Below are 56702 nucleotides of genomic sequence, written 5' to 3' on the forward strand. Positions count from 1 at the left end.
GCCCGCGGCCGCGAACGTCTCGCGCGCACCGGCCAGGCGCCTGGTGGCGAGCGCGAAATCGCCTCGCCGCCCGGCGATCTGCGCGGTGAGCAGCATCGCCCGAGCGCTGTCGACCGGCATATCGGCCAGGTCGAACTGCCCGATGGCGGCGGTCGCCGCGGCCTCGGCGGAGTCGAGATCTTCTGTCGCGAAGCAGTATTCGGCGCGCGACAGGGACGCGGCCGCCAGCTGACTCGGCAGTCCGAGGTGAGCGGCGGCTACCTCGGCGCGGCTGACGAGCTCCCGCACCGCATCATGATCGCCCTGGGCGAGAAGGAGATTCGCGTATCTCGCCAACTGTGTCGGCATCATCGGGCCCGGCCGCGCGCCCACGGGAGCCTCGACACCGGGATCCAGCACGCCGAGGCGTGCCCCGACCTCGTGCACGGTCGACTCCACCACCTGCCGCCACCAGCGCATCACCGGTCGCGGCAGGCCCGAGACCGCCTCCCACTGCCGGAGCACGGCCTCGCGCGGCGCGGTCAGTTGCAGTGCGCGAAGGGCGAGCGAACCCGCGAACGGAACCAGATCGGAATAGCCGAACTGGCGGGCCAGGTCGTCGGCGTCCTCGGCCGCCGCCAGCGCCTCGCCTACGCGGCCCAGCTTCATCAGGCAATAGGCGCGCACCGTGTGCAGTTCGGCCAGCGCGTAGCTGCGCCCGAAGCGGCGACTGACGAGCACGGCGCGGTCCAGGTGCGCCAGACCTCTCGCCTGCGTGTCGAGGAAGTACGCCGACCAGCCAAGCGCGGGCAGCACGTGCACCACCTCGCGCAGCCCGCCGTCGTCGAGTCGCTCGAATTCCCGGTCGGCCCGGTCGAACTCCGCGCGAGCCGCCTCGATGCGCAGTTCGGACACCGCGCCGAGGCAGCGCAGCGCGGTCGCGGCCGCGCGCACCGCGGGATCGGCGACGGCCTCGGAGGCGAACAGCGCGTCCAGTCGCGCCCGGCCCTCGGCGTCTTGATGATCCTGCATCTCGAGGATGGCCAGCTCGAGCTGGACGGGTCCGTCGCCTGGCAGCAGCGGCAGCTCGGCGGCCGCGGCCAGCAGCGCCCGCGCCAGGTCGACCCGGCCGAGCATGCGCTCGCAGCGCGCCGAAAGCAGCAGCGCCTCCAGCCGATACGCGCCGGGGCTCGCGATCAGCGGTTCGAGCGCCTCGCGCGCTCGCGCCCCGGCTCCTGACAGCAGCAGCGCGCGGCCGAGCAACAGCCGGTCTTCCGGCGGTTCGGGCCGCCTGCCGGGAGCCGCCCGCATGGCCGCGGCGATCCACCGCGCGCTGGTGCCAGGCGCACTCGGCAACACCTCCGTCGCAGCGCCTTTCAGCTCCGCGGCGGCGATCGGGTCGGTGCCGAGAAGGCCGAGTTCGAGATGGCGAGCCAGCGCGGGCAGTGCGGCGCCGCGGCGCCGGAGCAGCGCGGCGGCCCTGCGGTGCGCGGCGGCCCGCCAGCCCGCGCCCGCCAGCTGGTACGCGGCGGTGCGAATCAGCGGGTGGCCGAAGGTCACCGACGATCCGGCGACGTGCACCAGCCCGCGCCTGCTCAACTCATCCAGTGCGGCGACGACCTCTTCGAGCGGCAATTCGGCTGTGGTGCAAAGTATTTCGAGATCGGCGTTGGCGCCGCACAGCGCCGCGGCCTTGGCGAGGAGCCGTTCCCGGTGCGGCAGCTGCGCGAGTTCGGCGCGCAGCGTGCGGTCCAGTCCCGGGTAGTCGCCCTGGGCCGGGTCCTCGCCGTCGATCGCCCGCTCCACCTCCCGATCCGGCAGGTCGGCGAGAAGCAGCAGGTAGAGCGGGTTGCCACGGGAGGCGGTGAGCAGCCGAGCGCGGCGCGCGGCCGTCGCCTCCGGTAGCAGGGCGGCGACGTCGTCTTCCGAGAACGGCGGCACCCGCACCGACCGGTTCGCGGTATGGGTCGCGGTGAGCACGCGGGTAAGGGCGGCCGGGCATTGTCCGGAGCGGTAGGAGAGCAGCAGCCGGAACGACGGCGCGGGGCGATTGCGGACGAGATATGCCAGCGCGCGGACGGATTCGGCGTCCGCCCAGTGGGCGTCGTCGACGACGAGCAGCGTGCTCGTCGTGGCGAGATGCCTGCGCAGGGCGCTGCCGATCGAGGTGAGGTCGCCGTCGGTGGGCACCTTCGACACGTCGGCCCCCGCGTCGGCGAGGCGTTCCAGCACATCGTGAATCACGTGCAGAGGTTGCGGCTGCTCGTCCTCGGTGGCCGTGACCGTCAGCACCCGCAGTCCACGGCGGACGGCGGCCGGGGCGAGCGCCGCGAGCAACCGGGATTTGCCGATGCCGGCCTGCCCGTCGACCAGCAGCACCCACGGGCCGTCGGGCGATTCCAGGGCTTCTTCGAGGGCGGCGAGCTGGGCGCGGCGTCCCACGAATGCGCGCTCGACCATCATCCTCCGCCGACTTCCGGCAAACTCGCCGCGAAACAATCCGGGCCGAGCTTAACCGGCGCCAGGACGCCGCGAGGGATTCCCGTGTTTTCCCGGATGCTGTCCGCGCGATTGTGCGATTGGGTGTTCGAGGCCGATCGCGACCCTGCGGGGCATGCCGAAGGGCACGGCGACGGCCGGAGTTCGGCGCGACGAGGGGTACTCCGGTCGGTCGCCTTCGCATCGACGAGAAAGTGACACGAATGAAATTCGTTGGTTCTGGCATCCTCACGCGGTTGCCGCTGGCGCTCGCCACCGTGGCCGCGTTGGGCGCGCTCGGCTGTTCGGCGGTGGAGAAGGGCGCCCAGGTGGTCCAGGATGCCAGTAAGTCCGACACCGCCCGCGCGAACGTCGGCGACTGCATCAACGTCATCGAGGGGTCGATGATCGACCCCGAGACCGAGCCGGTGGACTGCTCGTCGGACCTCGCCGTCTACAAGGTCGTGCAGGTCTTCGACAACAAGACCGAGTGCCACGAGGACCACACCTCTTACGAGGAGACCCTCAACGGCGGCACCACCGCGTTCCTCTGCCTGGCCCCGAACTTCAAGCAGGGCCTCTGCTACAACGAAAGCATGCTCACCGGCTACAAGTACGTGGCCTGCACCGCCTCGGAGGCCAGCTTCAAGGTCGTGCGGCGCATCGACGGGCAGGCCGATGAGAACCTGTGCGGCGAGGACGCCGACAAGTACCTCACCTTGGCCGAGCCCAAGACCACTTTCTGCCTGGGCAGCGCGACGCGCTGACCCGACGGCACCGCGGTCGCCGATGGGCGCGTCCGGCGTTGTAACCCTGTTTCACCTGCATATGGCCGGGTAACCGGCCAGCGAACGGAGGCGAGCGACGCGCGCCTCAGCGGACGGTCGCCCTCCGTGACGTCGAGGCCGAGAAAGGGAGCCGACGATGAGCAACAAGGGACGACCGGACGTCTCGCACATCTCCGATGCCATACGGCGGGACGGGACTCGGGTCAAGCGGCGGCTCGGTGAGCTGACCGACAAATTCGATGTCCCGACCGGCGCCGAGGACAAGATGCATCACGCCGCGGACGCGGCGCGGCACCGTGCCGCCGACGCCAAGCATTACGCGCGCGACACCGCGGAACACGCACGCGCGCAGGTCGAGCACTTGGTCGGCCGCGCTACCTCGGGCGCGCCCCCGGTGGCGGGGGTCGGCAAGCAGGTGCTCGGCGCGGCGCGCGGGCGGCCGCTGTCGATCACGGCGGCCGCGATCGTCGGTGTGGTGCTGATCTGGTGGATCGCGCGGAGGCGGGCATGACGATGCTGTACAAGCCGCTCGGCATGATCGTCGGCGTGCTCGGCGGCGTCGCGGCCAACGCGGTGTTCACCCGGGTGTGGCGGCGGGTGAGCGGAGAGGATCGAGCGCCCAGCGCGACGGCGCGCGAGTACGGTTGGCGCGAAGTGCTGATCGCGGCCGCGCTACAGGGCGCCATCTTCGGCTTGGTGAAGGCGGCCGTCGATCGTGCCGGTGCGGCGGGATATCAACGCTTGACCGGGACCTGGCCCGGCAGATAGCGAGTGATCGCCGGTTCGCCGCATGCTGCGCGAAGTTTCTGGCGCGCAGGGCTTTTTCGTAGCTACAGGCATCGACCGCGGCACGGGCGCGGTCGATCGGTGTGGGGCGGATCGATCAGCACGCCGGGGTTGAGGATGCCCGCCGGATCGAGCGTCGACTTCGCCGCGCGCAATGCGGCGGCGAAGGGTTCCGGTCGCTGGCGGTCGTACCACGGCCGGTGATCGCGGCCGACCGCGTGATGATGGGTGATGGTCGCGCCGTTGGTCGCCAGCGCCTCCGAGACCGCGGCCTTGATCTCGTCCCACTGCTCTACGGTGCGGCCCCACTGCCCGGCGGCGTAGACGCCGAAATACGGTGCGGGACCGTCGGGATAGACGTGGGTGAACCGGCAGCTGACCACCCCGGTCACGCCGAGCGCGTCGAAGGCGGAGGTCGCCGCGTCCAGCACCGCGGCGCGCAGCGCCTCGAAACGGTCCCAGGTGCAGGCGGTTTCGAAGGTCTCCACGATCATGGACTGCGCCGCGAGCGCGTCGCGCTGGTAGGGCATGCGCAAGAAGGAAGACCGCCAGGTGTCCGCGGCGCCCGCGCTCGCCTTGTCCTCGGCCGCGTCGGTGATGCGCACGCCGTCGGGAAATCGGCCGCCGTGCTCGCGACAGATCTGCACCGCGCGCTGCATCGGCTCGGTCACCGGATGGTCCGCCGACTCGAACCCGAGCACCAGCACGCCGCCCGCGGAGGCGGTTCCGGCGTTGAGGAACGCCTCCACCGGATCCAGCAATCGGCAGTTGGTCGGAAACAGCCCGGACTGGGCTATGGTCCTGGTCGCGGCGACCGCCTTCGCGTAGTCGTCGAAGACGGCCGAAGCGCCCGCCCGCCACCGTGGCCGATCCTGCAGACGCATCCACGCCTCGGTGATCACGCCGAGAATGCCCTCGGAGCCGAGGAACATCCGGTCCGGCGCCGGACCAGCGCCCGATCCCGGCAGCCTGCGCGATTCGCTCACGCCGATCGGGGTGACGACCCGCATCGACTCGACCATGTCGTCGATATGGGTGTAGACAGTCGCGTAGTGCCCACCGGCGCGAGTGGCCAGCCAACCGCCGAGGCTGGAGAACTCGAAGGACTGCGGGAAGTGGCGCAGCGTCAGATCGTGCCAGCGCAGCGCGTCTTCCAGCGCCGGACCGAGAATGCCCGCCTGGATGCGCGCCGCGCGGCTGGTGCGGTCGATCTCCAGAACGCGGTTCAGGTCACCGAGATCCACGGCGATCGTCGCGGGATAGTCTTCGGCGCAACGCGGTTCGACTCCGCCGACGACGGAAGTGCCGCCGCCGTACGGAATCGCCGCGACTCCGGAAGCGGTGCACCAGTCGAGCACGTCGATCACGTCCCTCTCGGTGCGCGGGCGCACGACCTGATCGACCACGTTGTCGACGCGCCCGAGCAGATTCCGCACCACGTCGCGGAAAGCCTGCCCGCGCGAGTGCGCCACACGATCGACGGGGTCCTCGGAAGCCAACGGGGCCAAGGCATCCGGCACCCGCACACGCGGCGCGGGCAGTTCCAGTGACGACAGCTCGGGAGGCTCGTGCACGGTGAGATCCGCGCCGGGCAGCGTCGCCGCCACTCGGCGCGCCAACGCCGCGCGCTCCTCGCCGGTCACGGCGTCCGCCACGTTCCCCCAGCCCCACCACGACCGCGTCGCCATCCGCATCCTCTCCACGGCTCGAATTGACTAGATAGTAAATTAACTATGAGTCAATTCACAACCGCGTCGTCACGCGTCGATCGCGCGCCCCCGCTCCGCGCGGATGCGCTGCTCCAGGCGGTTCGTCAGCGACCGCACCCGCTCGTCGGTGCTGAGCTGCTGATCGAGAACCACGTTCAGCGCGCCGCGCAGCATGGCGTACGGCTCCCAGCCCGCGGGGGCGATGGTGCGGGGCGCGCGCCTTGCGATGCCGTCGGCGATGGACGCGGCGGCCTCGGTGGGGCTGATCCGCTTGTTCAGCGGCCAGGGCAGCAGGTCGCCGAGTTCGGCGCCCATGTCGTCGTCATCGAGCGTCTCGTGGGTCATCGCGGTGTCGACGATGCCGAAATAGGCCACGCCCGCCGTCGCGCCGGAGGCGGCGAGCTCGACGCGCAGCGCCCGGCCGAACTGCTCGACGCCCGCCTTGCTCACCATGTACGGCGACCCGCCCATGCCCGGCGCGAATGCGGCGCAGGACGAGACGACGACCACGTGCCCGCGCGCGGCGACGATGTCGTCGAGGCTCGGGTGGACCGTGTTGAACACGCCGGTCAGATTCACCGCGAGGACGCGATCGAAATCCGCCGGATCCATCAGCCGGATGCTCGACGGTTTCGGCACGATGCCCGCGTTGGCCACGACCACGTCGATGCCGCCGAAGCGCTCGCGCACCCGGTCGATCGCCAGGCGCATGTCCGCGCGATCCGCCACGTCGGCCCCGATCCCGATGGCGCGACTGCCGAGCCCGGTCGCCGCGGCGGCGGCCGCCCTGCCGTCGATGTCGACCAGCGCGAGACGCGCACCCCGCGCGTACAACAGCCGGGCCAGCGCGTATCCGATGCCCGTCGCGGACCCGGTGATCACCACGATTTTGCCCTCGACGTCGTACCCTCCCCGGCCGCCCGCCAGCGCGGACGGTACCGCTTGCAACAGTTTTCGCACGGTGTGCAGGGTGTGCGCGCTCATCGGACACTCGCTTCGTAGGACGCGACGTCGAATTCGGCGACGCGGCGGCGGTATTGGAAGCTCCAGTCCGGATACAGACCGGCGTTGCGGCCGTCGGCCGTGGTGTAGTAGCTGTCGCAGCCGCCCTTCAGCCAGACGGTCTCCCTGCTGCGTTCCTCCATCTCGTCCAGGAAGGACCGCTGCACGCCGGGACGCACCTCGACGCGACGGATACCCCTGTCGCGCATCGTCTTCAGCGCGTCCACGATGTAGCCGATCTGGGCCTCGATCATGTAGATGGCCGATTGATTCCCGGCCGCGCCGAACGGGCCCAACGTGCAGAACATGTTCGGGAAACCGGCGGCGGCCGCGCCGAGATAGCTGCCGGGCCGGTCCCGGTACGCCTCCGCGATCGACCGGCCGTCCTTGCCGACGATTCGCTCGTACAGCTGCGGCAGCGCACCGAACCCGGTGCCCCAGACGATGGTGTCGACCGGGTATTCCGCGCCCGTGTCGGTGACGATCGACCGCGGCCGGATCTCCGCGATGCGCTCGGTGACGACATCTACGTTGTCCTGGGCGAGCGCGGGGTAGTACGCGTCGGAGAAGATGGCGCGCTTGCAGCCGATCATGTAGTCGGGCGTGAGCTTCTCGCGCAGCTCGGGGTCGCGAACCTGCCGGTGCAACTGCCACCGCGACAGCGCCTGGAACGGATGCCGGAACCGCCTGTCCACGAATCCGACCAAGCCGAAGCTCTCGATCCCCGCGAAATACGCGCCACGCATCGCCTTGCCCAGCAGTGGCATTCGCCGCAGCAGCGCGCGTTCCACACCGAGCGTCCTCCGGTCCATCCTGGAGACGATCCACGGCGCGGAGCGCTGGAACACGGTGAGCCGCCGGGCGATCGGCTGGATCTCCGGGATGAATTGCACTGCCGACGCGCCGGTGCCGATCACGGCCACACGCTCGCCGGTGAGGTCGTGCTCGTGATCCCAGTGCAGCGAATGGAATTGCGCGCCTTCGAAATCGCTCAGGCCGCGGAAGCCGGGGATCTTGGCCTCGCTGAACGGGCCGACCGCGGAGATCAGCACGTCGGCCGAGAACTCGCCGCGCTCGGTCTCGATGCGCCACCGCAGCGCGTCTTCATCCCAGCGCGCGCGGAGCAGCGGGGTGTCGAAGCGCATGTGCCGCACAACATCGTGGCGCTCGGCCACCGAGCGCAGGTAGGCGAGGATCTCCGGCTGGGTCCCATAAGTGCGCGACCAATCCGGGTTCGGCGCGAACGAATACGAGTACAGGTGCGATGGCACGTCGCAGGCGCAGCCAGGGTACGTGTTGGCCTGCCAGGTCCCGCCGAGCCGGCTCGCGCGCTCCAGCAGGACGAAATCGTCGAAACCTGCTTCGCGCAGCTTGACGGCGAGGCCGATGCCCGCGATGCCCGCGCCGATCACGACGATCGCGCGGTGCTCGGGCTCGGTTCCGCTCGGTGCGGACATGAGGAGATTCCTTTCCGGAACGGGCGCCGTTGCCCGTGGGGTCAGAGATCGAGGACGAGGTCGTCCCCGAGCGCGCGCGACACGCAAGTGAGCATGGCGGAATCCCGCTCGGATTCCGGCAGCGACCGGTCGCGGTGGTCGATCTCGCCTGCGAAGACCCGCGTCTTGCAGGTGCCGCAGAAGCCCTGCCTGCACGAGAACGGGGTGCCGGGCCGCACGCGCAGAATGGCGGCCAGCGCGGACTCGTCGCCGCCGACGTCGACCGTCTTTCCGCTGCGCAGCAACGTGATACGGAACGGCGCGCCGTCCTGGACGGGAAGCGGCGAGAAGCGCTCGGTGTGCACCGAGGCGGTCGGGTCGGTGGTGGAGAGCACGCGGCGCGCTGACTCCATCAGCGGCGGCGGACCGCAGACGTATACCGCGGCGCCGCGCGGCGCCTCTGCCATGAGGGCATCGAGATCGGGTACGCCGTACTCGTCGTCCGGCCGCACCTCGAGGCGGCCGCCGCGACAGCGCTCGAGCCGTGGCAGGAACGGCATGCTCGCCCGCGATCGCCCGAGGTAGATCAACCGCCACGGCGCGCCGCGGCGCGCGCACTCGGTCACCATCGGCAGGATCGGCGTGATGCCGATGCCGCCCGCGACGAACAGGTACTCCGGCGCGTCGACGAAGGTGAAGGCGTTGCGCGGCCCCCTGATTCGCAACAGGTCGCCCTCGCGCAGCTCGTCGTGCATCTCACGGGAACCGCCGTCGCCGTCGGCGAGATAGCGCACCGCGATTCGGTACGTCTTGCGGTCGAAAGGATCGCCGGTGAGCGAATACTGCCGCTGGCGGCCGGACGGCAGGAACACGTCGACGTGCGCTCCGGGAATCCAGGACGGCAGATCAGCGCCGCCGGGCGACCGCAGCGTCAGGCTGATCACGTCCTCGGCCTCGACGACGCGCGCGTCGATCCGCAGCTGTAACTCGAAACCAGTGCGGCGCACGGGATTCGGACGCGACAGCAGCCCGGCAGTTGCCTCGGAGGCGAAAGCGCGCTTGTAGGCGCCGAGCAGGCCCGCCACCGCGCGCGCCGGGAGCGGCGGACGATAGCTCCCGGTCACGATGGCGTTCACGCCTCACCCGCGCGGGCCGCGGGCGACTGCGCGAGGTAGCGAATCGCGTTGTCCATGGGGCCGAGCTGGGACGGATGGAAACCCGGCCGCAGATAGCGTGGGATCTCGGTGACGAAGGTGGTGAACTGCGGAATCACACCGCGGGCCGAGGCGCTCAGCATCTGGAGCGGCCAGTGCCGTCCCTTGTCCGGCTCTGGATCCTTGTGGAACAGGTAGCCGCCGGAGATCACGAACAGCGCGAGCAGGCCGAAGCTCGCCAGCAGGCTGGTCCGCGCCTTGCGGAAGTACCCGCCGTCGACGTGCATGTAGGCGTCGTAGACCACGCTGCGGTGCTCCACTTCCTCCGCGCCGTGCCAGCGGATCAGATCCAGCATCGCCGGATGCATGTTCTTGGCCTCGAGCTGGTCGTTCGTCAGCAGCCACTCGCCGATGACCGCCGTGTAGTGCTCCATCCCGGCGAACAGGGCGAGCCGCTCGCAGAGCCACTCGCGCTTGGCGCGCCCGCTCAGGCCGTGATCGCCGAGCACCCGGTCGACCAGCCAAGACACGGTGTCCACCATCGGGCCGACGTCCAGCCCGATCGACTCGAGATGCTTGCGCGCCTTCTCGTGCGAGCTGGCGTGCATGTTCTCCTGGCCGATGAATCCCTGGACTTCCTCGCGCAGCCGTTCGTCGTCGATGAGCGGCAGCGCTTCGGCCAGCGCCTGCGCCATGGCCCGCTCGCCTTCCGGCAGCACCAGGTGCATGACGTTGATGATGTGGGTCGCCATCACCTCGCCGGGGATGTAGTGCATGGGCACCGAATCGAAATCGAACCGCACGTCGCGCGCGTGTATCGCGTGCGCCTGGTCGTCGTACGTGGTTGTGCTCATGCCTGCGCCTCGCTGTCGCTCGGCTTCGGCATGCGCAAGGCGCGCTGGCACATGATTCGCTCACTTCGTTCGCTCATGCCTGCGCCTCGCTGTCGCTCGGCTTCGGCATGCGCAAGGCGCGCTGGCACATGATTCGCTCACTTCGTTCGCTCATGTCTCCGCCTCGCTGTCGCTCGGCCGACTTCGTTCGCTCATACCGCCGTCCTCGCCTCTCATCGTTGAAACAGGCTCCTCTGACGGTATTTGTTGACATCACGTGATGTCAACAGTGTGCTGCCATAGAAAACTCGATGTCTCACATCTCGATTCCTATTGGCGATGCCCGGCGAATCGCGCCTACCGTCGTCGATGTCGCCACTGACGGATCGGACGCGGAACGTCAGTCCGTGGACATGGCGACCTGATCCGGACCAGACGACGTGCACCGATGACCGAACCCGTCGCGGGTTCCGAACGAGGGAGACGAGAAATGGCGAAAATTCTGTTCGTGATGACCGGTGTCGACTACTGGACACTGGCCGACGGCACCAAGCACCCCACCGGATACTGGGCTGAGGAGTTCGTCGTGCCCTTCGAGGCGCTGAAAGGCGCGGGCCACCAGGTCGTGGTGGCCACCCCTGGCGGCGTCGTACCCAGCGTTGACAAGGGCAGCCTGGCGCCCGAGGTCAACGGCGGTCAGGAGACCGCGGACCACCGGGCCGAGGTGGTGTCCACCAGTCCCGAGCTCGCCGAGCCCATCGCGCTGGCCGACGTCGACCTCGCCGAGTACGACGCCGTGTTCTACCCCGGCGGGCACGGGCCGATGGAAGACCTCGCGGTCGACGCCACCTCCGGCGCACTGCTCACCACCGCACTGGATTCCGGTAAGCCGCTGGCCGTGGTGTGCCACGCGCCCGCCGCGCTGCTCGCCGCGACCAAGGCCGACGGGACCAACGCCTTCGCGGGCTACACGCTGACCGGCTTCACCAATGCCGAAGAGACGCAAGCCGGTTTCGCCGACAAAGCCAAGTGGCTGTTGCAGGACCGGTTGGTGCAGATCGGCGCCGACTTCCGCGAGGCGGACCCGTGGTCGCCGAACGTGGTCGCCGATCGCAACCTGATCACCGGCCAGAACCCCGCCTCCTCGGCCGGCGTCGCCGAGGAGCTGATCCGGAAACTGTCCTGATCATGGCCACCGACCGGCTCGACGAGGTCCTCGACGCCACCTACGAGTGCCTGGCGCGATACGGCGTGCGGCGCACCACGGTCGACGACATCGGCGCCACGATGGGCGTGTCCCGGTCGGCGGTCTATCAGTACGTCCGCGGCAAGGACGACGCCGTGCGCAGGCTCGCCGAGCGGCTGCACGATCAGGCGCTCGCCTGCGCCCGTGCCGCCGCGTCGGCGGATGCCCCTGCGGCCGAACGCATTCGGGGCGTCCTTGCGGCGAAACTCGAGCTGGTGCTTCGGCTGCGCGGCGACTCGCCACACGCGGCGGAGTTGCTCGACGCCAAGGCGCGGCTGTTCGGTGATGTCTGCGCCACGTTCACCGGCGATCTGCGCGGGCTGCTGATCGAGTTGTTCGACACCGCCGGCACGGCGGGTTCCGTGCCGCCCGCGGCCGCCGCCGACATCTGCGTCGCGCTGGTGATCGGCCTGGAATCCGTGGCGAATCCCCGCGACCTGTTCGATCCCGCGATCGACGCGGTACTCGCGGGGCTGCTCGGCACCGGGCCGTCCGCCGGCTTCACGCGCGACGGATTCGGCGCGCCGATCGAAGCGTTTCCGGGCATGATGCGCGGCGCGGGCGCGTAGCCCGGCGCCGCGCGCACGAATCGTCTTCTCTCAGAAAGGTTTCCCATGCCAACCACGGACACCTCCCGCCCCGCCGAATCGTCTGGCGTCTTCGCCCTCGGTGGTGACCTGCCCGTCCACCGCCTCGGCTACGGCGCGATGCAGATCACCGGTCCCGGCGTCTGGGGCGACCCCGCGGATCCGGACGAGGCCGTCCGGGTGCTGCGCCGCGCCGTCGAACTCGGCGTGAACTTCATCGACACCGCCGACTCGTACGGTCCGTTCGTCAGCGAACAGCTGATCCGCAAGGCGCTGCACCCCTACGCCGACGATCTCGTCATCGCCACCAAGGGCGGGCTGACCCGCTCCGGCCCCGGCGACTGGCGCCCGGTCGGCAGGCCGGAATACCTGCGCCAGCAAACCGAACTCAGCCTGCGTCACCTCGGCGTCGACCGCATCGACCTCTACCAGCTGCACCGCATCGACACACAGGTGCCGCTGGCCGACCAGCTCGGTGAACTCGTCCTGCTGCAACAAGAGGGCAAGATCCGGCACATCGGCGTCTCGCAGGTGAGCGTGGAGCAGCTGCGGCAGGCGCGCGAGATCGCGACGATCGTGTCGGTGCAGAACCTCTACAACCTGGCCAACCGCGCCGACGAGGCGGTGCTCGAGTACGCCGAGGCCGAGAACATAGCGTTCATTCCGTGGTTCCCGATCGCCACCGGTGAACTCGCCCGGCCAGGCGGCCCGCTGGACGCCATCGCCAAGGAGCACGGCGCGACGCCTGCCCAGCTGGCACTGGCCTGGCTGCTGCGCCGCTCCCCGGTGATCCTGCCGATCCCGGGCACCTCCTCGGTGGCCCACGTCGAGGAGAACATCGACGCCGCGCGAATCACGCTCACCGACGACGAGTTCGCGGCGCTGTCCGCTGCGGCCTGATCCGAGTCCGCCTCCGCCCGGCCGGGTCCCCGAAAGGCACCGTCGGGCAACCCTGCTCGCCGCAGCGGGCTGATTCGTGTTGTACGGCCCCGCCGTTCGTGGGTAGTGTCGTGGTCGAGACCAGGGGCGTTGCGCCCGAGCGAAAGCCACCACCGAGACTCGGACGGTAGAAGGGGAAGCGGGCAATGATCACGCTCCGGAAAGAGGACGGCGCCGCGGATCTCGCCGGCATCACCAAGCTGAGCGTCGGGGTGAGCTGGGATCCCACGGCGGGCACCAGCGGCGGAGCGCTCGGCTGGGCGCGCCGCAAGCGCGGCGTCGACCTGGACCTGATCGCGATTCTCATGCAGGGCAGCGAGCCGGTCCGCTTCGCGGGCCTCGATTCGCTCGATCCGCTGGGCAACGGCGCGGTCCTGCACACCGGCGACGAGCAGACGGGCGCGGCCGCGGGCGACGACGAGACGGTGCACGTCACCTTCGCCGATGTGCCGGGCGGCGTCGACGCCATCGTCTTCGTGGCGGCGGCCTTCAAGAAGGGCAGCTCGTTCGAGAAGGCGAACAACATCTCGTTCAAGATCTACGACGCCAGTGGCGGCAGCAGCCAGCAGGTCGCCGACATCTGGCCGTCCCTGCTCGGCACCGACAACGCCAATGCCGTTGCCCGCGCCTTCCGCAACGGCGGCGCGTGGCAACTGGAAGTGCTCAACCGCAAGGGCAAGATCAAGCAGGGCGACAAGCAGGCGCTGCTCCGCTTCGCCATGCAGTAGCCGAGTGAGCCGACGCGGGAACGGTTTTCGCGCTCCCGCGGTCGGCCGGGATCAGCCGATACCGGGGGCGCTGAGCGCCTCGCGAATCGTGTCACGCAGCCAGCGTTGTGCGGGGTCGGCGTCGAGCCGTGTATGCCAGTGCAGTCGCACATCGATTTCCGGCAGGTCCGCCGGGATCGGGAACCAGCGAATGCCGAGGGTTCGGCCGTATTGCTCGGCGAGGCGCTGTGGGATGAGTCCTACGTAGTCGCTCGCGGACACCAACAGCGCGGCGACGGCCGAGGTGGGCACGACGACGGCGACGTGGCGGTGCAGGCCCGCGGCGGCGAGCGCGTCGTCGAGCGGTCCCCGCGCGCGCCCCCGGCGGGAGGCCGAGACGTGCGGATATCGGCACAGCTGTGCCAAGGTCGGGCTGCGTCGACGGCCGAGCGCACTGCCCGCGCGGACGACGCCGACCAGTCGTTCCCGATACAGGACGGCGTCGTGGATGTCGGGAGCGTCTTCGTCGCCGACACCGACGTCGAGATCGATCGAGCCGTCACGCAGCGCCTCGATGCTCTCCGTGCCTTCCGTCACGAACCGCAACGTCACACCGGGAGCCGCGGATACGGCGTCGACCGCGGTCGTCACCAGCGTCGCCGCGACGCCGTCGTTGATGCGAATGGTGAACGTGCGCTGCAATTCCGCGACGGTGATCTCCCGGTCGGCGTTGATCAACGCCTCGGCTTGGTCGAGCAGTGACCGCACGCGCGGAGCCGTGCGCAGCGCGAACGGTGTCGGCGCGAGCCCGCGGCCAGCGCGCACCAGGATCGGGTCGCCCATCGTGCGCCGCAACCGGCCCAACGCTCGGCTGGTGGCCGGAACGGACAGATTCAGCCGTTCCGATGCCGCCGTGACGCTGCCTTCGCACAGCAGTGCGTCGAACACACGCAGGAGATTCAGGTCGAGCTGCCCAGGCACGATTGCATAGTACGCAATCGTCGGTTGTAAAAGTTGCGTGGCGTGCAGATGTCGCAGGTCAATACCGTCATCGGCATGCGATCAACCGTCCTGAACCCAACATCACCCGCCGCGTCCGTGCGTCCGGCCGCCCCGCGCGGCTTGCTCACCGTCATGTGCGCATGCGTCGTCCTCGTCGTCGGGATGGTCGCCGCGATCAACCTCGCCGTCCCCATACTCGCCGCGAGCGCGCTGCGCCCGTCCGCGTCGGCGCTGGTGTGGATCGTCGACACCTACGTGATCTGCTTCGCCTGCCTGGTGATCTCCGGCGGTGCGGCAGGGGACCGCTTCGGGCGCAAGGGGATACTGCTCGCCGGGCTGACCTCGTTCGCGGTCGGCGCGCTGATCTCGGCGGCAGCGCCGAATGTCGCCGTCCTGCTCGCGGGCCGCGCGGTCACGGGGATCGGCGCCGCCGCCGTGCTGCCGAACACGCTCGCGATCCTCCTGCACGCGGTACCCGCCGAACGCAGGAGCGCGACGATAGCGACCTGGGCCTCGATGACCGGGATCGGCGGAGTCGTCGGCAACGTCGGCGGCGGAGCCCTGCTGACGAGCGGGTCGTGGCGCTGGCTCTTCGGTGCGGGAATCCCGGTCGCACTGATCCTCGCGGCGCTCGTCGGCCTGGTCGCGCCGGTTTCGCCGCGCAGCGGCCGGAGCCTCGACCCCTTCGGCACCGTGCTGCTCGTCGGCGCGTCGGTCGCACTGCTGCTCGGCATCGTTCAAGGCCAGGAGGCGGGCTGGGGCAGCGCGTTGGTGATCGGTGAATTCTGCTGCGCCGCAGCGCTGTTCGCGATCTGGACGATCGTCGAACTGCGAGTGGAGCACCCACTGCTCGACCCGCGGATACTGCGGCTGCCACGCCTGCGCAGCGCCTGCCTCGGCATGACGGCGGTCTTCTTCGGCATGTTCGCGCTGTTCTACGTCAACGCGTCGTTTCTTCAATACGGCAAGGGATTCGGCGTCCTGCACACCGGGCTCGGCATCATCCCGCTCACCGTCCCGGTCGTCCTCGGCACCCGGCACGTCGGACGCCTCGCGCATCGCGTCGGTCCGGACGCCACCGTCGCCCTTGCCTTCGTGTTCGTCGGCGGCGGACTGCTCGGCATATCCACCAGCACCGAACAGACGCCGTACGCCGCCTACGCCGCGTGGCTCGTCGTCACCGGAATCGGTGTGACGCTGGCACTTCCGACGCTTTCCGGCGCGATCACCATGTCACTGCCGTCCGATCGGGCCGGAGTGGGAGCCGGACTACAGGCCACCACCCGCGAGTTCGGCAGCGCGCTCGGCGTCGCGGTCATCGGCACCGCGCTCAACGCCCGGTTCGTCGCCGCGCTGCCACCCGACATTCGCGTGGGCCACGATCCGCGCACCGTGGCCGAGGCGCTCGCCGCCACCACCTCCGCGCGCGCCGACGAGGTCGTCGCGGCGTTCGTGGCGGGCGCCGAGTTCGGACTGCGCGTGATCGGCGTGGCCGTGCTCGCCCTCGGCGCCTTGGTCGTCTTGCAATCGCTGCTGTCTCGACGCGGGCAATCGCGCTGAGCGGAGCGGCCGCACGCTGGCCACGCAGACCACCGGGGGTCCGCTCGGGTCGCCGGCGGAAGAGAAACGTCTCCGCCTACCTCACGGCGAAACTGTCTGGGCGGCAGTGCATTGTGTCGACGCGGCTATGTAGGTGATGTGGAATGCCGCACCGGCGAGAGTATTCGAATCATCACGAGGTCTGATGCGGCCGAGGTGGGATCCGCCACAAGGTCTTCATGTCGATCTTCGGCGGGAGCGGGTATGCGAGTGGCTGAGGCAAGTCGACTGAAGGAGGACAACGTGGCCGTTTCGGCTTCGCGCCCGCAGTATCGTGCCGACCGCCGACACCGTTCCGGCTCGGCCGAGCAAGCGGGCCCCATCCACCTGACCATCGCCGCATGGGTTCTCGTGCTGTGCGTGCTGAGTTTCACGCTGGCACTGCTGTGAACGCCCGAGGCCACGGTGCGTTTCCGCTATCGCGGCGCACCGTGGCCCACCTGACGACGAGAGGAGTTCGAGCTCGTGGAGGACGTATTACGGCCGTTGATCGTCCTGTTCGGCACGGTCGCGATCACCGTGTCGGCGGGACTGCTGGTCGATGGACTGCTGCGCTACACCGCGCGTCGTCGTCCCGATACGCATCTGCCGATGCTGTTGCGCCGGGTCCAGCTGCCTTTCCAAGCACTGGTCGGTGCGGTGACCCTGCATGCCGCCTATCCCTTGGCGGAGTTGAACTTACGTCAAGACGCGGCGATACGGAACCTGCTGGCCACCGCGGCGATCATGGCGGCGGCATGGCTGATCATCCGGGCCGCCGACGCGGTCGCCGAGAATCTGCTGCGGCGCTACGCCGGACGCACGAACGAGATTTCGCGCGTCCGCCAACTGCGCACCCAGCTCGCGCTGGTGCGCCGCATCGTCACCTCGGTGCTGGTGGTCACGACCGCCGCGGTTTCCATCTTGCTGCTGTTCCCGAGTCTGCGCACGCTGGGCACCTCGATGCTGGCATCGGCAGGCGTGATCGGCATCATCGCGGGCGTCGCGGCGCAGTCGACGTTGAGCAATCTCATGGCCGGGTTGCAGATCGCCTTCGGCGATTCGGTGAAGATCGGCGACACGGTCGTGGTGGAAGGCGAATGGGGGACCGTGGAGGAGATCACCCTTGCCTTTCTCACCGTGCGAATCTGGGACGACCGCAGGCTGACCATGCCGGTCTCCTATTTCAACAGCAAGCCGTACGAGAACTGGTCGCGGGGCGGCTCCCAGCTCACTGGCACGGTGTTCCTGCACCTCGACCACAGCACGCCGGTGCCGCTGCTGCGCGAGCATCTGCACGACTACCTGCGTGACCGCCCGGAGTGGGACCGCCGCAACTGGAACCTGGTCGTCACCGACAGCACGCCGACGAACATCGTGGTGCGCGCGACGATGTCGGCCGCGGACGCCGACGACGCGTGGAACCTGCGCTGCGCGGTCCGCGAGGAACTGCTGGACTGGCTCGGCCGCCACCATCCATACGCCCTGCCGAAGATTCCCACCGCGATCACCGAGGCCGACGGCGAGCGCCGCGAAATGGCGTTGTCGGCCAACGGGTCCGGCGATTCGAACCGTCGCGAGGGCGACTGACAACGAATCGCCTGGTACGTCGATCACGAGCGACTCGCTATGGGTGACATAGCCGTCGGCCGCCAGCGCCGGATGCGGCTCGACGTAGGCGGGCGGGGCGGAGGGCGGTGCGGACCACACGGGACACCCTGATCGAGGTGGCGGCGCGGCTCGTGGACGAGGGAGGCGAAGCGGCCGCGCACGGTGACGAGAACCGCGGCTGTTGGTGCGACCGGCCGTTCTATCTATCTGTCGGTCCGCACAAACGACGTCGGGACGTTGCCCAGCTGCCACAAACCCGCTGGAGAGCGGCCGCCGCTGGGTATTGCGCGGGTTACGGTGGCGGCGCGTGCACTACCAGCGGGAGGTTTCATGTCCGCACAGGAGGCCGATCCGGAACTTACGGTGTCGGGCCGACCGGTATCGGCACATCTCGAGGATGTTCGCAAGATATCGCAGCGAATGGTCGGGCATTTTCTCGAAACGGTCGCTCCGTGTAACACCCTGCCGGGTGACGCACTAGGTGGGGACGTGGCCGCGGTGACGCGCGTGTGTTTGGAGCTCGCGACGCGGATGCTCGATGGCGGTGAGGAAACGGGTTCCGACATCGAGCAGGTGGGCGCGGCCGCCGCGCAATGGGCGCGCGAGGGCGTTCCGATCGACACCATCCAGCATGCGATACACGAGGGTTTCAAGCTGGGCTTCGATCTCGTCCTAGCGAACGCGACTACCAGCGATCACCAGAGTCTGGTGCATCTCGCGCGCCGGTTGCTGGACATCCTGGACACCATCAGCGCGACCGTGTCGGTCGCCTACGTGCGAGAGCTGAAGGCGGTGGTCAGCGAGCATCACACCGCGGTGCACACGCTCACCTCGGCACTGCTCGGCGGCAACAGCAACTCCACCATGGCCCGCGAGTGCGGAGTCCCGATCGCCGACTCCTATCACGTTCTGGCGGTGCATATTCCGCCGCACCCCGACGAAGCGAACCGCAAGCTGGACCCGAAAGTGGTGGCGCGGCGCAAGTTACGCCGCGTGCAAGCGGAGCTGGCCACCCGGTGCGGGGATCGCGCGCTGTCGCTGTTGAGCGTCGACGGCGGAACAATTCTGTTGCCCGTCGACGAATTCGACGACGCCGCATTGGAATTCCTGGTGAAGTGGTTGACCGACGCCGCTCAGACGCCGATCGAGGCGACCGTTGTGCAAGCGGGATTGCGACGGATCCCAGAGGCCGCCGACGAGGCGCACGAGCTGCTGGACATGGTGCAGCGGTTGCAATTCGACGCCGGGTTGTATCGGTTCGACGACATGGCGTTGGAGTATCAGCTGAGCCGGCCCGGTCCGGCACGCGACTTCCTCGGTTCGCTGCTGGATCCGTTGGAGGAGTATCCGGAGTTCCTCGAGACGCTGAAGACCTACATCGCCACCAATCTGAACCGCCAGCGCACGGCGCGGCTGCTGCACGTGCACACCAACACCGTCGACTATCGCCTCAAACGGATCGGTCAACTCATCGACTTCGACCCGACTCAGGCTTCCGGGTTGTGGTACCTGCGCTCGGCGATGGTGGCTCGCGGTCACCGTGACGCCGACACCGTCCCGCGGCGGGTGGCGCGGTAGGTGTCAGGCGTCGATGCTCAGACGATGCAGCGTGCCGTTCCAGGTGAACGGCGGCTGATATCGAGTGCCGAGACGGAGTCCGCAGTCGTAGCCCACGGACAGGATCGTCGGCTCGTGCGGGTTCGTGAGCGGGAGGCGGTGTTCGCCGCGGCCACCTCCGACCACCACGCCGTCCAGCATCGCGCCGACGTGCAGGTTCTCGCCCGCGGGACGCAGTACGCAGCCGACACGGTGCCGACCCGGAGTCAGAATTCGGTCGGCCCGCACGTGCAACGTTCCGCTCGCCGTCGTGACGGCGACGCGGAGCCTCGAGCCGATGACATAGACCGCCACGCCGCCGCACCGGTTGCCGAGGGCGAAGAGGAGTCCGCGGGGATCGGTTTCCGGCACGTCGATATCGGCGGTGATGCTGCCGCCACCGGACAGCGTGGGCAGTGTCTCGACGGCATGTTCTCCACCGGGCGAGAACACGGTTGTCTCGGTCGATCCCACCGGCGTCCGCGCCAACGCGTCGGCCGGTGTCGTGGTATCGAAATCCGCACTGCGCCAACGGTACTCGAACCCATGCGGCGACCATTGCGTCTCCCACAGCGCGTGGACGGGTGTGTCGTCCACTCCTGCCGCCGAGGGATCGGCGGCTGCCGTCGCCGCGCGCCTTCGCGAACCAGGAAGGTCGAATCCATGGCATGCCTTGTTCGCCTGCACGTCTAGACGATAGGGCGCGACCACCGGTATCGATCGTGAAAATCGGCCATTCGTCGAATGCACATGGGCGCGCGGGATCTGTTGTCTCAGAGCATATGTCGCCGACGACAAGGATTCGCCTACGGCATTGACGCAGCATCGTGTTCGGTCCGATCCCTTTCGGCGCGGAAGTGTGCCGCATTGCGTTGCTGAGACCGGTCGTTGCATCAATCTGTCGGCGGGCACAAAGGATACTCGGATGTTGCCCAGCCGCCACAAGGCGTGCGCGGCTGGGTGTGTCGCGGCACGAAGATCGGGTTACGGTGAGCCTGCGTGTTCGACCCCGCGGGAGGTTCCATGTCCCCACAACAGATTGGCGAGACGGCGGCGGCTCCGTCGTTCTCACCGCAGCAGAAGGGCTTTCGTGAGGTCTTTGATCAGATCGAAGCTGCGGACGCCGCGGAGTCCGTACCGCTGCCCGCCGTCGCCGCGCGCCTGCGCGTGGTGTTCGTCCTGCTGTTGCGGCGAAGTCGCCAGCGGGACAGCGCCGGTCGCCTGTCGCCCTCCCAGCTTTCGGTGATGGGCAGGCTCGACCGTTTCGAAACCATGACCGCGACCGAACTGGCGCAGGCGGAGGCGCTGCGCCCGCAAACGATCCGGAATCTGATAGACGAACTGCGCGACGAAGGCTTGATCGTCGGCGTGCGCGACGCCGACGACGCGCGCCGCGTCAATCTGATGCTCACCGGCGAGGGGCGTGCCATGGTGCGCGGTACACGCGGCCCGGACGACCCTTTCCTGCTCGACGCCCTACGCGAGAAACTGACCGAAACCCAGCGGCGAAAAGTGATCGATGTCCTCGAGATCCTCGAAGACATCGCCTACAGCTGACATACCGTCACCAGCCGGCGATCCGACGCTGGTTCCCCGCAGGGACTTCCAACGTCTCGCAGCGCCCACAGACTCTGCGAGGCGTGGGAAAGGTCTGCGAGATTGTCCGGCAGTGTTATTCGGGCCGGACTGCCAGCAGGGCCGGTGTCCCGTGTGGCGCTGTGGAATTCATCTCGTCGATAAGTGCCGCCAGTTCGTCTGTCGGCGCCACCGAGGTCGTTCTGACGAACACCGGCAGCCGGGTGGCCGTCCACAGCAGCGCCGCGACCACGGAGATCGGCAGGCGGCTAAGAACGGCCATCGGGCTGGGGGTGATGCTGCTTCCCAGTTGGCGTACCAAGCGCAATCCCTCGCGCAGGGCGCGGGCCAGTGCGGTCGCTTCGCGTCGGTCGAGACCGCGGCCGGTGCGGTGCGCACTCTGCCCGGCCAGCAACATCGGCACGACGAACGCAGCGTGGGTACGCAGCCAGCTCTCCATATCGGGGTGTGCGGCCGACGGGATGCCTGCATCGGAAAAGGCAGCCGCCCAACGCTCATCGGAAACGGTCGACGGCGTGCCGCCGCCCAGAATCCTGGATTCCAGTTCACCGTCTCGAATGGTGGCGACCACCGAAGGAAAGCCGAATACTGTGCGCTCCGGTCCCACCGCGTCGCGGAAGCGGTCGAGGGATTCGAAGATGTTGAACATGAACATGACGGTGTGCGCGGCGGAGTCCGCCAGCCGCTGGAGCAGCACGTCGACCTCCGATCCGAGAACCGTGACGAGCACGAGATCCCACGGTGTCGTGGTGTCCAATTCTCCCGCGACACGCACGGCGGCCTTTTCGCCGGTGGTGGTGACGATCGCCTGATCGCGGCGCAGGCGTTCGAGTCGAGATCGGCGCGCGACGACGGTCACGTCGTGACCCGCGCGGGAGAGCTGAAAAGCGAAAGTGCTGCCGATTCCGCCGGGGCCGATGACGGCGATTCGCAAACCGGCCGCGGCAACGGGTCGAGACATGCCAGATTCTCCTGATCCATAGTGGGAGCGGGTATTTCGCGATCAGCCAGCCGGGAATATTTCCCAGGGTCGGCCGGTCGCCGGAGGACGCGTTCTTCGTCGGTAAATGACTCGCGCGAACGACAACAGCCCGGGGAGGTCCGGCGACTACGCCGGGATGGTGCGGCTCGCGATTCAGTCAACAACCGTAGACTGAGGCTAACAGTGCGACCCTCGTCCAGTCAACGGACGTAGACTGAGAACATGAGCTCCCGTCCCCTCACCCGCGCCGAGCAGCGCCAACGCACCGAGTCCCGGATCCTGGCGGCAGCTAAGAGATTGTTCGCCGAGGTCGGCTACGACCGGGCCACCGTGCGCGCGATCGCGACCGAAGCGGAGACCGATCCGGGACTCGTCATGCGCTACTTCGGATCCAAGGACAAGCTCTTCGCCCAGGCCGCGGGGTTCGAAGCCGAAGAGTTGATCGCCGGCACGCCAGAGCAGGCGGCCGAGCAGTTGCTCGCCGCGCTCGAAGACAAGCTCGCCGCCGCGCCGATCGATGCGCTTGCCTCGATCCGATCCATGTTCACCCACCCCGAGGCCGCCGACGAGGTCAGGTCCGCCATGGTCTCCCGTCAGCAGCAGGCGGCCCAGCACCTCGCCGCCGATGACGCGGACCTGCGCGCCGGGCTCATCGGCGCCCTCACCATCGGCGCGGTCATCGGACGCTATCTGCTCCAACTGGACGGTCTGCGCGACGCCGAGCCCGAACGAATCACCGCGCTGCTCCGGTCCGCTTTTCACGACATAGCCCACGGGGTTCCGCGAACCGCTCCCGATCGGTCGGCCTGACCTCTTATGCCGAGTTGTCAACGGGTGCAAGCGATGTGAGGTCGCCGAGAAGCCGAAGGGTATGGCTCAACGTCTGGTGAGGTCCGATGAGCACCGATGAGTTTCGAGCGCACGGGAGGTCTACCTGTCATGAGGAAACTGATCTACACGTTCGGCGTGTCCCTGGACGGCTATGTCAACGACCGTGACGGCAGCATCGACTGGACTGTTCCGGACGAGGAGCTGCACCAGTTCCACAACGACCGCTACCGCGAGATCGAGATCTCGCTGCACGGCCGCCGGCTGTACGAGTTGATGGCCCAGTACTGGCCGCACGTGCCAGAGGACGCGACGCGCATCGAGCGTGAGTTCGGCGGGCTCTGGATGGCGAAGCCCAAGGTCGTCTTCTCTCGGACGCTCACCGAGGTCCATTGGAACAGCACGCTGGTCAGTGCGAACGCGGTCGAGGAGGTCCGCAAGCTCAAGGCCGGAGGTGATGGGGTCATGGAGGTCGGTGGCGCGAGCCTGGCGGCCTCGCTGATGCCACACGGGCTCGTCGACGAGTATCAGCTGTTCGTCTCGCCCGTGGTGCTCGGCGGCGGCACACCGATGTTCCCATCGCTGGACAAGCGCATCGCGCTCCGATTGGTCGAGACGAGGCACTTCGAGACCGTGGTGATGCTGCGTTACCTCTCCGCCACTTTCAACATATAGCGCAGTGGGGGTCTTGCGGCAAGACCCCGGTCGTGCCGCAGAATGTCCGGCCGAAGCCAGAACCTGCTGAAACCAGGGGCTCGCGACGTGCGTGCCGCGTCGCGAGACCGCGTGAAGCAGCTGGCCGAAACGCAAACCTCGAGGGAATGGGCGGTTCATGTTCGATGTGATCGTTGCCGGGGGCGGGCCGACCGGCTTGATGCTCGCCAGTGAGCTGCGGCTGCACGGGGTGCGGGTGCTCGTGGTGGAGAAGGAACCGGAGCTGCCTCCGTTCGTTCGCGCGCTCGGTCTGCACGTGCGCAGTATCGAGGTGCTCGACCAGCGTGGTCTGCTGGACCGGTTCCTCGCGCACGGCAAGAAGTACGCGGTGGGTGGTTTCTTCGCCGGTATCGAAAAGCCATGGCCCGACCGGCTGGACACCGCGCATTCCTATGTGCTCGGCATCCCGCAGACCGTCACCGACCGCCTGCTCGCCGAGCGCGCCGCCGAACTGGACGTCGAGGTCCGGCGCGGCTGCGAGCTGGTCGGGTTGAGTCAGGACGAACGCGGAGTGACCGCGGTGCTGGCCGACGGCACGGAGTTGCGCTCGCGCTACCTCGTCGGCTGCGACGGTGGCCGCAGCACGGTGCGCAAGCTGATCGGCGTCGGCTTCCCCGGCGAGCCGAGCCGGGTCGAGACGCTGTTGGGCGAGATGGCGGTGGACGCGTCGCAGGAGACGCTGACCGCCGTGATGACCGAAGTGCGCAAGACCGAGAAGCGTTTCGGGGCAGCGCCTTTCGGGGATGGGGTGTATCGCGTCATCGTGCCCGCCGCTGGCGTGGCCGAAGACCGCACGGTCCCGCCGACATTCGAGGAGTTCAAGCAGCAGCTGCGGGCCGTCGCGGGCACCGACTTCGGTGTGCACTCACCGCGCTGGCTGTCCCGCTTCGGCGACGCCACGCGGCAGGCCGAGCGATACCGGGTCGGCCGGGTGCTGCTGGCGGGCGACGCGGCGCACATCCACCCGCCCACCGGCGGGCAGGGGCTCAACCTCGGTATCCAGGACGCGTTCAACCTCGGATGGAAGCTGGCCGCCGAGATCGACGGATGGGCGCCTGCGGATCTGCTGGACAGCTACGAGGCCGAACGACACCCGGTGGCCACCGACGTGCTGAACAACACCCGCGCGCAGATGCAGTTGATGTCCACCGAGCCGGGCCCGCAGGCCGTGCGCAAGCTGTTCTCGGAACTCATGGATTTCGAGGAGGTGAACCGGTATTTGATCGAGAAGATCACCGCGATCGGGGTCCGCTACGACTTCGGTGAGGGGCACGAGCTGCTCGGACGGCGGATGCGGGACGTGGGGCTGAAGCGGGGTCGCCTCTACGGGCTGATGCACGGCGGTCGCGGACTGCTGCTCGACCAGACCGGCCTGCTTTCGGTTGCGGGCTGGTCGGATCGGGTCGACCACGTCGTCGACGTGAGCGAGGAACTGGACGTGCCCGCGGTGCTGCTGCGGCCGGACGGCCACGTGGCCTGGGTCGGTGACGATCAGCAGGAGCTGCTCGACCGGCTGCCTCGCTGGTTCGGCGCCGCGACCTGAGTTCGCAAGGGGCGGAAAGGAAGTGACCGGCCGGTGCGGTATCGCACCGGCCGCGCTCCTTCAGCGTGCCGCGTGGGCGTCGATAGAGCGTCTACCGCCGGCGGGATCGTCTTCGCCGGCCGCGACGAATCCGCTGACGACCGCGATCACCAAGGCGAAGGCGACCAGCGCGCACCCGGTTCGAGTGAAATGGAACAACTCCCAGCGTCGCAGGATGTCGGCGTAGTCGTCGGGCGGCGTCCCGACCGCCCAGCGCTTGATCTGCTGGTTGATCGGCACGTTCCCGAGTCGGGTCACCAGGAACGACAGTAGTGTCAGCGCGGACGCGCTCCCGGCGACCCAGCGCGGCCACGACTTCGATCGCGTCGCCAGCAGCAGCGTGCTCAGCACGGCCAACCCCATCAGCGACTGCATCACCACACCGTTGACGCGCATCAGCGCGGTGTGAAACGTGAACCGAACCTCCAGCGGCACTTCGCGAAACGCGTACAGCACGTTCACCGCTCCGTATCCGAACGCCCCCGCGAGCAGGCCGGGAAACAACAGCGCCGCCGCGCGGACGGATTTCGACAGCATCGCAACTCCCATCTCAAAGATCGCAACACAGAGTTGCGATATCGTCAGCATGCCCGGCTGCCGTCGATATCGCAACAAGGAGTTGCAATGAGTTCTGCCGCACCCCTCGGACGAGGGCCGAAGGTCCGCGCCGCCGTGCTCGCCGCGACCGTCGAGGAGTTGAGCGAACACGGCTACGGCGCGTTCACCGTCGACAACGTCGCCCAGCGCGCCGGTGTGCACAAGACAACCGTCTACCGGCGGTGGCCCGACCGCGACGCCCTCATCGCCGATGCGCTGGCCGACAGCGTCGCCGCGGAGATATCGATCCCCGACACGGGTTCGATCGAGGACGACCTTCGCGCGCTCTCGCGGAGCCTGGTCGCGTGGATCAACAGCCCGTCCGGCCAAGCCGTCCTCACGGTCATGGTGTCCAAGGCCGCCGGGTTACCCTCGCCGCCCGACAGCATTCGTCACGTTTTCCGCGATCGCATCCGCCGGGCGCTGCCGGTCGTGCCGCGCGCGATCGCACGCGGCGAGCTTCCCTCGGGGACGGATCCCGCCGAACTCGTCAAAACCCTTGTGGCACCTATCTATTTCCGTGTCCTGATCACCGGCGAGCGGGTGAACGACAGCACGGCCGACGCCGCCGCGGCGCTGGCGGTGACGGCCGCGCGCGCAGGTCTCTTCGGCTGACCGGGTGGCATCGCCCCTGCGCCCTCGACACCACCATCCGCCTCGGTTTCGGCCCCGTGCCCGCTCCGATGGCGGCCCTGATCCACCTGACCGAAATCCTGGTGCACGGCACCGACATTGCCGTCGTGATAGGTCGACAGCACCTGATCGACGAGGACTTCTGTCAGCAGCTACTGACCACCATGCAGTCGATGGACTTCAGCGTCTTCCGCCGCCCCGGCATGTTCGCCGACCAGCAACCAGCGCCCGAGAACGCGTCCAACCATCACCGACTGCTGGCCTTCCTCGGTCGACACCTCGACTGACCGCCGGCCGCACGCGCGGCGAGCAATCGACGACCACTCGTCGCCGAATCGGCCGCGGCGGCGGGCGCCGGACTACTGTTCGGCGATCCGCTGGGCGGTCGCGTACGCCAGATGCAGGAAATCGGCACCGGCCAGCACGGCCAGGGACTCGCCGATCATTCGTGTCGTGCGCGGCGCGAAGACGTGGCCGATGGTGAAACCCGTGACAACCCAGACGTCGAAGCAGAACGGGCAGGTCAGCAGCTGACCGATGCTGTGCGCGACGCCGTCGTCCGCGTCGGGCCGCTCCATCACTTCGCCGGGGCCACCGTCGCCTGCCGGCCGCGTGAACGGAGCTCGAAGCGGTGCGAGCACAGCGTCTTTGGTGACGGTGCGGGAGAGCTTGTGCGCCGCGAACGCGGTCATCACGAGGTCCCGTACGCTCATGGTCTCCGGAAGTTTCCGGCGGGTGAGTTTGCCCAGTATCGCTACCGCGGTCACGATGATCGCGTACATCGCCAGAGTCGCGAGGTAGCCGCTCGTCGATCGGTTGTTCTCGGTCATGAACGCACGCCTTCTGCTCGGCAGTCATTCCCGGTATGCCCACTGTCGTGCCCACTAGACCACCTGCCGGCCGAACTCCACGTCCGTCACCGAGCTGGGGATGAACCGGCCGGTGGCCGTTCGGCGGTGGGTTAGGGGGTAGGCGCTGTCGCTGTCCGTTTGGTCGCCGCATGTCCGGGTACCGCCGCAGCATCCAACTGGCGAGACGACGACTGCTCCGAGGAGATTCCATCGTGGAAGCAACGACGATCAACACCACCGGCGATGCCGTCACATTCCTGATCGAACAGCACACACAGATCCGGACTCTGTTCGACGAGGTCGAGCACGCCCCGACCGCCGACGAGCGGGAAGTGAAATTCTACGAGCTGCGGCGTCTGCTGGCGGTGCACGAGACCGCCGAGGAAGAGATCATCCATCCTCTCGTCCGCCGTGAGGTCGACGACGGCGCGCACATCGTCGACGCGCGTCTCGAGGAAGAGAACAAGGCCAAACGTCAGCTCGCCGATATCGAAGCCGTAGACATCGACTCGATCGAATTCGATGTCAAGCTGGCGAAGCTGCGCGAGGCCGTGCTGGCGCACGCCGAGCACGAGGAACGCGAAGAGTTCAACCGCCTGCGCGCCGAGTTGGAGCCGAACGAACTGGAGCGGCTGCGCAGCGCGGTGAAGTTCGCCGAAGCCACGGCGCCGACCCGCCCGCATCCGGGGGTGGAGTCCGCGACCGGGAACATTCTTGCCGGGCCGTTCGCCAGCATGCTCGATCGCGCCAAGGACGCCATCAGCAAACCCCGCAACAAGTGAACGCGGTCCAGTCCGCCGCAGCACCTGTCTCCTCCGGTGTCCGGCTGGCCCGCCCGCAAGGCGATTGGTTTTCGCGGTCGTTTCGGGGGTAGGCGGCCGTCAATGGTGTTTGCCATCACGACTATCGAGGAGAGCGATGTTCATTCACAACAAGGATCTCCAGTTCGAGGTGCGGGTGGACCGGCCGGATCCGCGGTTCGCGACCCTGTTGCAGGAGCAGTTCGGCGGGGCGAACGGCGAGCTCAAAGCGGCGATGCAGTATTTCAGCCAGGCGTTCGTGCTGCGCAGGAAGCACCCGAAGATGTACGACCTTTTCATGGACATCGCGACCGAGGAATTCAGTCACCTCGAGATCGTCGGCTCGATGATCACCATGCTGCTCGACGGGCTCAACGACGATCTGAAGCAGGCCAACGAGCGCTGCGACTGGATGCCGGTGATCGCCACCTCCGACGGCCGTGAGCAGGCCGTGCACCAGGTCGCGGCCGATCCGCTGTTCTTCGCGCTGCGCGGCGGCGGTCCCGATGTCGGCAATTCCGCGGGTGTGCCGTGGACGGGGGCGTATGTGAACTCCGAGGGCGAGCCGTCGGTCGACCTGCGCAGCAACCTGGGTGCGGAATCGCGCGCCAAGATCGTCTACGAGTACCTCAAGCAGTTCACCGACGACCCGGGTGTGCAGGACACGCTGTCGTTCCTGATGAGCCGCGAGGTCGCTCACTTCCAGCAGTTCACCGCGGCGCTCAACGAGCTGCCGGTCAACTTCCCTCCCGGCGCCCTGCCCGGCGACGACCGCTTCCAGAACGTCGCGTTCAACATGTCCAACGGTTCGGCCAGCGCCCGCGGCCCGTGGAACGAAGGACAGGGACCATGGCCCGAGGGCATGGAATGGCGCTACATCGAGAACCCCACCTCCGATTGGCTCGGCACCGGCGAGCGCGAAAACCACGGTGCCGAAACGAATCCGGAAGGAAACCCGACGGTGCAGGGCAGCAAGCCCTTCACTCACGAGCAGCACACTCCGGCCTGAGATCGAGTCGGGTCCCGAAAGAGGGGGTGAAAATCATGGACGCGTTGACATTCCTGCGTGGCGAGCATGAGAGCGTGCTCGGGATGATCGAGTCGCTGGAACGTGGTCGCGGCAACCGCGAGGCCGAGTCGCAGGCCCGCGATCATCTGGCCACGAGCCTGGTGATCGCCGCTTCCCCGCACGAGGCCGTGGAAGAGCAGTTCTTCTGGCCCGCCGTGCGGCGAGCACTGCCCGATGGCGACGAGCTCGCCGATCGCGCACTGGCCCAAGAGGATTCGGCCAAGCAGCTGTTGCAGCGGATCGACGACTCAGAAGTCGGAACCCCCTCCAGTCCCGGCGCGCAGAAGACCGCGGGCTTGGCGGCGGCCGTCTTGGACAAAGCCCGCGACGTGGTCACCGGAAGGAGATCGCACCGGCCACCGGATCCGCCCGCACCGTGACGAGCGCTTCCGAAAGGCCGGAGCTCGGTCGATCGGACCGGCGAGGCGCAGAGAGCTGCTTCCCGACCTCTGCGTCTCGCCGGCCTCTTCCGGCCTGGGTCTGCCTTCTCGGTCGACTCGCCGCCCTTCGGACCGCGGTCGAAACATTTCATCGAGGTCGACCAACCGCATCGGGAGTCTCATGAGCGCGATATCCGGCGGGGTGATCGCCTCGAAAGGCGTGGCCGGCGACGGTCGGGAGATGCTCATCGAGGTCGACCGGCCCACCGAGGTCGACGGTGGTGCACAGTGTGGATTCCGCATCAACGGTCGCGGCGAATCGAGCGTGCCCGGCGTGGACGGATTGGCCGCGCTGTATGCCGCGTTGCTCCGGGTTGGTGAGCTGCTGGACCAGGCCGACGCCGCTCCCGGACATATCCGGTTCGTCGGGCCCGCCGAACGTGGGTTCCCCGTGAGCGCTGTCGAGGAAGCCGGTATCGGTGCGGACGGGATCGTCGCCGGGCGCACGTTCAGGTTCGATGAGCGCGAGCACACCGTGCGGATCGGGCGTCCGTTCGCCCACGAGAACGGTTCGATCGTGCTGTGTCCGTTTCTGGTCGACGATCGCGAGCAGGCGGTGGCGTCGGGCTGGGACGGCATCGGGGCGCTGCTGACCGCGTTGCGGATGATCAGCGCCTGGCTGTGCCTGCCCGAGGACTGGCCCTTGACCTGTCTGCCATCACAGGCGGAGACCACCTAGCCGAAGACAGCGGACCCGGCGTCGCGGAGGGGAAATCCGACACGCAGGGGGCCCGAAGAGGCCGCGCGGACCGCGGTTTCACACAGCGTCGACGCCGGTGAGGGCCTGCTCGCGCAGCTTCGCCAGGGTGCGGGACAGGATTCGGGACACCTGCATCTGCGATACGCCGAGACGTTCGGCGATCTGGGTTTGACTCAACGATCCGAAGTACCGCCAGATCAAGACCTGGCGTTCTCGCCCGGGGAGCGCCGCGATCAAAGGCCGTACCGCCATGGCGTCCTCGAGCAGTCCGTAGCAGGGCTCGTTCCGACCGAAGGCGGCGGTGAGTGGGTAGGAGCCGTCCTGATCGTCGTCGCGGACGGCCACGTCGAGGGAGTTGGTGTTGTAGCAGTTGGCGGCGGTCATCGCCTTGGTGACCTCGATCAGGTCGACGTCGATCTCGGCGGCGATCTCCCGTGCGGTCGGCAACCGGCCCAGCCGTTGGGCCAAGACCTCGGTAGCCGGGCCGAGCTTGGCGTGGGTCTCTTTGACGCCGCGTTCGACGCGCAGCGCCCACGCGTGGTCTCGGAAGTGGCGGCGCACCTCGCCCATGATCGTCGGCACCGCGAACGCCAGGAACGAGGTGGCGCGGGCGGGATCGTAGCGATTCACGGCCTGCACCAGTCCCATTCGCGCGGTCTGGAGCAGGTCCTCGAACGCCTCGCCACGACCGGAGAAGCGGCGCGCGATGTGCTCGGCCAGCGGCAACCCGCACGCCACGATCTGCTCCCGCAGTCGAGCGTGCCGTGGATCTTCCGGCGCGATCTCGGCCAGTTCGTCCAGCCACGGCTCGAGATGCTCATAACCATCACGGCGCGATGGACCCGCCACGCGGGGAGGTGATTGGGATGCGGGTGGTGCGATGGTCGGTTTCGTCATCGGGACTCCTCCTGGTGTCCTTCGACTCGTACGAACCGGCAACGTGTTTGCACCGACCCGACGTGACTATGGGGTACCCCATCGGCGCCGTCGCTGAAACGTGACCGTTTCGGCACATCGAATCCGGCGTCCCTCACCGAGTGAGGGAGGGGTCCTTTCGGCAGTAGTGCACGAGATACGCGCCGTCGACATCGAGGAAGGCGGCGGGACGGCGACTCCGCGCCGGATGTCGAGGCGCTGTTGCGCACCCTCCGGCGTGGCGACGACTGGTGCTCGTCGCCGTTACGACATTCTCGCGCAGGAGGATCGAGCATTCGGGCGGTATGAGACCCGGTCGCGATGCCAGGACGTTGCCGCGGCGGCAGGCGGTTTCGCGCGCAAGCGGATCAGCACACGATGCAGTTCGGGGCAGTGGTTCGACGCGGTAGAGGAACCGGGGCTCGAGGCGTTTCGTCCGGTTTCCGCGAAGTCTCGGCTATCGGAACCGGTTGTGGAAAGGCCCCTTACGCACCGGCATTCGGCCCTTTTCTACGACCCGGAACACGTCCTAGCTGCGTGGTTGCGGCCCCGCGGAAGCCAAGCGGAAGCAAGTCGCCGCAGAGGGAACGCAATATTGCGTTTTCTGTTGTGTTCTTGCATCTGTAAGAGCATGATCCAGCTAGCCTAGGTGTGAACAACCGAGCCGATGACCGGGATTACCGAATCGAGAGCCAATGATGTTGGTACATAAAGGGTTGGTGTCGGGTGAAGCAGGGGTGGTGGCGATGAGCGAACGCAGTGGGCGAATCATGTGCCAGCGCGCATCGCGCGAGCCGGAGCCGAGCGTCAGAGAGGTGAAGGCATGAGCGCGCCGACGGTGGGGGTGCTGCCGACGGCTCCGCAGATTCTGTGCGCGTTTCAGGGACGGCGTTTCCAGGACCGCGAGCTGTTGCGGTCCGCGCACGCGCTCGCCGAGCTGCACGCTCGGCGAGCGGAAGTGCGCGACGCCTATCTGGTCGCCGAAATCGATTGTCGGCGAAGCGAACTCGTCGACGACATCAACGACTGGATCGCGCAGGAGGTGCCGCAGCACCGCAACGGCGCCTCACTGCACACCGAGAGCCTCGGCGCCGTGGTCGATCGCATGGCGCGCAGCTGGGTGAACGCGAACCAGGCGATCGACGCCGACGGGCCGCGCAGTGACAACACCCATAAACACTGGTACCACTTGGCGGAACTCGTCGACGGCTACACTGATCTGGTAACCGACGTGGCCGGAGGCCGCCGTCGACTGCCGGGACAGTAGCTGTTCCAGGCGGGCCGGCGGGGTACCGCGCCACCGCCACGACGGCGACGTCCCGGGTGGAATGTCATCCGACCAGTGTGTCCGCCCGGCTGCGAACGTCGCCGCCCGTAGTGACGGCGGGCGCAACGGGGCGCCCCGCCCGGCGTGCCGCGTGGTCGACTGGCGCGGCACGCCCGCTGGATGCCCGGCCGAGCAGAGCCCAGGCGCGAATTCACGAAGCTAGCGCGACGCATTCATATTGCTCGGTCGAATAGGGCCGCGCGGGAGTTCGCAAAACTCGCGTGGCTCAACCAGGTTGCGTGGCCGTGAGGCGGGCGAGGCGCCGCTCCCGGCGCCGACGGCGATAACGGCGAATCCGGCTGGCCAGCAGGATGATCGATATCAGGCCGATCAGCAGGAACGTTCCCGCGATCATCGCCGCGGGCAGCGGATGGAAGACCGCGAGCGTGATCACGCCCGCGACGCCGAGATCCTCCAGCGCGCTGGTCACGATATTGCTGGCGGGTTCCGGCGAGGTGTTGATCGCCATCCGGATGCCCGCCTTGACGAGGTGGCTGACCAGCGCGGCGGTGCCACCCACCGCCGCCGCGGCCAGCTGCGGCAGCGAATCGTCGGAACCCGCGAGGAGGGCCGCCACCACAGCGCCCGCGGCGGGACGGACCACGGTGTGCAGCGTGTCCCAGAACGTGTCGAGGTAGGGGATCTTGTCGGCCACGGCCTCGACGAGGAACAGCACTGCGGCCGCGACCAGCACGTCGGTGCGTTGCAGCCCCTCCGGCACGTCCTCGGAAAGTCCTGTGACGCCGAACAACCCGAGCAGCAGCACCACGGCGTAGGCATTGATACCGCTGGCCCAGCCCGCGGTGAAGATCAAGGGGAGCAGCGACACTCTGTGATCCTATGCGGCAGCCGGCTTGTCGTATCGACACCGAATAGTCGGCGCTGCCAGTCGCAGTACGCCGCACCACCTCGAGCGGACTCGACGCCGCACCCCGAGCGAATTCAACGCAGCGCCGCACGGCCTTTCACCCGGCCGAGCAGCACCAGCGCAACCAGCGTGACCAGCACCAGCATCGTGGTACCGGCCGCCGCGTCGAACACGTCCCCGCGATCGGTCTGGCCGAAGATGGTGACCGGCAGTGTGCGCCAGGTGGCCGGATAGACCATGATGGTCGCCCCCAGCTCGCCCATCGACAGCGCGATCGCCAGCCCCGCCGCGGCGCCCAGCGCGGGCAGCAGCAACGGCAGCGTCACCCGGCAGAGCACCCGGACCGGACCCGCGCCAAGGGATTCGGCGGCCTGCCGGTAGGCGGGATCGAGCCGGTCGAGGGCGGCCGATACCGCGCTGAAGGCATAGGCCAGCACAAGTACCGCGTGCGCCAGGACGACGATCCACCGGGAACCGCCGAGCAGCAGCGGGCGTTCGTTGAAGGCGATGACCACGCCGAGGCCGATGGCGACCGAGGGCACCGCGACCGGCAGGTGGAACACGGCGTCGGTCAGCCTGCGGCACCAGGCCGGTGTCTCCCGGGCGGCCAGCGCCGCCCAGGTGCCGACGACCAGTGCCCCCGCACTCGCCAGCAGCGCCGTCTGCAAGCTCACCGACAGGCTGGCCGCCTCGTCACCGGACAGCGCCTGCCGGAAGTTGGCCGAGCCGAGATCCGAAGGAAGCGGACCGGTCCAGCTGCCGGCCAGCGATGCCGCGACGACGGTGGCGATCGGTGCGGCGAACACGATCGCGACGACCAGGCCGAACACCGCCAGCACCGCGGCACGGCCGGTTCTGGTCCAGACCAGCATGGTCACTGTCCTTTCCGCGCGGTCACGCGCGCGAAGACGAAGCGGTAGACGGCGTAGAGCGTCAGCGACAGCGCCACCTGTACCGAGGCGAGCACGGCGGCGCCGGGCAGGTCGAAGGTCACGATGCCGCGGGTGTAGATCAGCGCGGGCAGCGTGAGCACGCCTTTGGCGCCGGTGAACAGCACGATGCCGAATTCGTTGAGCGTCAGCAAGAGCACGAGACTGCCGCCCGCGGCCATTGCGGGCCAGGCTTCCGGGAGCACGATCCGGCGCAGCACCCGCCACGGCGACGCCCCGAGGCTGGCCGCCACATCGAGCTGTTCGCGGGGCAGCTGGGCGAAGGCGGCGAGCAACGGCCGCACCACGAACGGTGTGAAGAAGGTGATCTCCGCGGCGATCACGCCGAGCGGGGTGTGCAGGAAGTTCAGCAGGGGAGTGTCGCGGCCGGTGAGGTCGGCCAGTAACGCGTTGACAGCGCCCGCGGTGCCGTAGAGGAAGGTGAACGCGAGCGTCACGAGGAACGACGGCAGGGTGATCACGGTGTCGATCAGCCTGCCGACCACCGCCGAGCCAGGGAACGGGACGAAGGCCAGCACGACGGCGAGAAACGCGCCGAGCACGAGACACCCGGCCGTCGAGGCTACCGCGATGGAAATCGTGCGCCACAGTGCGTTTCGGAACAACGCGGAGTCCAGTACCGAGGACCATACCTCGGTCCCGCGCCCCTCCGGGGTGACGGTCGACTCGGTGAGCACCCGCAGGATCGGATACCCGGCGACGAGGAGCACCACGAACACCGGTGGCAGCGTCCAGAGCACCGCGCGCCAGGTCCGCCGACCGGCGTCCGGTGCGGCGGCTTCGGCACTCGCCGCAGGGCGTTCCAGCAGCATCGCGCTCATCGCGTTCCTCCTCGCGCGGCCGTCCTGGACCGCGGGCCCCTCATGCCCGCGCTCCGCTTCCGTCGGAAAGTGTTGTGGTGGACGGTGCTTCGGTACCGACTCGGCGCGGAACGAGCACACCCGCCGGATCGGGGAATCGCACGCCGATCACCGATCCGGGCGCCACGGTGGCATGTCCTGGAACATCCACGTCCAGCGGCTCCGGCAACCCGTCCACGTCGACCTCCAACCGCGTCGAGGCGCCACCCCACACGCTCGTGATCACTCTGCCGCGCACGATATTCCGCTCGATAGTCGTGGTGATCGTGACGGTGTGCGGCCGGATGCACAGCAGCGCGGCCGAGTCCGGATCCCAGGGGAGACCGCCGACGCCCGGCTCCGGCGCATGGGCGCGCAGCGTGTGCGAGCCCGCGGTGACCAGCGCGGTGCCACCGGACAGCCGATTCACCGTGCACGACACCAGATTCGCCCCGCCGAGGAAGGCGGCGGTGAAATCGCTCGGCGGCCGCTGCCAGAGGTTCTCGACGGTGTCCACGTCGACCAGCCGGGCGTCGCGCATGACGGCGATCCGGTCGGCGAGGGCCAACGCCTCGGCCTGATCGTGCGTGACGTACAGCATCGCGGTGTCCGGCAATGCCTCCCGCAGCTGCCGCAGCTCGCCGAGCATGGACTGGCGCAGCTGGGCGTCCAGCGCGGCCAGCGGTTCGTCGAGCAACAGCACCTTGGGCCGGATGGCGAGCGCCCTGGCGATCGCCACGCGCTGCTGCTGGCCCCCGGACAGTTCGCGCGGCAACCGCCCGGCGTAGCCGGCCATGCCCACCATGGTCAGCGCCTCGCTCACCCGGTCCGCGATGGCGTTGCGCGGCACGCGATGCGCCTTCAGCCCGAAGGCCACATTGCCGTGCACGGTCATGTGCGGGAACAGGGCGTAGGACTGCACGACCACGCCGATGCCGCGCTTGGCCGGGGACAACTGGGTGACGTCGCGCCCGGCCAGCCGGACCGCACCCGAGGTCGGCCGGACGAATCCGGCCAGCGCTTTGAGCGCGGTCGACTTGCCCGACCCGCTCGGGCCGAGCAGCGCGACGGTCTCGCCCGTGGCGACGCGCAAGCTGAAATCGGCCAGCGCGACCGTGGTCTTGCGGCCGGAGCCGTACCGCACGCCGACTCGGTCGAACACGATGGCGGGTTCGCCGTCGGTTCCGGCCCGTGCCGTCCCGGTGGCGGTGGACGATTCGGTGAGCGTGTCGCCGGGGGTCATGTCAGCCTCCGATGGCCTTCTCGTAGGCGGCCACATCGCCGTTCAGGTCGGCGAGGACCTTGGTCCAGTCGGGACGCACGACTTGGACGCCCTGCAGCAGTGCGGCGGGGGTGGGGCCGGAGCCGGCGGCGGGCGCGGCGGCCAGATCGGTGCGGGCCGAGACCGCGAACGCGTCCGGACCGAGCGTCTGCTGCACTTCCTTGCTCAGCAGGTAGTCCATCAGCTTCTTGGCGGCCTCGGCGTGCGGTGCGCCTTTGGCCAGGCCCATGAAGTAGGGGAGCGCGACGGTGTGCCTGGCACCATCGGCCGAGGCGGGGAAGAAGATGCCGAACTCGGAGCCCTTCGAGGTGATCGACTCCAGGTTCATCTGGACGTCGCCGTTGGCGATCAACAGCTCGCCCTTGTCGACCTTGGGCTGCAGCTTGCCGGTGGAGGCCGAGGGGCCGACGTTGTTGACCTGCAACCGCTTCAGGTAGTCCAGCGCGCCGTCCTTGCCGCGCAGCTGTTGCAGCAGAATCAGCACGGCGGTGCCGTCGCCCGCTTGGCCCGGTGTCGAATACTGGAGCTTGCCACGGTATTCCGGCTTCAGCAGGTCGTCCCAGGTGAGCTTCGAGGCGTCGACGGAGTTGTTCGCGATGAAGTTCAGGTAGTTTCCCGCCAGGCTGACGAACTTGCCGTTCGGGTCCTTCTCGGTGGCGGGATAAGCCGAGGTGTCCACGCCAAGCGGCTGCAAAAGCTGTGCGGCGTCGGCCTTCTGAATGAACGGGGGCAGCGTGACCACGACATCGGCCTGCGGGTTGGACTGCTCCTTCTCGAGGCGGTTGACCACCTCGCCGGAGCCCGCCGCGACGACGTCGACGGCGATGCCGGTCTCGGCGCGGAACTTGTCGAACTGGGTCTTGTACCAGGCGTCGAGGCCGTCGGCGGAGTAGACGGTGACCGTCTGTCCGCCGGAGCCGCCTGAGCCCGTGCCGCCGCAGGCCGCGGTGGCGGCGACCGCGGTCGCGGTGACGACCAGCAGGGCGGTCCTGGTCAGGGCGCGGGACAGGCGCGTGGGAGAAGTACGCACGGTGTGAGCAACTTTCGTTTGGGGCTGTCGATGTGCCGAAGGGGCGGTGGGTCGAAAGGGTCGGTGACTCAGGTTCGTTCGGCTCGAATCAGCTCGGCGAACTCGACCACCGATGGCAGCACGTGGGTGGCGCCCGCGGCACGCAGTCGCGGTTCGTCGTGCGCGCCGGTCAACGCGCCCGCGACGATTCGGGCGCCCGCGGCACGCCCCGCGGCGATATCGCTGGTGGTGTCGCCGAGCACGGCGACGCGATCGACGGCGTCGATGCGCAGGCGCAGCAGCGCGGTGAGTACGAGGTCGGGGTGGGGACGGCCGCGACCGGCGTCGGAGGGCGCCAGTGTGAGATCGGCGATATCGCGCCAGCCGAGCGCGTCGAGCAGCCGATCCTGGGTTTTCCGGCTGAAGCCCGTCGTCAGCGCCACCCGCACGCCCGCCGCCCGCAGTGCCGAGATGGCCTCGGCCGCACCGGGAATCGGCGCGATGTCAACCTCGTCGATCAGGTCGTCGTAAGCGGTCTCGAACGCGCGGTTGGCGGTCTGCGCGCGGTCCTCGTCGCCGAGCAGCGCGCGGAACACGGCAATCTTGGACTGGCCCATGGTGGCCAGCACGTACTGCCGGGCCTGTTCGCGCAGCGGCCCTTCGGTTTCCAGTCCCGCCGCGGTCGCGGCCGTGTCGAAGGCGCGCAGCACAAGGCCGCCGTCGGCCACGGTGGTGCCCGCCATGTCCAGGACGGCGAGGTCGATCGTGTTGTGCGGCATCATGTCTCCCTCAGAGTCCGAGAAGGTCGGCGGTGTCCTCGCCGAGTGCGGGGCCGAGTGTCATACCGCGGCCGCCGGGGCCGGTGATCACCCAGACGTGCTCGTCGGCCTTGGCGCGGGTGACGATCGCGGCGGGATCGACGCTCTGGCTGTACACCCCGGCCCAGCGGCGCACGATCGTCGGCAGCTTGCGGCCGAGTAGCTCCTCGGTGACCGAGGTGAGGTGGTCGTACGGCGCCTCGTCCACGTCGAAGGGAAACGGTTCGGTGTATTCGTGGGTGTCGCCGACGGTGAGGCCGCCGTGCAGGCGCTGCACGCACAGCAGCTGCATCTTGTGCTCGGCCGCGGTGGCGGTCTGGGACTGCTCGCGTTCGAGCGCGTCCACCTCGGGACCCGCGAAGCCGGGGTAGTAACGGAAGCTGTCGCCGTCGGCGATCGCGGTGGTCAGCGGCTCGTCCAGCGGCGCGGTCTGCATCATCTGGAGCCGGACCCGCCGCACGGGAATAGCGCCGACCAGCTCCCTGGTCAGCCCGGCGTGCGCGGCGCCGGGGCAGACCAGCGCGAGGTCGGCGGTGAAAGCGCGCCCTTGGTCATCGAGAACGGTGGCGCCGGAACCGGTATCGGTGATCGACCGGGCTTCGGCCGCGGCGTGGAAGGTGTAGCGGCCGGTCGCCGTGAGGTAGGCGCGCAGGGCGGGCAGCGCCTGGCGCGACTCGACCGCCGCGTCGGTCGCGCAGTGCAGACCGGCCAGATACTTGCCGCGCAGCGCGGGGTTGATCGCGCGCACCCGCTCGGGTTCGAGCAGATCGAAGCCGCGCGCCTGCGCGGTGTCGTTCGCCGCCGCGGCGGCCGCCACCGCCAGTTCCTCCGGGGTGCGCACCAGCGTGATGGACCCGGTCGGGCGGAAGCCGACGCCGGGAACTTTGCCGCCGATCTCCTCCCAGAGCTCGCGCGACCGCAAGGTCAGGGCGAGTTCCGCGGCGGACCGCCCGGACACCCACACCAGTCCGAAGTTGCGCACCGTCGCGCCACGGGCCTCTGGCTCCCGCTCCAGCTGCACGACCTCGTGTCCGCGGCGGATCGCCGCCCAGGCGTGGGCGGTGCCGAGAATTCCGCCGCCGATGATGACCACTCGCATGGGACCCATGGTGAGCAATGGTCTAGACCGATGGGTGTTACTCGCGCGAACGCCGGGTTAACAATTGGTATAGACCAATTGCGGGTAGGCTGTCGGGTATGGAAGCAACGGAGGTGACGCGCGGCCGACGCGGCGAGACGTCCGGCGGGAGCGCCGAATTGGCCCTGCCGGAGCGCTTGCCGAAGTCGTATCGGGTGCGCACCGAGCTGGAGGGGATGATCGGCGAGCTGGACGAGGGCGATCCGGTGCCTTCGGAGCGCGAACTCGCGCTGCGATTCGAGGTCGCCCGCGAGACCGTCCGGCAGGCATTGCGAGATCTGTTGGTGGAGGGACGTATTCGGCGGCAGGGCCGGGGGACGGTGGTCTCGCGTCCGAAGATGGTGCAACCGCTGTCGCTGCGCTCCTACACCGAGGGGGCGCTGAGCCTGGGCCGGGTGCCCGGCCGCATCCTGGTCGCCTGGGAGGATGTCCCCGCCGACGCGGACACCGCCCGCGATCTCGGGCTGACCGCGGGCACGCCCGTCATGCACCTGGAGCGGGTGCTGCTCGCCGACGGCGAGCGGATCGGACTGGAGAGCACCTTCCTGCCGCTGGCGCGCTTCGCCGGACTGCGCGACGACTACGACCCGACGACCTCGCTCTACGCCGCGGTGCGCGCCTCGGGCGTGGAATTCGGCGCCGCCACCGAACGCATCGAGACGGTGCTGGCCTCTCCGCGCGAGGCCGCGCTGCTCGAATGCACGACGGCGCTGCCGCTGCTGTTGCTGCATCGGCGCAGCATCGACGACGACGGGCAGCCGATCGAACGGGTGCGCGCCCTGTATCGCGGCGACCGGATCGCGTTCGAGGCCCGGCTGTCGAAGTAGCTCAACGGATTTGCGGTGCCACCTTCGCGCCGAGCAGTTCGATGTTGTGCAGTACTTTTTCGTGCGGCAGTGTGCCGACACTGGTGTGCAGTATGAACCGGTCCAGGCCGAGGGTGTCGCGCACGGCGGCGATCTTCTCGGCCACATAGTCCGGCGTGCCGACGAACAACGAGCCGCTCTGCGAGCGCAAGGCTGCGAAGTGGTCGCGGGTCATCGGGCCCCAACCGCGTTCGCGGCCGATGGTGCTCATGGCCAGCGCGTACGGCTGGTAGAAGTCGGCGACGGCCTGTTCGTCGGTGTCGGCAACGTATCCGTGCGCGTGCACCGCGACCGGCTGCCGCTCGTGACCGCCCTCGGCCAGCGCCCGGTGGTACAGATCGACCAGCGGCCGGAAACGAGCCGGCTGGCCGCCGATGATCGCGAGCGCCAGCGGCAAGCCGAGCAGCCCGGCGCGGATCACCGACTCCGGGCTGCCGCCGACCGCGATCCACACCGGAAGCGGCCGGTCGTCGGTGCGCGGATAGGCCACCGCGTCGCGCAGCGGAGCGCGGAACTTGCCCGACCAGGTGACCGGCTCGTCCTCGCGCAGCCGCAGCAGCAGCGCCAGCTTCTCCTCGAACAGCTCGTCGTAATCGCCCAGGTCGTAGCCGAAGAGCGGGAACGACTCGGTGAACGAGCCGCGCCCAGCCATCAGCTCGGCACGCCCGCCCGACAGGCCGTCCAGCGTCGCGAAGTCCTGGTACACGCGGACCGGGTCGTCGGAGCTGAGCACGGTGACCGCGCTGGTCAGCTGGATTCGCTCGGTGCGCGCCGCGATCGCCGCCAGCACCACGGCGGGCGCCGACGCGGCGAAATCCGCGCGATGGTGTTCGCCGACGCCGTACACGTCGAGGCCCGCGCGCTCGGTCGCCACCGCCTCGTCGACCACCTCGCGCAGGCGCTGCCCGGCGCTCGGCGCGGGCCGGTCGCCGACCGGATACAGCTCGGCGAACGTCGTCAGTCCCAGTTCCACAGTTCGAGTCCCGTCGGTGCGTAGTTACCGTGCCAGACTAAACGGACTGTGGTCCGTTCCTATTCCGGCCTCGTGCGGGCGGACGGGTGCCACCGGCGGCGTCCGGATACTCTTGTCCCATGTCCGTGCGTACCCGTAAGCCACTCGTTCCCGGCACGCTCTCGCCAACCCGCGAGGTGCCGCGCTCCATCGAGCGACCGGAGTACGCGTGGAAGAAGACCGTCAACGAGGGGCGCGAGCCCTGGGTGCAGACGCCGGAGACCATCGAGAAGATGCGGATCGCGGGCAAGATCGCGGCGCAGGCGCTCGAAGAGGCCGGTAAGGCGGTCGCACCCGGCGTCACCACCGACGAACTGGACCGCATCGCCCACGAGTTCCTCTGCGACCACGGCGCCTACCCGTCGACGCTGGGCTACAAGGGTTTTCCGAAGTCCTGCTGCACCTCGCTGAACGAGGTGATCTGCCACGGCATTCCGGACTCCACCGTCGTCGAGGACGGCGACATCGTCAATATCGACGTCACCGCCTACATCCACGGGGTGCACGGCGACACCAACAAGACCTTCCTCGCGGGCGACGTGGCCGAGGACGTCCGGCTGCTCGTCGAGCGGACCGAGGAGGCCACCATTCGGGCCATCAAGGCGGTCCGCCCCGGCCGGGCGCTCAACGTGATCGGCCGCGTCATCGAGTCCTACGCCAACCGCTTCGGTTACGGCGTGGTGCGCGACTTCACCGGCCACGGCGTCGGCCCCACCTTCCACAGCGGCCTGGTGATCCTGCACTACGACCAGCCCGCCGTGGAATCCGTCATCGAGCCGGGCATGACCTTCACCATCGAGCCGATGATCAACCTCGGCGGCATCGACTACGAGATCTGGGACGACGGCTGGACCGTGGTCACCAAGGACCGCAAGTGGACCGCCCAGTTCGAGCACACCCTGGTCGTCACCGAGACCGGCGCGGACATCCTCACCCTGCCGTGAGCGCCGCGCGCGCTCGATCCGGCCGCCCTCGGGGGAGATCGCGATGAGGGGCGCGCTGCTGGTCGCGGGAACCACCTCCGACGCCGGGAAAAGCGTTGTGGTGGCGGGCATCTGCCGCATGCTGGCCAGGAAGGGCGTGCGGGTGGCGCCGTTCAAGGCGCAGAACATGTCCAACAACTCCGTCGTCACGCTGGACGGCGGCGAAATCGGGCGCGCCCAGGCGCTGCAAGCGCGGGCTTGCGGTCTGGAGCCGAGCGTGCGCTTCAACCCGGTGCTGCTCAAGCCGGGCAGCGACCGCCGCTCGCAGCTCGTGGTGCGCGGAAAGGCCGTCGGCACCGTCGGCGCGGCGGATTATTTCCAGCACCGGCAGGAGCTCCGCGCGGTCGTCGCCGCCGAACTCGCGTCGCTGCGGGCCGAATTCGACGTGGTGATTTGCGAGGGCGCCGGATCGCCCGCCGAGATCAACCTGCGCGCCACCGATCTGGCCAACATGGGGCTGGCCGAGGCCGCGCGGCTGCCGGTACTCGTCGTCGGCGACATCGACCGCGGCGGGGTGCTCGCGCACCTGTTCGGCACCCTCGCCGTCCTGGACCCCGCCGACCAGCGGCTCGTTTCGGGATTCGTGATCAACAAGTTCCGCGGCGACGTCGAGCTGCTGCGGCCGGGCCTGGATCGGCTCACCGAGCTGACCGGGCGGCCAACCCTCGGCGTCGTCCCGTTCGCCGAGGACCTGTGGCTCGACGCCGAGGATTCGCTCGGCACGATCGCCGACGCCCCGGTCGGTCGCCCGGCCGCGCCCGCGGGCACGGAATGGCTGACGGTCGCGGCCGTCCGGCTGCCGCGCATCTCGAACTCCACCGACGTCGAGGCGCTGGCCTGCGAACCCGGCGTCGCGGTGCGCTGGGTGCGCGACCCCGCCCGGCTGGCCGACGCCGACCTGGTGGTGCTGCCCGGCAGCAAATCGACCGTGTCGGACCTGGAATGGTTGCGGCGCAGCGGAATCGCCGCCGCGCTTGCCGACCGCGCCGCGGCGGGCAAGCCCATCCTTGGCATCTGCGGCGGCTACCAGATGCTTGGCCGCCGCATCGTCGACGACGTGGAATCGACGGCGGGCGCGGTCGATGGACTCGGCCTGCTCGACCTGGACGTCGAGTTCGCCGAGCCAAAGGTGCTGCGCCGCAGCGACGGTCGCGGTGCGCCGGGACCGGACCCCGCTGTGCCGCTAGGCACGGCGGGTATCTCGGTGCACGGCTATGAAATCCACCACGGACGCGTGACACGCAGCGGTAACCCGGCCTGGCTCGACGCGGCGGGCGAGCCGGAAGGCAGCGTGCGCGGCGCGATCTGGGGAACGCACCTGCACGGTCTGATGGAGTCCGACGACTTCCGGCGCGCCTGGTTGCGCGAGGTCGCCCGGCACGCGCGGCGCACCGGTTTCGTTGCCGCCGAAGGAACTTCGGTCTCCGCCGTGCGCGCCGCCCAGCTCGACCTGCTCGCGGACTTGATGGAGCGCCACCTCGATACGAACCTGCTGGAAACGCTGATCACCGCGGGCGCGCCGGAGGACATGCCCACGCTCCGTTCGGATCTCGTCGCGCCGGACGTCCAGTACCAGCCCTAGCGGCGGCCGCTATCGGTGCGGGTGGGTGACCTCCTCCGGCAGCGGCTTGCTCATGGCGACCCCCGAACCGGTCCACGTGTAGGTGATCGACACGGGACCGCCCTGCGGCGCGGCGAACGGCTCGTCGGCGACCAGCCACTTGTACTCGACGGTGACCGAGTCGCCGTTCGAGCTCGCCACGTAGGTGAACGCGTAGGGCTCGGAAGTTGCTGTGCCCAGGTACTTTCCGTCGTGGAAGAACAGCACGTGGATCGGCGCGCCCGCGGACGCCCCGCCCGCCGCGCTCACCCACAGCAGCTGCCCACAGCCGCCAGGCTGGTCGGCGGAGGCGTGCTCGGCCACCCAGCCTTCGCCCAGTCCGGCCACCGCGCCGCGCACACCCGGCGACGCGAGATCGATACAGCGGCCGGGCCCGCTGATGCCGTTGTCCGGCGCGGTGACGGTGCCGGGTGCGGACGGGCTGGGCTGGGGCGCCGTGTGCGTCACGGTCGGCGGCGGATTCGTCCCTGGCGCGGCCACGGAGGGCGGCGCCGCGTCGCCGGGCGCGGGCTGCCGGGGCCCCGCGGGCGCGATCGTTCCCCCGGGAGCGGATGCCGGCGCGGCCACCGCCGTCGTCCGCTGTGAAGTTCGTGTCGGCTGCGTCGAATCGTCGCTCCCGCAACCTGCTGTCAACGCTGCCGCCGCGGCGACCAGCGCGGCCAGTCGAACCATGTGGTTCATGTCCCCTCGATTCTGTCGCGACCGTGCCATCGCACGCTCGCTTGTTGCATCGCGGTCGCGCCGGACATCGCTACGCTGGGCAGAGTGAATGCGCCTGCAGGCTTGTTGGTGACGGTTGCCGCCGATCTGGACTCGGTGACGACGGCCGGGCCCGAAGACGATCCGGCCGATGCCGGGGTGAGCCGCGCCGCGATCGCCGCTGTGTGGGAATCGGTGCGCGACTGGTATCGGCTGGGTACCACACCGGCGATTCAGGTGTGCCTGCGACGGAACGGGAAGATAGTCCTGAACCGGGCGATCGGGCACGGGTGGGGCAATGGGCCTGCGGACGGGCCGGATGTAGAGCGGGTGCTCGCCACACCGGACCTGCCGTTCTGCGGTTTCTCCACCGCCAAGGGCGTCTCGGCGGCGCTGATGGCCATGCTGATCGAGCAGGGTGCCTTCGCGCTGAAAGACCCTGTGTGCGAATACATTCCGGAATTCGCCGCGAACGGCAAACAGCGCATCACGATCGGCGACGTGCTGTCGCATTCGGCGGGCGTCCCGTTCGTGACGCCGCCGTACCGGGGCCACCAGCTGGTGGTCGACGAGGAGCTTGCGGTGCGGGCGCTTGCCGATCTGCGGCCCAGCTGGCCGCCCGGTCGCTTCCGCGTCTACCACGCGCTGACCAGCGGTTTGATTCAGCGGCTCTTGGTGCAGCGAGCCACCGGGAAGCGGATGCGGGAGCATCTGCACGACCAGGTGCTCGCACCGCTCGGATTTCGCTGGACGAACTTCGGCGTGCGACCCGACGAGGTCGATCGGGTGGTGCCGAGCGTGCCGGTCGGTCCCGGTCCGTCGCAGGTGTGGAAGTTCTTGGCGCGCAAGGCGCTCGGCGGCGGTATGGGCGGTGCGATGAACGACGAGGGGACCCGCGCCTTCCTCACCGCCGAACTGCCGTCGGGCAATCTCGTCACCACCGCCTACGAACTGTCCCGCTTCTACGAAATCCTCGGGCGCGGAGGAGAACTCGACGGCGTGCGGATCATGCGACCGGAGACCCTGCACGCGGCGGTGCGGCCCGTGAACCGGATACCCGGCATCGCGGGCCGGGTCAGCGTGGCGGGCTACGAACTCGGCGCGAGCCGCTCGAAGTTCGGCCGCCATACCGAAACCCATTTCGGCCGCAGCGGCCTGACCACCCAGTACGGCTGGGCCGATCCCGCCAGAGGCCTCTCCGGCGCCATCCTGACCAGCGGCAAGGCGAAAGCAGACGCCGACCGCCCGTGGCGTCTGGTCGCCCAGATCTCGGCCGCGATCGACCGTCGGTAACGCCTGAACCGCGCAGGCGGCCGCGCGCGGGCCTGCGGTCTGCCTTGCGCCGCGTCGAGGCCGCGACCATCACAGCGACGCGGTGGCGGGTGTGAGCCGGTCCGGCGGACACGCCGCCGGGGCGGGTAGCGGCGGTGTAGCGTACTCGGACATGGAGTCTCGGCGGATCACGGTCGGTGACCGGGCCTGGACGGTGCGGGTCGACGGCCCGGAATCGCGGCACACGGTATTGCTCTTGCCCGACGCGGGCGATCCGGTGGACGTGTACGACCAGGTCGCGGCGCGGTTGCACACCTCGGACCTGCGCACCATCGCGGTGGAGTCCATCGAAGGGCTCGACCCGGCCGGAGTGCACGCGATCCTCGACCAGCTCGGCATCCCCTACACCCACGTCGCCGCGCGCGGCGCGGGCGCAACGGTGGCCTGGCAGACCTGCTCCGGCCCGTTCGGGCGGTTCATCAGCCTGGTGGTCGCCGACCGCGGCCATCCCGCGTCGCCCGCCGCCGACGGCACCGTCGCCGACCCTGGCTGCCGTCCGCTGGAACTACCGGTGACCGTGCTGGTCACCAAGCGGTTGCCGCGGACGGTCGCCGACGGCTCGGGGCGCTTCGTCTACGGCGAATTCCGCGTGGTGCAGGTCGACGTCGACAACGTGGCCACCGAGGCCGACCACGAGATGGCCACCGAGATCGTGTTACGCACCAGCCTCTGGTGATTCGGCCTTGCGCCGGTACACCGCCAGCCAGTCGAGCCAGTTGTCCATCTCCTCGAAGGCCTTGGCGCGCGGCTCGGCCGAGGACAGGAACACGTCGTGGCGGGCGCCCTCGATCGGCACGATGTTGGTGCGGTCGCCGAGGCAGCCGGACCAGCGCTGAATCTGCCTGACGTCGAGCACCGTGTCGGCCACGTCGGCGGCCGGACCGTACTTGCGCAGGAACTTGGTCAACCGGGAACGCAGGATCAGCGCGGGCACCCCGATGTCGAGGCCCTGATGCAGCCGGAACTGACCCCGGCGGATCGCGCGCAGCCAGCCGAAGCGCACCGGCGCACCGGCCAGCGGCTTCCAGTCCAGGTTGTAATCCCACTCGCCCGCCGCGGTCTTGTGCAGGCTGTCGCCGTAGGTGCTGATCGAGGCGCCCGGCATCTCCAGCATGGAACGGAACCGGCCGAGCATGCCGATGATCGGCGTGCCGATCGTCCGGTAGTAGGACGGGCCTTGCAGGTCGAACCAGGGGCTGTTGAGCACTAGCCCGACGATGCCGGAAGCGGCGACGCCCACGGTCCGGTTCAGCCGGTCCAGCCACAGCGGCATGATCAGGCCGCCGGTGGAATGCGCGACCAGCAGCACCTGCTCACCGGCCTCGGCCTTGACGATGCGCAGCGCCTCGTTCAGCTCCTCGTCGTAGAAGGCCAGGTCGGTGACGTAGTGCGGGCTCTGGCCGTCGCGCAGCGAGCGACCGCACTTGCGCAGATCGAGGGCGTAGAAGCGGTGACCGCGCGCGGCGAAGTGCTCGGCGAGATGCTGCTGGAAGAAGTAGTCGGTGAAGCCGTGTACGTAGATCACGGCGCACTCGGTGGCGGCCGCGCCGGAATCGGGGAGATAGCGCACCAGGGTTGCCGAGATGTCGCCCTCACCGTCGGGGTCCGCGCCCAGCGGGATGGAACGCTGCTCGTACCCCGCTCCCAGGACATCCGGCCGCCATTTGCCTCCGGTCCGCTCCGTGATATCGGACACGTCTAGCGAGGTTTCGTTCGTCACGAGACCCAATGTAGGCGAGGTACGGCCCGGAAAGAAGATCGCTCGCGACCTGGAGCGAGGGAGGTATCTATGTCACATTCCCCGGGTTCGTTGCCTGAATGCGACGTCGCGAGGTGCACAATTGGCGATAGGTGAACGGCGGGTAACCTTATCGACCGCCGAGTCACGCCAGGCTCGAAACGAACACGTGCGCCCGTCGCGAACAACGACACGGCGCCGTCGCCACAACCGCATAGCGCCCGTCGCAAACAACCACATAGCGCCCGTGCCCAGGCCGAACCACCGTGCCGGTGGCCGCGCCAGAAGTGACAAGGAAGTCGATCTACCCGTGCCGAACGCTGCCATGACTGAAAAGACCGATGTAGTACTCATCGGTGCCGGGATCATGAGTGCCACCCTCGGTGCGCTGCTTCGCCAGCTGCAGCCGGAATGGTCGATCTCGTTGTTCGAGCGGCTGGACGCCGCGGCGGCGGAGAGCAGCGATCCCTGGAACAACGCGGGCACCGGACACTCCGCCCTGTGCGAGCTCAACTACAGCCCGCAGAACGCCGACGGCTCGGTCGACGTGACCAAGGCCGTCGACATCAACGAGCGCTTCCAGGTGTCGCGCCAGTTCTGGGCCTACGCGGTGGAGAACGGCGTCCTCGGCGACCCGTCCCGCTTCATCAACCCCATCCCGCACGTCAGCTACGTGCACGGCGCCGACGACGTGCAGTACCTGCGCAAGCGCTACGAGGCGCTGGCCCCGCACCCGCTGTTCGAGGGCATGGAGTACATCGACAGCCCCGACGAGTTCGCGCGCAGGCTGCCGCTGATGGCCAAGGGCCGCGACTTCTCCGACCCGGTCGCGCTGAACTGGACCGACGGCGGCACCGACATCGACTTCGGTTCGCTCACCAAGGAACTGCTCGCCCACCTGGGCGCCAGCGGCGCCGACCTGGCCTTCGGCCACGAGGTGCGCGACATCGACAAGCAGTCCGACGGCAGCTGGAAGGTCAGCGTCCGCAACCTGCGCACCCGCCAGACCCGCACGGTCGTGGCCAAGTTCGTCTTCGTCGGCGCGGGCGGCGGCGCGCTGCCGCTGCTGCAGAAGTCCGGCATCAAGGAGATCAAGGGCTTCGCGGGCTTCCCGGTCAGCGGCCAGTTCCTGCGCTGCACCAACCCGGATTTGATCGACAAGCACGAGGCCAAGGTGTACGGCAAGGCCGCCGTCGGCGCGCCGCCGATGTCCGTGCCGCACTTGGACACTCGCGTCATCAACGGCAAGCCCGGCCTGCTGTTCGGCCCGTACGCGGGCTGGACCCCGAAGTTCCTCAAGGACGGCAGCAACACCGACCTTTTCAAGTCCATCCGTCCCGGTAACCTCGCGCCCATGCTCGGCGTCGGCGTCACCGAGCTGTCCCTGGTCAAGTACCTGGTCTCGGAGCTGCTCAAGTCGCAGTCCGGCAAGGTCTACACCATGGAGGAGTTCATCCCGCGGGCCGACGGCCGCGACTGGGAACTCATCACCGCGGGCCAGCGGGTGCAGATCATCCGCCGCAAGGGCATCGGCGGCGTGCTGGAACTCGGCACCGCCGTGATCGCCGCCAAGGACGGTTCGATCGCGGGTCTGCTCGGCGCCTCGCCGGGCGCCTCCACGTGTGTCACCGCCATGCTCGACGTGCTGCAGCGTTGCTTCCCGCGTGAGTACGCCGACTGGACCCCGCGCCTGCGCGAGATGATCCCGTCGCTGGGCGTGAAGCTCTCCGACGACAAAGCCCTGTTCCACGAGGTGTGGGACTGGACGAACAAGGCGCTGAACCTCAATAGCGCGAACACTCCGAGGCATGCAGGGGTCGCGCTCGCGCCGTAGGTGTGATAGCAAGGCGCGATGATGTCAACGGTTGCTCTCAAACGGTCATGGGCGCAAGATCTCGATACGGCGACCCTGTATCAGCTGTTGAAACTTCGCGTCGAAGTCTTTGTCGTCGAGCAGAAGTGCGCCTATCCGGAGTTGGACGGACTCGATCTGCTGCCGGAGACCCGGCACTTCTGGCTCGATGACGAGGGGGAGGTCATCTGCACCCTGCGCCTGCTGGAAGAGCACGAGAACGGCGTCAAGTCGTTCCGCATCGGCCGGCTGTGTACGGCCGTGCCCGCTCGCGGGCACGGCTACACGACCCGGCTGCTACAGGCGGCGCTAGCCGAGGTCGGGTCGGCGACGGTGCGGTTGAACGCGCAGACCTATCTGGTGGACATGTACTCCAAGCACGGCTTCCAGCCGGACGGTGCGGAGTTCGAGGACGACGGGATCATGCACGTACCCATGCGGCGCGGGTAGCTCCCGCGCGGTCGGGTCGATGGTCGGGCGCGCGGGGCGGTGCGGGGGTGGCGGCGCCGCGCGCTTAGGCTGGGGGACGTGTCCTTGTCCCGTGTAGAAACCGCTCTGTCGTCCCATTCGTCTCGGGTGGATGCCGAGGCGGGGTTTCCCTTCTCGGCGGTGGTCGGGCAGGAGCGGTTGCAGCTGGCGTTGATCTTGTGCGCGGTGCATCCTGGTATCGGCGGCGTGCTGGTGCGCGGGGAGAAGGGGACCGCGAAGTCGACCGTGGTGCGCGCGCTGGCGCACCTGCTGCCGCCGGTGGTGGACGAGACCGGCGCGCGGCCGGCGCGGCTGGTCGAGCTGCCGGTCGGGGCCACCGAGGATCGTGTGGTCGGATCGCTGGATCTGGAGCGGGTGCTGCGCGACGGCGAACAGGCGTTCCGGCCCGGTCTGCTGGCGGCCGCCCACCACGGCGTGCTCTACGTCGACGAGGTGAATCTGCTGCACGACCATCTGGTGGATGTGCTGCTCGACGCCGCGGCCATGGGCCGCGTGCACATCGAACGCGACGGCGTCTCGCATTCGCATCCCGCGCGCTTCGTACTGGTCGGGACCATGAATCCCGAAGAGGGCGAACTGCGCCCGCAGCTGCTCGACCGGTTCGGGCTCACCGTCGACGTTGCCGCCTCCCGCGACGTGGACGTGCGGATGGCGGTGGTGCGCCGCAGGCTCGACTACGAGGCCGATCCGGCCGGGTTCGCCGCCCGCTACGCCGCCGCCGACCGGGAGATCGCCGGTCGCATCATGGCGGCGCGCGACCGGCTGCCCGAGGTCGCGCTCGACGACGTGGAGCTGCGGCGAATCGCGGCCCTGTGCGCGTCTTTCGACGTCGACGGCATGCGCGCGGATCTCGTCGTCGCCCGCACCGCGACCGCGCACGCGGCCTGGCGCGGCGGCGACGCCGTCACCGAGGACGACGTGCGGATCGCCGCGGAACTCGCACTGCCGCACCGACGTCGGCGCGACCCGTTCGACGAGCCGGGCATCAGCGAAGAGCAACTCGACGAAGCCATGAAAGAGGCCGCCGAGCAGGCCGATCGTGCGGAGGAGCCGACGCCGCCAACGGAATTCGACGGCGAACGCCCGGAAAACGATGGTTCCGACGAAGATCGCGGTCCCGAGGGGCCCGATGACGGTCCCGACGCGCCGCCCGAAGGTCCCGGCGGCGGTCCCGCACCGCGCGAAGGACGCACTGGCACACCCAATCCCAGCGCCGCGAAGCCGCCGCGCTGGGAGGTGCCCGGTGTCGGCGAAGGCGCGCCGGGCCGCCGGTCCCGCGCCCAGACCAGGCACGGCCGGGTCGTCCGCTCCACCACCGAGACCACCGCCGGTCTGCATCTGATCGGCACCGTCTTCGCCGCCGCGCCGCACCAGCACGGCCGCGGCCGGGTCGAGGGTCCCCTCGCCCTCGAAGCCGAGGACCTACGCGGCGCGTATCGCGAAGGGCGCGAGGGCAACCTGGTGGTCTTCGTGGTCGACGCGTCCGGCTCCATGGCAGCCAGGGACCGGCTGTCGGCCGTCACCGGCGCGGTGGTGAGCCTGCTGCGCGACGCGTATCAGCGCCGCGACAAGGTCGCCGTGATCACCGTGCGCGGCCAGGACGCCGAACTCGTACTGCCCCCGACTTCCTCGGTCGACATCGCGGTCCGCCGCCTCGCCGGCCTGCGCACCGGCGGCAAGACGCCGCTGGCCGCGGGGCTGCTGAAGGCGCGCGAGGTGATTCACCGGGAACGCGTGCGCGACCCGCGCCGCCGCCCGATGCTGGTGCTGCTCACCGACGGTCGCGCCACCGGTGGCGTCGACCCGGTGCCGCGCGCCCGCGTCGCCGCCGCCCTGCTGGCCAAGGACGCGGTCACGGCGATGGTGGTGGACTGCGAGCGTGGCATGGTGCGGCTCGGGCTGGCGGCGGAGTTGGCGAGGGAGTTGCGCGGCGGATATCTGCGGCTCGCAGAGTTGACCGGGGCCGCGGTGGCGGACATCGTCCGCGCGGGCTCCGTGGACGGGCCCGCGGCGCGGTCCGCGCGCGCGGCCTGACCGGCGCGGGCCAGGTTTGAACTGAGGCACAAGGAGATTCGATGCCCAAGGGCGTGCCGGAGACGGTTCCGGACGATGGACTGACCACGCGGCAGCGGCGCAACCAGCCGGTGCTGGCGGTGCACACGGGGCCGGGCAAGGGAAAGTCGACCGCGGCGTTCGGCATGGCGCTGCGGGCCTGGAACCAGGGGTTCGACGTCGCGGTCTTCCAGTTCGTGAAGAGCGCGAAGTGGAAGGTGGGCGAGGAGGCGGCGTTTCGCGCCCTCGGGCGGCTGCACGAGGAGACCGGCGCCGGCGGCGCGGTGGAGTGGCACAAGATGGGCGAGGGCTGGTCCTGGACCCGCAAGCACGGCACCGAGGAAGACCACGCATCTGCCGCCCTGGCCGGCTGGCGGGAGATCGCGCGCAGGCTCGACGCCGAACAGCACCGCTTCTATGTGCTCGACGAATTCACCTACCCGCTCGAGTGGGGCTGGGTCGACTTGGACGAAGTGGTCGATACGCTGGTCGCGCGGCCCGGCAACCAGCACGTCGTCATCACCGGCCGCGACGCGCCGCAGGCGTTGCTCGATGCCGCCGACCTGGTGACCGAGATGACCAAGATCAAGCATCCGATGGACGCTGGTCGCAAGGGGCAGCGGGGGATCGAATGGTGAACCGGCGTCGCGTGGTCGCGCGCCGTCCGGTGGCGTGATGGGCGGCGTGCCCGCGGTCGTCATCGCCGCGCCCGCCTCGGGGAGTGGGAAGACCACGCTCGCAACGGGTTTGATCGGTGCGCTGCGACGGGCCGGATACCGGGTCGCGCCGTTCAAGGTTGGTCCGGACTACATCGACCCCGGCTACCACGGGCTCGCGGCGGGACGGCCAGGACGCAATCTCGACCCGGTGCTCGTCGGCGCCGACCGGGTGCTGCCGCTGTACCACCACGGCGTCGCGGGCTGCGATCTCGCGGTGGTCGAAGGCGTGATGGGCCTGTTCGACGGCCGCATCGACGAGCACGAAGCCGGCCCCGTCGCTGAGGGGTCAACCGCCCAGGTGGCCAGCCTGCTCGGCGCGCCCGTGGTTCTGGTGGTGGACGCCCGCGGCCACAGCCAGAGCCTGGCCGCGCTGCTGCACGGCTTCGCCACCTTCGACAGCGGTGTGCGGCTCGGTGGCGTCATCCTCAATCGTGTCGGCAGTGAACGCCACGACCAGGTGCTGCGCGCCGCCTGCGCGCGGGTCGGCCTGCCCGTTCTCGGCTCGCTGCCCCGTATGGACGCCCTCGAGGTGCCCTCCCGCCACCTCGGGCTCATCCCCGCCGTCGAACACGGCGCGGCGGCCGCGGCGGCGGTGGCGGCGATGACGGAACTCGTTGCCGCCCACGTGGATCTGGGGGCGGTGGCGGCGCTCGCGCGACCGACGGTCGATGGGATCGCCTGGGATCCGGTCGCGGCGGTGCGAGACGCCGCGACCGCGGGGGATACGACTTCGCGTCCGCGCGGAGGGGTTTCGACCGAAGCGACATCGGTGCGGGTGGCCCCCTCGGCGCTCGAGGGCTACGCCGGTGGTGAGACGCGCGACGAGAGTTGCCCCGCCGGTGCCGCGACGCGCGACGAGACTGGCCGCGCGCGTGACGAGTCGGCGTCGGCGGGCCTGATCGGTTGGGAGCGGACCGGCGACGAGGAAGCGGCCGATGTCGCGCCGCCGACGCGCTCCGGTCGGCGTTGTGTCGATGCTTCGTTTTCGGAGTGGTCTGCAGAGCGACATGACGGGGCGACCGGTTGGGACGGGTCCGGCAGTGATGACGCTCGGGCAGACCGCGGTCCCGTGATCGCCATGGCGGGCGGGCCGGCCTTCACCTTCGGCTACGCCGAGCATCGCGAACTGCTGATCGCGGCGGGGGCACGGGTGGTGGTCTTCGATCCGTTGCGCGACGAGCTACCGACCGGCACAGCGGGTCTGGTGCTGCCCGGGGGATTCCCCGAAGAGCACGCCGCCGATCTCGCGGCCAACACACCCCTGCTCGCCGCGGTCCGCGAGCACGCCGGCGCCGGTCTGCCGATCCACGCCGAATGCGCGGGCCTGCTCTACCTCACCCGATCGCTCGACGGCCACGCCATGGCGGGAGTCGTCGACGCGGACGCGGCATTCGGCCCGCGCCTGACCCTCGGCTACCGCGACGCCGTGGCGCTGGCCGACTCCGCGCTGTGGCGGGCGGGAGAGCGGGTGCGCGGCCACGAATTCCACCGCACCAGACTCGTCACCACCGCCACCACCGACGCCCCGGCCTGGGGCTGGCACGACGGCGCGGGCGCTCGTGTTCGCGAGGGCGCACTCGTCGGCCAGGTCCACGCCTCCTACCTACACACCCACCCCGCCGGAAACCCCACTGCGACAGCCCGTTTCGTCGCCGCGGCTGCCGACTACGCCCGTGTGCGGCATTGAGCTGCGCGGGAGGGGCGTGTACCCAGTCGGCTCCGGATACCGCACGCCGTTGGCTGGTTCCGGTTGCGGAGCGCTGCGGGCTGCTGGCCTCATCGAGCTCCCAGTACAGGGCACGTTCGTACCGGGGTGCGCGGTGGCCTGCGCCATGTCGGCGTCGCTGACCGGTGCCTGCTCGTTCGGTGGTCGCCGGTGACCGGCCGATCCGATGCCCGGCTCCCGGACCGTCCAGACCAGCCGCACCAACCGGACGGTGCGCATGTTGTGATCGGTGTCGGTATGCGACCGGGGACGGCCTCCTCCGCGATTGTGGCCGCCGTCCGGCGCGTGCTCGGTGACGCGACCCTCGTCTGCCTCGCCACCATCGACCGGCGCGGTGACGAACCCGGCCTTCGTAGGGCCGCCGAAGAACTGGGCGTCCCCGTGCGCACCTTCGGCGCCGGCGAACTGGACGCTGTCGCGGTACCAACCCCGGCGGCTCGCACCAAGTCGGCGGTCGGTGCGGCCGGTGTCGCCGAGGCCGCTGCCGTGTTGGGTTCGAACGGGGGAGTTCTGCTGCACGCCAAAGAGATTCACGGTGATGTCACCGTGGCGGTGGCGCGCCTGCGCTGAACAGGGCGCGGGGACCTGTTGCCGCGCCCTGGTCGACACCGGGGCGCGGCGCGGCGGATCAGGGGGCGACCGATGACCAATCGGCGAACCCAGTCGGATCGTGGCGGCCGAGGGAGGCGTGCTCGAACAGACCCCAGCCTTCGGCGGAACCGCAGCGGGCGTGCGCCACGTGATCGATGACGCCGAACGGGACACGGGCCGCGATCGCGGGGTCGGTGAGGTCGTAGCGGCGGAAGTCGGACCAGTCGCGGCCCTTCCACTGGCCGTGCAACCAGTCGGGGTCGCCGCCGTAGCCACAGCCGACGTGCAGCGGGACGCCCGCGCTCGGGGTGATCTCGACCTCCAGCGCCTTGCCGTCCGGGGTGGTGAGATCGAGCCGCGCGGCGACGGGAATTCTGGTGCCCGAACGGTATTCGATGCTGACGCGCGGCCAGCCGAGCTGTTCGGTGCGGCCGTCCGGCCAGACGCGCACCGCATCGTTGAGGGTGCGCCTGCCGTCCGGTTCCTCCTGCACGATCACCACGATCGCGAAATCGTCGAAGCGCAGCGGCACGTACAGCCACCAGAAACCGCCCGACGGCTCGGCGGCGGCGCGACCCGGCGGCTCTGACTCACCGACCGGCCGGATACCCCACGAGCGGTCGCGGGTCCCGGTCCACACGGCGGGGTCGACCGTGATGTCCGCGCCGTCCACGCTCAGCGTGCCCGCCCACGAACCGACCTGCGCGAAGCGGGACGCCTCGATGATGGGCCTGCCGCCGGTCAGGATCAGGTGCGGCTGTTCCTGCACGGCGGGGAAGGCTCCGGTCCAGGTGAGATCGCAGCTCAGTTCGTCGTGTTCGCAGACGACGCGCACCCGCTGCAGCGGTTCGAGCACCTCGATCCGGTAGCCGCCTACCTTCATATCCAGGCTGCGGTCGCCGAGCGCGTCGGAGAAACGCACCGAGCGCACCACGTCACCGCGGCGGACGGCGACATAGGCGTCGGTCACCCCGAGGTTCGGGTAGACGCCGAGCCCGGAGATCAGCAGGGTGCCGCCGTCGCGGTCGTGGGCGTTGAAATAACTGCGGTCGTAGAAATTACGGTCGCTGGTGCCGACCCGGGTCATCGGGAGCGGGGTCTGGTGGATGGGGTATTCGTCGAGCGGCGCGGGTGCGGTCATGGTGTTCCTCATGTCCAGTCGTAGGTTCCGTCGAGCAGCGCCTCCAGGCTTGCCCGGTGCATCACGTAGTCGTCCCGGTCGGCAGTGTCGGTGTCCTCGCCGAAATGGATCATTCTGCGCTTGACCCTTGCCATCACGATCGCGTGCCGCAGCGCGGCGTAGACCAGGTAGAAATCCAGGTCGCGCACCGTATAGCCGGTCAGCTCTTGGTATTTCGCCACCACCTCGGAGCGGCGCAGGAAGTCCGGCAGGCCCGGCTGGTCGAAGCGGGTGGCGAGATCCTGGAAGAACCGGTGGATGAAGATGATCCAGGCGATGTCCAGCTCGCGCGGACCCAGACCCGCCATCTCCCAGTCCAATACGGCGACCGGCTCGAACCCGTCGTAGATGATGTTGCCCGGCCGGGAGTCGCCCCAGGACAACACGTCCGGACCGGGATCCTCCGGCCAGTGCTCGTCCAGCCAGTCGAAGGCGCGCTCGATCAACGGGACCGGGTACCCGTCGTCGGCCAG

57 protein-coding genes (1 of these 57 running past the window's edge) are annotated in these 56702 nt (G+C 69.1%); 33 read left to right on the forward strand and 24 right to left on the reverse strand.

Annotation, left to right across the window (positions count from 1 at the left end; translation table 11 throughout):
* Window positions 1–2439, reverse strand: a 2439-nt coding sequence (locus NX1_RS25965; RefSeq protein WP_169812286.1) for an AAA family ATPase, incomplete at its 3' end; no start/stop codon positions are given.
* Between the two features lie 242 nt (window positions 2440–2681).
* On the opposite strand from NX1_RS25965, the gene NX1_RS25970 reads away from it, so the two are divergent.
* The 3 genes from NX1_RS25970 to NX1_RS25980 all read left to right on the forward strand — a co-directional run bounded on the left by NX1_RS25970 (window position 2682) and on the right by NX1_RS25980 (window position 4013).
* A complete protein-coding gene (locus NX1_RS25970) occupies window positions 2682–3224 on the forward strand; it encodes an LppU/SCO3897 family protein (protein WP_068064384.1) in 543 nt (180 codons plus the stop codon).
* Between the two features lie 157 nt (window positions 3225–3381).
* On the forward strand, window positions 3382–3756 hold the full coding sequence (locus NX1_RS25975) for a hypothetical protein (RefSeq protein WP_068064386.1): 375 nt from the start codon (window positions 3382–3384) through the stop codon (window positions 3754–3756).
* Window positions 3753–4013, forward strand: coding sequence for a DUF4235 domain-containing protein (locus NX1_RS25980; RefSeq protein ID WP_068064576.1), 261 nt, complete (start codon window positions 3753–3755; stop codon window positions 4011–4013). The genes NX1_RS25975 and NX1_RS25980 overlap by 4 nt, the downstream gene beginning before the upstream one ends.
* A gap of 62 nt (window positions 4014–4075) precedes the next feature.
* On the opposite strand, the gene NX1_RS25985 is transcribed toward NX1_RS25980, so the two are convergent.
* From NX1_RS25985 to NX1_RS26005, 5 genes are all read right to left on the reverse strand, one after another.
* A complete protein-coding gene (locus NX1_RS25985; RefSeq protein WP_068064388.1) occupies window positions 4076–5725 on the reverse strand; it encodes an FAD-binding oxidoreductase in 1650 nt (549 codons plus the stop codon).
* A 63-nt stretch (window positions 5726–5788) separates the two neighbouring features.
* Complete coding sequence (locus NX1_RS25990) at window positions 5789–6724, reverse strand: SDR family oxidoreductase (protein WP_068064390.1); 936 nt, start codon at window positions 6722–6724, stop codon at window positions 5789–5791.
* Window positions 6721–8199 (reverse strand): flavin-containing monooxygenase, encoded by a 1479-nt coding sequence (locus NX1_RS25995; protein WP_068064392.1) that lies wholly within the window; start codon window positions 8197–8199, stop codon window positions 6721–6723. The genes NX1_RS25990 and NX1_RS25995 overlap by 4 nt, the downstream gene beginning before the upstream one ends.
* Window positions 8200–8240: 41 nt before the next feature.
* Window positions 8241–9302, reverse strand: coding sequence for a PDR/VanB family oxidoreductase (locus tag NX1_RS26000; RefSeq protein WP_068064579.1), 1062 nt, complete (start codon window positions 9300–9302; stop codon window positions 8241–8243).
* Window positions 9303–9310: 8 nt separating this feature from the next.
* Window positions 9311–10186, reverse strand: coding sequence for a metal-dependent hydrolase (locus NX1_RS26005; protein WP_068064394.1), 876 nt, complete (start codon window positions 10184–10186; stop codon window positions 9311–9313).
* Between the two features lie 469 nt (window positions 10187–10655).
* Between NX1_RS26005 and NX1_RS26010 the strand changes: the two genes are divergently transcribed.
* The 4 genes from NX1_RS26010 (at window position 10656) to NX1_RS26025 (ending at window position 13665) form a co-directional block, all read left to right on the forward strand.
* Window positions 10656–11351, forward strand: coding sequence for a type 1 glutamine amidotransferase domain-containing protein (locus NX1_RS26010; protein ID WP_068064396.1), 696 nt, complete (start codon window positions 10656–10658; stop codon window positions 11349–11351).
* Window positions 11352–11353: 2 nt separating this feature from the next.
* Complete coding sequence (locus NX1_RS26015; protein ID WP_068064400.1) at window positions 11354–11980, forward strand: TetR/AcrR family transcriptional regulator; 627 nt, start codon at window positions 11354–11356, stop codon at window positions 11978–11980.
* 45 nt (window positions 11981–12025) lie between these two features.
* Window positions 12026–12898, forward strand: a complete 873-nt coding sequence (locus tag NX1_RS26020; protein WP_068064402.1) for an aldo/keto reductase — start codon at window positions 12026–12028, stop codon at window positions 12896–12898.
* Between the two features lie 185 nt (window positions 12899–13083).
* Window positions 13084–13665 carry a TerD family protein gene (locus NX1_RS26025; RefSeq protein WP_068064404.1) on the forward strand — a complete coding sequence of 194 codons (582 nt, stop codon included), beginning with the start codon at window positions 13084–13086 and terminating at the stop codon, window positions 13663–13665.
* 51 nt (window positions 13666–13716) lie between these two features.
* Here the strand turns inward: NX1_RS26025 and NX1_RS26030 are convergent, their stop codons facing one another.
* Window positions 13717–14625, reverse strand: coding sequence for a LysR family transcriptional regulator (locus NX1_RS26030; protein WP_068064411.1), 909 nt, complete (start codon window positions 14623–14625; stop codon window positions 13717–13719).
* 75 nt (window positions 14626–14700) lie between these two features.
* On the opposite strand from NX1_RS26030, the gene NX1_RS26035 reads away from it, so the two are divergent.
* From NX1_RS26035 to NX1_RS26050, 4 genes are all read left to right on the forward strand, one after another.
* A complete protein-coding gene (locus NX1_RS26035) occupies window positions 14701–16206 on the forward strand; it encodes an MFS transporter (RefSeq protein WP_068064582.1) in 1506 nt (501 codons plus the stop codon).
* Between the two features lie 282 nt (window positions 16207–16488).
* A complete protein-coding gene (locus tag NX1_RS26040) occupies window positions 16489–16635 on the forward strand; it encodes a hypothetical protein (protein ID WP_157120060.1) in 147 nt (48 codons plus the stop codon).
* 75 nt (window positions 16636–16710) lie between these two features.
* Window positions 16711–17814 (forward strand): mechanosensitive ion channel family protein, encoded by a 1104-nt coding sequence (locus NX1_RS26045; RefSeq protein WP_068064417.1) that lies wholly within the window; start codon window positions 16711–16713, stop codon window positions 17812–17814.
* A 351-nt stretch (window positions 17815–18165) separates the two neighbouring features.
* Window positions 18166–19413, forward strand: a complete 1248-nt coding sequence (locus NX1_RS26050; protein WP_068064419.1) for a PucR family transcriptional regulator — start codon at window positions 18166–18168, stop codon at window positions 19411–19413.
* 3 nt (window positions 19414–19416) lie between these two features.
* On the opposite strand, the gene NX1_RS26055 is transcribed toward NX1_RS26050, so the two are convergent.
* Window positions 19417–20118, reverse strand: a complete 702-nt coding sequence (locus NX1_RS26055) for a hypothetical protein (protein ID WP_157120062.1) — start codon at window positions 20116–20118, stop codon at window positions 19417–19419.
* 312 nt (window positions 20119–20430) lie between these two features.
* On the opposite strand from NX1_RS26055, the gene NX1_RS26060 reads away from it, so the two are divergent.
* Window positions 20431–20988 (forward strand): MarR family winged helix-turn-helix transcriptional regulator, encoded by a 558-nt coding sequence (locus NX1_RS26060; RefSeq protein WP_157120064.1) that lies wholly within the window; start codon window positions 20431–20433, stop codon window positions 20986–20988.
* A 115-nt stretch (window positions 20989–21103) separates the two neighbouring features.
* Here the strand turns inward: NX1_RS26060 and NX1_RS26065 are convergent, their stop codons facing one another.
* Window positions 21104–21988: a ketopantoate reductase family protein gene (locus tag NX1_RS26065; protein ID WP_068064426.1), complete on the reverse strand. Its 885-nt coding sequence runs from the start codon at window positions 21986–21988 to the stop codon at window positions 21104–21106.
* Between the two features lie 243 nt (window positions 21989–22231).
* On the opposite strand from NX1_RS26065, the gene NX1_RS26070 reads away from it, so the two are divergent.
* The 3 genes from NX1_RS26070 (at window position 22232) to rox (ending at window position 25094) form a co-directional block, all read left to right on the forward strand.
* Window positions 22232–22819: a TetR/AcrR family transcriptional regulator gene (locus NX1_RS26070; protein ID WP_068064429.1), complete on the forward strand. Its 588-nt coding sequence runs from the start codon at window positions 22232–22234 to the stop codon at window positions 22817–22819.
* Window positions 22820–22948: 129 nt separating this feature from the next.
* Entirely contained in the window at window positions 22949–23512 is a 564-nt protein-coding gene (locus NX1_RS26075) for a dihydrofolate reductase family protein (protein WP_068064438.1), read from the forward strand.
* Between the two features lie 157 nt (window positions 23513–23669).
* Complete coding sequence (gene rox, locus NX1_RS26080) at window positions 23670–25094, forward strand: rifampin monooxygenase (RefSeq protein ID WP_068064445.1); 1425 nt, start codon at window positions 23670–23672, stop codon at window positions 25092–25094.
* Between the two features lie 60 nt (window positions 25095–25154).
* On the opposite strand, the gene NX1_RS26085 is transcribed toward rox, so the two are convergent.
* Complete coding sequence (locus NX1_RS26085; protein WP_068064448.1) at window positions 25155–25670, reverse strand: anthrone oxygenase family protein; 516 nt, start codon at window positions 25668–25670, stop codon at window positions 25155–25157.
* Window positions 25671–25757: 87 nt separating this feature from the next.
* Between NX1_RS26085 and NX1_RS26090 the strand changes: the two genes are divergently transcribed.
* Entirely contained in the window at window positions 25758–26345 is a 588-nt protein-coding gene (locus NX1_RS26090; RefSeq protein WP_068064453.1) for a TetR/AcrR family transcriptional regulator, read from the forward strand.
* Between the two features lie 56 nt (window positions 26346–26401).
* Complete coding sequence (locus tag NX1_RS26095) at window positions 26402–26650, forward strand: DinB family protein (protein ID WP_157120066.1); 249 nt, start codon at window positions 26402–26404, stop codon at window positions 26648–26650.
* A gap of 72 nt (window positions 26651–26722) precedes the next feature.
* On the opposite strand, the gene NX1_RS26100 is transcribed toward NX1_RS26095, so the two are convergent.
* Window positions 26723–27193: a DUF1360 domain-containing protein gene (locus NX1_RS26100; RefSeq protein ID WP_084501767.1), complete on the reverse strand. Its 471-nt coding sequence runs from the start codon at window positions 27191–27193 to the stop codon at window positions 26723–26725.
* 233 nt (window positions 27194–27426) lie between these two features.
* Here NX1_RS26100 and NX1_RS26105 point away from each other — a divergent pair, with 233 nt between their 5' ends.
* The 4 genes from NX1_RS26105 (at window position 27427) to NX1_RS26120 (ending at window position 30202) form a co-directional block, all read left to right on the forward strand.
* Window positions 27427–27996, forward strand: coding sequence for a hemerythrin domain-containing protein (locus NX1_RS26105; protein ID WP_169812287.1), 570 nt, complete (start codon window positions 27427–27429; stop codon window positions 27994–27996).
* Window positions 27997–28132: 136 nt separating this feature from the next.
* A complete protein-coding gene (locus NX1_RS26110; protein WP_068064465.1) occupies window positions 28133–29023 on the forward strand; it encodes a manganese catalase family protein in 891 nt (296 codons plus the stop codon).
* A gap of 35 nt (window positions 29024–29058) precedes the next feature.
* Window positions 29059–29463: a hemerythrin domain-containing protein gene (locus tag NX1_RS26115; RefSeq protein ID WP_068064468.1), complete on the forward strand. Its 405-nt coding sequence runs from the start codon at window positions 29059–29061 to the stop codon at window positions 29461–29463.
* A gap of 181 nt (window positions 29464–29644) precedes the next feature.
* Window positions 29645–30202: a DUF6968 family protein gene (locus NX1_RS26120; protein WP_068064470.1), complete on the forward strand. Its 558-nt coding sequence runs from the start codon at window positions 29645–29647 to the stop codon at window positions 30200–30202.
* A 78-nt stretch (window positions 30203–30280) separates the two neighbouring features.
* Here the strand turns inward: NX1_RS26120 and NX1_RS26125 are convergent, their stop codons facing one another.
* Window positions 30281–31120, reverse strand: a complete 840-nt coding sequence (locus NX1_RS26125) for an RNA polymerase sigma factor SigF (RefSeq protein WP_084501768.1) — start codon at window positions 31118–31120, stop codon at window positions 30281–30283.
* A 925-nt stretch (window positions 31121–32045) separates the two neighbouring features.
* On the opposite strand from NX1_RS26125, the gene NX1_RS26130 reads away from it, so the two are divergent.
* The gene (locus NX1_RS26130; RefSeq protein ID WP_068064588.1) at window positions 32046–32405 is read left to right on the forward strand and encodes a DUF4254 domain-containing protein; all 360 of its coding nucleotides are present in this window, start codon (window positions 32046–32048) and stop codon (window positions 32403–32405) included.
* A 286-nt stretch (window positions 32406–32691) separates the two neighbouring features.
* Here NX1_RS26130 and NX1_RS26135 read toward each other — a convergent pair whose 3' ends face one another.
* The 7 genes from NX1_RS26135 to NX1_RS26165 form a co-directional block, all read right to left on the reverse strand.
* Window positions 32692–33294: a DUF4126 domain-containing protein gene (locus tag NX1_RS26135; protein WP_068064475.1), complete on the reverse strand. Its 603-nt coding sequence runs from the start codon at window positions 33292–33294 to the stop codon at window positions 32692–32694.
* Window positions 33295–33407: 113 nt separating this feature from the next.
* Window positions 33408–34205 (reverse strand): ABC transporter permease, encoded by a 798-nt coding sequence (locus NX1_RS26140; protein ID WP_068064590.1) that lies wholly within the window; start codon window positions 34203–34205, stop codon window positions 33408–33410.
* Between the two features lie 2 nt (window positions 34206–34207).
* A complete protein-coding gene (locus NX1_RS26145; RefSeq protein WP_068064478.1) occupies window positions 34208–35104 on the reverse strand; it encodes a 2-aminoethylphosphonate ABC transporter permease subunit in 897 nt (298 codons plus the stop codon).
* Window positions 35105–35144: 40 nt separating this feature from the next.
* Window positions 35145–36365, reverse strand: coding sequence for an ABC transporter ATP-binding protein (locus NX1_RS26150; RefSeq protein ID WP_068064481.1), 1221 nt, complete (start codon window positions 36363–36365; stop codon window positions 35145–35147).
* Between the two features lies 1 nt (window position 36366).
* The gene (locus NX1_RS26155; RefSeq protein WP_174555522.1) at window positions 36367–37434 is read right to left on the reverse strand and encodes a 2-aminoethylphosphonate ABC transporter substrate-binding protein; all 1068 of its coding nucleotides are present in this window, start codon (window positions 37432–37434) and stop codon (window positions 36367–36369) included.
* 68 nt (window positions 37435–37502) lie between these two features.
* A complete protein-coding gene (locus NX1_RS26160; RefSeq protein ID WP_068064597.1) occupies window positions 37503–38192 on the reverse strand; it encodes a phosphonatase-like hydrolase in 690 nt (229 codons plus the stop codon).
* Window positions 38193–38202: 10 nt separating this feature from the next.
* Complete coding sequence (locus NX1_RS26165) at window positions 38203–39330, reverse strand: TIGR03364 family FAD-dependent oxidoreductase (RefSeq protein WP_068064600.1); 1128 nt, start codon at window positions 39328–39330, stop codon at window positions 38203–38205.
* Window positions 39331–39545: 215 nt separating this feature from the next.
* Here NX1_RS26165 and NX1_RS26170 point away from each other — a divergent pair, with 215 nt between their 5' ends.
* Complete coding sequence (locus tag NX1_RS26170) at window positions 39546–40196, forward strand: GntR family transcriptional regulator (RefSeq protein ID WP_068064603.1); 651 nt, start codon at window positions 39546–39548, stop codon at window positions 40194–40196.
* 1 nt (window position 40197) lies between these two features.
* Here NX1_RS26170 and NX1_RS26175 read toward each other — a convergent pair whose 3' ends face one another.
* Entirely contained in the window at window positions 40198–41208 is a 1011-nt protein-coding gene (locus tag NX1_RS26175; protein ID WP_068064489.1) for an LLM class flavin-dependent oxidoreductase, read from the reverse strand.
* Between the two features lie 119 nt (window positions 41209–41327).
* Here NX1_RS26175 and map point away from each other — a divergent pair, with 119 nt between their 5' ends.
* Window positions 41328–42191 carry a type I methionyl aminopeptidase gene (map, locus tag NX1_RS26180; RefSeq protein WP_068064496.1) on the forward strand — a complete coding sequence of 288 codons (864 nt, stop codon included), beginning with the start codon at window positions 41328–41330 and terminating at the stop codon, window positions 42189–42191.
* A 43-nt stretch (window positions 42192–42234) separates the two neighbouring features.
* Window positions 42235–43812, forward strand: coding sequence for a cobyric acid synthase (locus NX1_RS26185; protein ID WP_068064505.1), 1578 nt, complete (start codon window positions 42235–42237; stop codon window positions 43810–43812).
* Between the two features lie 9 nt (window positions 43813–43821).
* On the opposite strand, the gene NX1_RS26190 is transcribed toward NX1_RS26185, so the two are convergent.
* Entirely contained in the window at window positions 43822–44532 is a 711-nt protein-coding gene (locus NX1_RS26190) for an LppP/LprE family lipoprotein (RefSeq protein WP_169812288.1), read from the reverse strand.
* Between the two features lie 84 nt (window positions 44533–44616).
* Here NX1_RS26190 and NX1_RS26195 point away from each other — a divergent pair, with 84 nt between their 5' ends.
* Entirely contained in the window at window positions 44617–45843 is a 1227-nt protein-coding gene (locus NX1_RS26195; protein WP_068064517.1) for a serine hydrolase, read from the forward strand.
* Between the two features lie 151 nt (window positions 45844–45994).
* Window positions 45995–46558, forward strand: coding sequence for a hypothetical protein (locus NX1_RS26200; RefSeq protein WP_068064528.1), 564 nt, complete (start codon window positions 45995–45997; stop codon window positions 46556–46558).
* Here the strand turns inward: NX1_RS26200 and NX1_RS26205 are convergent.
* Window positions 46538–47602 (reverse strand): alpha/beta hydrolase, encoded by a 1065-nt coding sequence (locus NX1_RS26205; RefSeq protein ID WP_174555523.1) that lies wholly within the window; start codon window positions 47600–47602, stop codon window positions 46538–46540. The genes NX1_RS26200 and NX1_RS26205 overlap by 21 nt on opposite strands.
* Before the next feature lie 343 nt (window positions 47603–47945).
* On the opposite strand from NX1_RS26205, the gene mqo reads away from it, so the two are divergent.
* The 6 genes from mqo (at window position 47946) to NX1_RS26235 (ending at window position 55028) form a co-directional block, all read left to right on the forward strand.
* Window positions 47946–49454 (forward strand): malate dehydrogenase (quinone), encoded by a 1509-nt coding sequence (mqo, locus tag NX1_RS26210; protein WP_068064536.1) that lies wholly within the window; start codon window positions 47946–47948, stop codon window positions 49452–49454.
* Between the two features lie 18 nt (window positions 49455–49472).
* Entirely contained in the window at window positions 49473–49922 is a 450-nt protein-coding gene (locus tag NX1_RS26215) for a GNAT family N-acetyltransferase (RefSeq protein WP_068064539.1), read from the forward strand.
* Window positions 49923–50006: 84 nt separating this feature from the next.
* Window positions 50007–51995 (forward strand): magnesium chelatase subunit D family protein, encoded by a 1989-nt coding sequence (locus NX1_RS26220; RefSeq protein WP_068064608.1) that lies wholly within the window; start codon window positions 50007–50009, stop codon window positions 51993–51995.
* 41 nt (window positions 51996–52036) lie between these two features.
* Window positions 52037–52651: a cob(I)yrinic acid a,c-diamide adenosyltransferase gene (cobO, locus tag NX1_RS26225; RefSeq protein WP_068064543.1), complete on the forward strand. Its 615-nt coding sequence runs from the start codon at window positions 52037–52039 to the stop codon at window positions 52649–52651.
* 37 nt (window positions 52652–52688) lie between these two features.
* A complete protein-coding gene (locus NX1_RS26230) occupies window positions 52689–54419 on the forward strand; it encodes a cobyrinic acid a,c-diamide synthase CobB (RefSeq protein ID WP_068064546.1) in 1731 nt (576 codons plus the stop codon).
* A 261-nt stretch (window positions 54420–54680) separates the two neighbouring features.
* Entirely contained in the window at window positions 54681–55028 is a 348-nt protein-coding gene (locus NX1_RS26235; protein WP_281217133.1) for a cobalamin biosynthesis protein, read from the forward strand.
* A 58-nt stretch (window positions 55029–55086) separates the two neighbouring features.
* Here the strand turns inward: NX1_RS26235 and NX1_RS26240 are convergent, their stop codons facing one another.
* The gene (locus NX1_RS26240) at window positions 55087–56190 is read right to left on the reverse strand and encodes an Rv3169 family protein (protein WP_068064614.1); all 1104 of its coding nucleotides are present in this window, start codon (window positions 56188–56190) and stop codon (window positions 55087–55089) included.
* An 8-nt stretch (window positions 56191–56198) separates the two neighbouring features.
* Window positions 56199–56702, reverse strand: the final stretch of a protein-coding gene (locus NX1_RS26245; RefSeq protein WP_068064548.1) for a phosphotransferase family protein. The gene runs 627 nt beyond the window's last position; only the last 504 of its 1131 coding nucleotides appear in the window; its start codon lies off the right edge, out of view; its stop codon occupies window positions 56199–56201.

Source organism: Nocardia xishanensis NBRC 101358 (genome assembly GCF_001613365.1).
Classification (GTDB): domain Bacteria; phylum Actinomycetota; class Actinomycetes; order Mycobacteriales; family Mycobacteriaceae; genus Nocardia; species Nocardia xishanensis.

Bases quoted from the DNA above. Each gene is read 5' to 3' on its own strand.
- NX1_RS25970 (WP_068064384.1), top strand. From the start codon at position 2,682: ATGAAATTCGTTGGTTCTGGCATCCTCACGCGGTTGCCGCTGGCGCTC.
- NX1_RS25975 (WP_068064386.1), top strand. From the start codon at position 3,382: ATGAGCAACAAGGGACGACCGGACGTCTCGCACATCTCCGATGCCATA.
- NX1_RS25980 (WP_068064576.1), top strand. From the start codon at position 3,753: ATGACGATGCTGTACAAGCCGCTCGGCATGATCGTCGGCGTGCTCGGC.
- NX1_RS25985 (WP_068064388.1), bottom strand. From the start codon at position 5,725: ATGCGGATGGCGACGCGGTCGTGGTGGGGCTGGGGGAACGTGGCGGAC.
- NX1_RS25990 (WP_068064390.1), bottom strand. From the start codon at position 6,724: ATGAGCGCGCACACCCTGCACACCGTGCGAAAACTGTTGCAAGCGGTA.
- NX1_RS25995 (WP_068064392.1), bottom strand. From the start codon at position 8,199: ATGTCCGCACCGAGCGGAACCGAGCCCGAGCACCGCGCGATCGTCGTG.
- NX1_RS26005 (WP_068064394.1), bottom strand. From the start codon at position 10,186: ATGAGCACAACCACGTACGACGACCAGGCGCACGCGATACACGCGCGC.
- NX1_RS26010 (WP_068064396.1), top strand. From the start codon at position 10,656: ATGGCGAAAATTCTGTTCGTGATGACCGGTGTCGACTACTGGACACTG.
- NX1_RS26015 (WP_068064400.1), top strand. From the start codon at position 11,354: ATGGCCACCGACCGGCTCGACGAGGTCCTCGACGCCACCTACGAGTGC.
- NX1_RS26020 (WP_068064402.1), top strand. From the start codon at position 12,026: ATGCCAACCACGGACACCTCCCGCCCCGCCGAATCGTCTGGCGTCTTC.
- NX1_RS26025 (WP_068064404.1), top strand. From the start codon at position 13,084: ATGATCACGCTCCGGAAAGAGGACGGCGCCGCGGATCTCGCCGGCATC.
- NX1_RS26035 (WP_068064582.1), top strand. From the start codon at position 14,701: ATGCGATCAACCGTCCTGAACCCAACATCACCCGCCGCGTCCGTGCGT.
- NX1_RS26050 (WP_068064419.1), top strand. From the start codon at position 18,166: ATGTCCGCACAGGAGGCCGATCCGGAACTTACGGTGTCGGGCCGACCG.
- NX1_RS26065 (WP_068064426.1), bottom strand. From the start codon at position 21,988: ATGTCTCGACCCGTTGCCGCGGCCGGTTTGCGAATCGCCGTCATCGGC.
- NX1_RS26070 (WP_068064429.1), top strand. From the start codon at position 22,232: ATGAGCTCCCGTCCCCTCACCCGCGCCGAGCAGCGCCAACGCACCGAG.
- NX1_RS26075 (WP_068064438.1), top strand. From the start codon at position 22,949: ATGAGGAAACTGATCTACACGTTCGGCGTGTCCCTGGACGGCTATGTC.
- rox (WP_068064445.1), top strand. From the start codon at position 23,670: ATGTTCGATGTGATCGTTGCCGGGGGCGGGCCGACCGGCTTGATGCTC.
- NX1_RS26085 (WP_068064448.1), bottom strand. From the start codon at position 25,670: ATGCTGTCGAAATCCGTCCGCGCGGCGGCGCTGTTGTTTCCCGGCCTG.
- NX1_RS26090 (WP_068064453.1), top strand. From the start codon at position 25,758: ATGAGTTCTGCCGCACCCCTCGGACGAGGGCCGAAGGTCCGCGCCGCC.
- NX1_RS26100 (WP_084501767.1), bottom strand. From the start codon at position 27,193: ATGACCGAGAACAACCGATCGACGAGCGGCTACCTCGCGACTCTGGCG.
- NX1_RS26110 (WP_068064465.1), top strand. From the start codon at position 28,133: ATGTTCATTCACAACAAGGATCTCCAGTTCGAGGTGCGGGTGGACCGG.
- NX1_RS26115 (WP_068064468.1), top strand. From the start codon at position 29,059: ATGGACGCGTTGACATTCCTGCGTGGCGAGCATGAGAGCGTGCTCGGG.
- NX1_RS26120 (WP_068064470.1), top strand. From the start codon at position 29,645: ATGAGCGCGATATCCGGCGGGGTGATCGCCTCGAAAGGCGTGGCCGGC.
- NX1_RS26125 (WP_084501768.1), bottom strand. From the start codon at position 31,120: ATGACGAAACCGACCATCGCACCACCCGCATCCCAATCACCTCCCCGC.
- NX1_RS26140 (WP_068064590.1), bottom strand. From the start codon at position 34,205: ATGCTGGTCTGGACCAGAACCGGCCGTGCCGCGGTGCTGGCGGTGTTC.
- NX1_RS26145 (WP_068064478.1), bottom strand. From the start codon at position 35,104: ATGAGCGCGATGCTGCTGGAACGCCCTGCGGCGAGTGCCGAAGCCGCC.
- NX1_RS26150 (WP_068064481.1), bottom strand. From the start codon at position 36,365: ATGACCCCCGGCGACACGCTCACCGAATCGTCCACCGCCACCGGGACG.
- NX1_RS26160 (WP_068064597.1), bottom strand. From the start codon at position 38,192: ATGCCGCACAACACGATCGACCTCGCCGTCCTGGACATGGCGGGCACC.
- NX1_RS26165 (WP_068064600.1), bottom strand. From the start codon at position 39,330: ATGCGAGTGGTCATCATCGGCGGCGGAATTCTCGGCACCGCCCACGCC.
- NX1_RS26170 (WP_068064603.1), top strand. From the start codon at position 39,546: ATGATCGGCGAGCTGGACGAGGGCGATCCGGTGCCTTCGGAGCGCGAA.
- map (WP_068064496.1), top strand. From the start codon at position 41,328: ATGTCCGTGCGTACCCGTAAGCCACTCGTTCCCGGCACGCTCTCGCCA.
- NX1_RS26185 (WP_068064505.1), top strand. From the start codon at position 42,235: ATGAGGGGCGCGCTGCTGGTCGCGGGAACCACCTCCGACGCCGGGAAA.
- NX1_RS26190 (WP_169812288.1), bottom strand. From the start codon at position 44,532: ATGAACCACATGGTTCGACTGGCCGCGCTGGTCGCCGCGGCGGCAGCG.
- NX1_RS26200 (WP_068064528.1), top strand. From the start codon at position 45,995: ATGGAGTCTCGGCGGATCACGGTCGGTGACCGGGCCTGGACGGTGCGG.
- mqo (WP_068064536.1), top strand. From the start codon at position 47,946: ATGACTGAAAAGACCGATGTAGTACTCATCGGTGCCGGGATCATGAGT.
- NX1_RS26215 (WP_068064539.1), top strand. From the start codon at position 49,473: ATGATGTCAACGGTTGCTCTCAAACGGTCATGGGCGCAAGATCTCGAT.
- cobO (WP_068064543.1), top strand. From the start codon at position 52,037: ATGCCCAAGGGCGTGCCGGAGACGGTTCCGGACGATGGACTGACCACG.
- NX1_RS26230 (WP_068064546.1), top strand. From the start codon at position 52,689: ATGGGCGGCGTGCCCGCGGTCGTCATCGCCGCGCCCGCCTCGGGGAGT.
- NX1_RS26240 (WP_068064614.1), bottom strand. From the start codon at position 56,190: ATGACCGCACCCGCGCCGCTCGACGAATACCCCATCCACCAGACCCCG.